Here is a 56,045-nt window from a genome sequence, read left to right as displayed (position 1 = left end):
TATTGCATGCAATCACGATAATATCGACAGAGCGCAGGTCACGGTCAATCCACTTGATGAGCGCAGCCAAACGCTGCTGGATCGTCTGCTGGGATTGCAAGCCATAAGGCAGCAGCTGATTATCCATCACATAACTGTAGTCGGCATGAGGCAAAGCGTTACGAATGTGCGTAAGCACACTGGTTCCGCCAATACCAGAATCAAAGACAAGAATATGTGGCACATGCGCTCCTTAATTACAGTTCGCGCGCAGTGTGCCACGGTCAGGGTTTAAAATAAATACTTACGTCAAATCCTAAACTGAGAGAAATTGAGCTCCCTTTTATACTTGCTGATCTTGCTTATCAGCCTGACGAGATTCAAGTGCACTAAAGAACCCTTGAGCATAATCAAGAAACTCATTCAGACGCGCCTGGCCTTCGTTTATCCAGGCCATGATATCCGGCAACTGAGCTTCTATGCCCAGTCCTTTCGCTTCATCATGGATCCCTTCAAGACGTTGATCCAATGGCTGCAGTGCTTTTTCCAGATCTTTCATAGGATTACTCTGTTGATACTGGGCAATCGCAGCGGAAGTTTTGGTCTGGCGCAGATCCATAGTGAAATTGACGATTTGCTCACTGTTAATTCCCAGTTCCTGCACTTTGGCAAACGCATCATCATAGTCACCGGCGAAAAAGGTATCGCTCACATCGCGGATGTCTTTCATCATGTCATTAATCGCAGCCTGCTCATCTTCGTTGAGGTCGCCATTCACACTGATGGAAAAATTAAGCTCATGACTGCTTTGCTCACCATACGCAAACCCTTCGCCGTCGCCATTACGTGCATAGCTTGCCGCTTTCGACTGACTCATCGCATCACTGAAAGAAATCACCACTTCGTCGCCTTCAGCTGTGGTGAAGGCATACTCAGCTTGATTAGATAAACTGGCAAACTGTGCAGCACTCACTGATACTTGCTGTGGTTTAGGATCAAACAGTTCCTTTTCAAACTCATCTAACCCTTTAAAAATCCCTTCGCGGGACTTTTCTATGCCTTCCTCAATTTCATCATTAAACAGGCCTGTGCCTTTTAAATCTTCAGACGCTTCATCAATTCCCATCTGCACGCCTTTGCGTGCTTGATCAAGCATACTTTTAAGTGTGTCGTCGTCTTCTCCGGCGGCCTTGGCTTTTTTCACCGCCCCCTGGACAAACCCCAGCACATTTTTGACAATTTCTTCAAAATCAAACAGGGGCTTGTCTTTTTCTTCTTTTTTCTCAATGCCCAGTGCTTGTGCGAGTTTATCATCGAGGATCTTTGCCGCTGCCTGAGATTTGTTTCCGTGGTAACTATCCGTATTAATTGACATATTAGGGATAAGCGATTTGGCTTTACCCGCGTTATGCTGCATCGCCGGATTCAACAGCTGATTCAACTGTCCGATTTTCATGTCTGCTCTCCGCTTTACTTGATAGTTGGTTATCGGCCAAAACGCCTTAAGCTTAAGTCTATTGTACAATAAAAGAGCAAAATATTTTGCTCTTTGCTGGACAAATCGAAAGTGCATCCTAAAATAGCGCCTCTTTGCATTAACTATGGTGGTTTTAATATGGCGGTGATCACGATTGACACTTCGACCTACGAGCAACAGTTGACAGAAAAACAACAGCGGATCAGTGCGCAATTTGCCCGCTTCGATGCGCCGCAACTGGAAGTGTACGACTCCCCAAAAAGCCACTATCGCCAGCGTTGCGAATTCCGCGTCTGGCATGATGGAGACGATCTGTTCCACATCATGTTCGATCAACAGACCAAAGCAAAGATCCGAGTCGATCAGTTCGATCCGGGCGCCCCTTTGGTCAATGAAATGATGCAGGTAATGATGGATAAGCTGCGCCACAACGACATCCTGCGCCGCAAGTTATTCCAGATCGATTATCTGACAACACTCAGTGGTGAAGTGCTGATCAGCCTGCTTTATCACAAAGCACTGGACGACGCCTGGCAAGAGGCTATGCAGGCTTTACGTCATGAGCTACAACAAAGCTATAAAGTCGACTTTATCGGTCGTGCCAGAAAACAAAAAGTGGTGTTTGGCGATGACTTTGTGACAGAGCAGCTTACAGTCAATGGCAAGCTGTACACCTACCAGCAGGTTGAAAATAGCTTTACTCAGCCTAACGCGGCAGTGAATGAAAAAATGTTGGCCTGGGCACAAGATCTCTGTACGCCGCTGCAAAATGATTTGCTGGAGCTGTACTGTGGTAATGGTAACTTTTCCATTGCCCTGGCCGGGCAATTTAACCGAGTACTCGCCACAGAGATCTCTAAATCGTCTGTTCATTCGGCACAATACAATATTGCAGCCAATAAGGTGGATAACCTGGATATCATTCGTATGTCGAGTGAAGAATTTACGGCGGCCATGAAGGGCGAAAAGCAGTTCTCACGCCTCAAAGGCATAGACCTGCAAAGTTACAACTGCCAGACCATTTTAGTCGATCCACCTCGCGCAGGCATGGATGAGCTCACCTGTAACTTGGTCAGCCAATACGACAACATCATTTATATTTCCTGTAACCCGGATACGCTGGAACGCGATCTGGAATTACTATGCGACACGCACCAGATCTCACGCATCGCCATTTTCGATCAGTTCCCCTATACCCACCATGTGGAGTCGGGCGTCTTTCTGACCAGAAAATAAAGTGAATTTTAGGCATAAAAAAACCCGCGTTCATCGCGGGTTTTTTTCATCTTAAAGATTAGGATTTTTTCGCCAGATAGTTGATCAGAGCGGCAATATCGTCCGGTGAAGTCACGCCAGATTCACGCGACAAGATCAGCTTGTATTTGCCGTTGACAATAAAAGTCGGTACACCCGTCAGCGCGCCTCTGTCTTGCATCTGCTCTTGTGAACGCTTCATTTTCTTCGCTTTAGTGCGTACAGAGAAGCTCTTGTACAGTTTATCAAATTTCTCCGCAGACACGCCCTGAGCTACAAACAAGTCTTTAATGTCAGCAACCTCGTTGAACTTACCACGCTTGCCGTGCAAATGGGCAAACATCGCCGCAACGATCTTATCTTTTTGCGGTAATACAGACGCTGTCGCCAATGCATTACTCATCATCTGCTGGATATCAGGGTCACGTACACCGACAAAGTCAACGTGGCTTTTTTTGAATTTCACGTCGCCGTCGAGTTTTGGTTTGAACTCACCAATTAAGGATTCAAAGTTGTTACAGGCCGGACAATAAAACGAGAAGTACTCGGTTACTTCAGGCTTTTTGGTGCCCCGCTCTGCGACAACCTCATAATGCTTACCTTCCTGGAAATTGGCAGCGCTTGCCATCAAAGGTAATAATAGCGCCAATGCTGCGGCGCAAATTGGTTTAAACATGGTCTGCTCCCATTATTTTTCTAGTAAGTGTTTAACCAGCTCATCCAGCTCAGCCTGACTGCTCAACTCTCTCAGGTTAATTTTGTATTTGTCATTCACAACAAAAGTCGGCACTCCTGTCAGTGCGCCAGCTTTGCTGAAAGTATTCTGCTTTTCAACCATGACTTTTTCCGCGCTAATAACTGGCATACTGGCCATCGCTGCATCAAACTGCTCGCCACTGATACCATTGGCTTCCAGCAGCTTTTTGATATCTTTTAGGTCTTTTAGCTGTACCTGCTGCACGTGAATGGTGTTGAAGATCTGATCGCTCACCTGTTGCGCTTTACCGTGGTGTTTAGCAATGATGTAGGCATAACTCAGGTAACTTTGCACTTCAGGTGACAGTCCACCCAGGAAATTAACATGGCTTTTTTCGAATACAGCACCCGCTGGCAGGCTTTTTTCTAGTGCTTTAGCTACCGGTTCAAACTGAAAGCAATGCGGGCAGTAAAAGGAAAAGAATTCAGTGACCTTGGCCGACTCACTCTTTGTCGTTGTTAATGTCTGGTAGTGTTTGCCATCCGTGAAATCGGCAGCCATTGCCAGCACAGGCATACACAACGCAATTAGCGCAACCTTAATCGATTTTAACATTACTATTCTCTCTAAATTTTTATGGATAAAGACTGATCGCCGCTTCATCCAGTGCGGCAAGTTGTTCTTTTAACGCCAGGATCTGTTGTTCCCAGTATTTGTCTGTTGCAAACCACGAAAAGTTCCGGGGAAACGCCGGATCATGCCAACGTTTGGCCAGCCACCCCATATAATGCACCATACGCATTGCTCTTAGCGGCTCAATTAACGCCAGTTCGCATGTATCGAACGAGGCAAACTCTTCGTAGCCGGATAACAGGGTATCAAGCTGCATGACCTGATTTTGCCTGTCACCACTTAACATCATCCAGAGATCCTGAACAGCGGGCCCCTGACGGCAATCATCAAGGTCCACAATCATTACCTGTTCCTGAGACCATAGAATATTGCCAGCATGACAATCACCATGCAAACGGATCTGCTGGAATGGTGTGAATTTTTCTTCAGCTTTGTTAATTACCTGATCAAGCACCGTGGTAAACGCCAGCCGCAATGTTTCAGGCAAACACTCAGACGCCAAAATGTCCTTGCGTGGTTGATGCAGGTAACCGACAACATTAATCGCGGGGCGGTGAACAAACTCACTTTGCTGTGCAACGCTGTGTAAACGACCAATGTAGCGCCCTAACATTTCCAGGTGATCCAGGTTATCCATTTCGAACTGGCGACCACCGACACTCGGAAATAAACAAAATCGATAGCCCTGATGCTCAAACAAACTTTGTCCGTCAACACGCTGCGGAGCGACAACGGGCACTTCGGCTTCTTGCAGAGCCAGTGTGAAATCGTGCTCTTCCTGGATCTGTTCTGACTGCCAACGCTCGGGCCGATAAAACTTGGCAACATAACGACGGTTATCATCAGCACGAAACTGATAAACCCGATTCTCATAGCTGTTGAGTGGCAGCAATCCGGATTCGGGATAGATACCTACACTTTCAACAGCATCGAGGATCAGATCGGGCGTTAAGTTCTGAAAACTGAAATCAGTCATAATTTTTACCTTTCACAGCCTTTCACCTCAATAGCGGTGGGCCAAGTAACAAAAAAGCGGGCTAACCCGCTTTTTATGAAGTAAATGAGTTACCCCATTGTACCCTATCTACGCTAACGACCCTTAAAAAAGTTCGTTGGCTGTGCGATGTACTCTTCAGGTTCGTCTTTCACTGTAATGACAAATTCAAATTCCGTCACCGGCAGCGTCAAATCGTACGGGTCGATCACAACCGATAAAGGCTGGTCGACGGTTGAGCCCGCCGCGATTTGAATTTCCTGTTTACCAATGATCGTGAAGTCAGACAAACCGCGAATGCTGATCAGGAAAGTCTGAGGCACCTGTGCCTTGTTGATCATCTTCAGTGTATAGGTGTTTTCAACCAGTCCCTCTACATTCACACGATAAAGCTGGTTTCTGTCCCGGATAATATCCAGATCCAGTGTTTTGCGCATCGCAACATTAGCAACCAGCGCACCACTGAGCACGATCAGGATCAGTAGATAGCCGATGAGCTTACCACGTACCGCTTTGGTTTTGTCGCTGCCACTTTCCAGGTTACGCTCAGTTGTATACGAGATAAGGCCTTTTGGATAGTTCATTTTATCCATCACGCCATCACACGCATCAATACAGGCACCACAGTTTATACACTCGTATTGCAGTCCATTGCGAATATCGATACCGGTCGGGCACACCTGCACACATAACTTACAGTCGATACAGTCCCCCAGCCCCAGCGCTTTGGGATCTTCCTTACGACCACGCGGACCGCGACTCTCACCACGCTCGGTGTCATAACTCACTGTAAACGTGTCTTTGTCAAACATAGCGGACTGAAAGCGTGAATAAGGACAAATATGCAGACACATGATCTCTCGCATCCAGCCGGCATTACCATAAGTACACAAAGTGAAGACCAGCACGCTCAATGCCGCATATCCTGAGGCCGAGAACATCAGCAGATCAGGCAGTAACTCTCGGATGGGCGTAAAATAGCCCACAAACGAAATGGCCGTATACAAGGAAAACAGCATCCAACTTAAATGCTTAGCTGATTTACGCCAGAATTTATCAAAGTCCATAGGCCGCTGATCAAGCTTTTTACGCTGATTGGCTGTGCCCTCTAATTTTTCTTCAAACCAGATAAAAATAAAGGTCCAGACCGTTTGCGGACAGGTATAACCGCACCACACCCTGCCATAGAAAGTAGTCACCAAAAACAAGGCGAAGGCCGCAATCATCAAAATAAAAGCCAGAATGGTTAAATCCTGAGGCCACAACGTCAGACCAAAAATGTTGAACTTTTGCTCAAAAATATCGAACAGCACCGCCTGCTCGCCATTGAAATTGATCCAGGGTAACAGCATGAAGGCCAACATGCCGATAAAACCAATCTGCTTCCTGAGCTTCTGATGCAACCCGGTGACAGCCCTGACATAAATGCGGTTGCGTGGGTTAAACCTGTCTGGTTGTAAATCGTCGGGTTTATGAATTTTGACGTCGACGGGGATATTCTTGACCTTAATTTGTTTGTCCATCACAGCTCCTTACGCGCCTGGGACAGGTACTTGCTACAGTGACCTCTATTTTATATGTGTAGTATATCAATCTGGATTAGATCTTGCTCATTTTAAAGGGAAAAGCCGACATAAAACAGCATTGCAACTAAACTAAGTAATAAAAAATTCCTAGCACTAAACTTGCTTTTATTTCCCTCATTTTATTACACTGGCGACATCTTTTAGCTGTTTAGATCAAAGTAGTTGCAGTTATGAAAAAGTACCTGATTTTAGTTGTGGTGATCCTGGCCCTGTTCACCATAGACCACCCGAGCATCAAAGAGCCACGCGAGCAAATGATCCAGTATGGTGTAGACCTGCTTGGGGATACCAGCAAAGCCCAGTACAGTATGGCAGCGAAACTGGCCCGCCAGCAGATCAATAAAGAGCTGACTTTGACAGAGTCTGAGCAGTCTTACATCATGTCTGCATTATCAACCAATGAGAAAATGAAGGTGTTTCACCTGAAGTTTTGTGAAGGCAATGAGCTGAATATGTATTTCTATGGTCCGAAGCTTCTGACAGTGTGTGAGATTGCAGCGAGTTCATTGAAACAGGCGGGTTTGTAATGGATTTTTCTCAACTCAACAAAGCCAGGGCTAAGTCTTTTAATGACCAAAAGGCCCTGTTGAAAAAATTAAGCAAAGGTCAGACTGTATTATGCTCACACTGCAATCAGCCTGTGTTGCTCGACCTGACCGGTGCTGAGGGGACTAAAGGCAGTGCCCATTGCGCGAAAGGCTGCACCCACATCGCTCTTGATTTGATGTAACTGAGTTACTCGTTATACAGGCCGCTGGCCAGAGCGACTTGCTCTATCAGTGCGGCATACCCTTGCGCAAAGTCGTTAGCAAGGCTAAGTTGCTCAGCACAAAAGGCAGCCATATCATGCCCCCCTTGCTGACAAAATTGTGCAACTTGCTGCTCTTCGAGGCTGAAAAAAGCTAGCTGTTCAGTGGCCATTTGCAACGCCTGAATCAACTCTTGTGATATACCTGAGGCACTCATCAGGCGTTCATAATACTGCTGGCTGGCCAGTAAAAATCCCTGACTCCACTGCTGCTTTTCAGCCCACAGAGACTGTGCCTGCACAGGCAGAGAAAACTGGCCAGAAAAAACCTGCTCGCTAATATGGTGATGTAATGCTAAAAAAGCGAACACAGTATGCTCTTTTAACGCCTCATCATTCAGACTCACCTCACTCAGCCATTGTTCTGGCTCTATTCCATCTGGGCCACAAATCAGCGCAAACAGATAGCCTTCAACGCCACGCAGACTCATAGCTCCAGGGCGTTGCTCAAGATACTCGCTGAGCGCAGCCTGATGCTGCGCCTCGTAACTAAAGGTCATCATTGTTTATAAACTTACCGGGTAACGCCCTTCACTATCCGGACGTCCTAAGAACTTAACTGCGTCGTGGACTTCTTTAGGTAACGAAGCCTCTGGTTTGATATTGCCCGCAACGCGGAACTGCATGTTGGCAGCCAGGGTTGCATCAGCACGCAGCCCAAGGCGATTTTCCGGATCCACCGTCACGGCGATATCGCCAGACTTACAGGCCAATGTACCACTCATATCACCGATACTAAACCAACCCGTGAGGCCTTTGATATCAATATTCGGGCTACTGATCTCACCATTAAGCGCTTCACAATAAGGCTGTCCGGTATGGTATTCATCAATACTCAAAATCACACGACCTTTGGCATCCACGGGCAAAGGCAGTGTAACCTGCTGCATAGCCTGCTCAACACTAAAGCGCAGTATCGCATCATCCAGCTTAGCCGACTTATCCAACAGTGACATCGAGAAATTACTGTTGCCTGAGATTTCATCCAGTGTTCTGGGTGAGCCAAAGCGCACTTTACCCTGCACCTGGCCGGTCAGTAGTCCCCAACCATTAAGCTGCCAGGTAACGTCATTAAGCTGAACGTTTTCATAGCGCACTTCGCTGATCCGCCCTTCCCATACAGAGCCAGACACGGCGCCGACAGACAAAGCGCGTGGCAGCGATCCCTGTGACAATTGTAAAACGATACTGGCAGGCATAGTGATAGCGACAAACACGCTAAACGCCAGCAAAAAAACCAGTACCAGACTGATGATCTTTTTCATACTTATTTCTCTAATACCAGACGACTAACTCGAACATATCCGGGAGCATCTTCTTTGCCCAAATCCAGGTTAGCCACTTTAACACCATGCTGATTGGTCAGCTCGTCCAGCCAGGCAATCAACTGGTTAAACTCTACATTGTCGATATTCACACGTAGTGAGTTATCGCTGGGTTGCATTTTGCTGATGGCAATTTTATATCTACCGCGAGTACGGTTGACCAGCTGAGTCAAGTTCACGTTGCCCGCAGAGGCACGACTTGAACTCTGACTTTTCAATTGCGTCACACTTTTGCTTACCCAGGAAACCAAGGCCTGTTGTTTATCAACTTCTTTTTCTGCTTTTTCAACCGCACTGTTCAACGGGCGAATTATGCCCATTATCAATACAAATACGCTGAACACAACCCCGGCAACAATCAGTAACTTTTGCTCCTGCTCTTTGAGGGACTGCCAATAATTGATCACTTGCTGTTTCATGCTGCACCTCGAATGCGGATCTCGCCGATCACGTAATCGCCATCATTATTAAGGGCGCCCTGCTGAACTGTCATACCACGCTGTTCGAGGATACTCTTCACCTGACCAAATACCTGGAAGCCATTTGCTTTAGCACGGATCCTCAATTCATTACGACGTTGATCATACCGTAAGGTCTCTGGCTCAAAGTCTTTCACCTCGTCAAAAACCGTCACAAAGTGGTTTGTCAGCTCCAGAAACCCGCCTTGCTGCTCACCAGATAAACTGTTCAGCTCGTTCTGGATCTGTTTCTTTAACAGGTGTGGGCGTACGACTTTATTCGGAAATGCCTGCTTGTAACTCGCAACAGCCTGAGCACTGAGTTCATCGGCCTGACTCTGTAGCAAGAGAAGCTGGGTCGATTTGACTGCAATGAAACACACTAATGCGACTGAAGCCGCAATCAAGCCACTGCGCCAGTCACGCCACCATTGGGGCTGCTTCTTCTTAGCTGCAAATTTGCCCTGACGTAGATTAAACGCTTCAAGTTCCAACTGCTTGGCGAACAGCGCAAGGGGTAAGTCATACTCACCTTCCATTGCTTCTAATGTCTTTTCAGACTCCAATGCCTCACCCGGGCTAAAATGCTGTATGCGCTCAGCAGGCAATAAGCTCAGATAACCCGTCAGCCAGTCAGGTTCAACACCGCTCACCTGCCATTCAGCTGTGCGGAACAACCACTGTGTACCCAGCTCAATGGCACTGACTGCATTTTCCGCTGGTGCTGGTAGCAATAACGCATCAGGTATCAAACGCTGCACACTGATATCAAAGTCATCAAATAACGTCATCCAGGCTACCAGCCATGCTTTGTCACACAGGGCAACATCTATGGTGTGCTGCTCATCACGCTGACCCGCTTTGCCAACCGCAATAAAGGCCTTATCGATGTCACAGGCAATTTGCTCTTCTAACATAAAGGGCAGAGCCTGCTCCAGCTTCCTGTTCCATTTTGCTGGTAAATCAATCGTTTTTAACTGCACGCTAGAGGCAGGAGGCAACACAGCAACCGAGCGGCTTTGTGCTTTTTCGCTTAGCTCACCAAGCAGTCCGGCATGCTCCAGCTCACCGCTGGCAATGATCTGCGCATCTTGCGCCGACCAGACCAACCAATGAACGGGCTCTTGTTGTGAGTGACCCACACGGATCATCAATTTTTCTGACACTAAACGCCTCCAAATTTACGCGCTAGGATGCTCGCCCGACCCTCTTTTATTTCGATTATTGAGGTCAGGCGAAACAAACGCTCATCGAACTGAGCCTTTGCTCGTAACTTAAAATAATTGCTTGAAATAGTAAAAATTTTCTCGTTCTTTTGCTTATCTGAAGCACCTTGATTCGCAGCTTCAGTGTAAAACTCCTGAATCGAGTCAAAGCCTTTTTCCGGTCGGGCAGAAATAATCGCCTCCGCGCCAGACTGACTTAACCCTTCCATTAACGCACTCAGTAACAACGCTTGCTCAGGCTGTATCGTATTGACGTTTATAGCCAGCTCAGTGTTACCGGGAATCACACAGACATAGGGCAATAGCTTTTCCATCACCAACGGGTTGAACCCTTTGATGACCCTCAGCTCACTGACCGACGCAAACAAATTATTCGCCGTCAGATATGGTGTTCTGAGAGACATATATTCATCTTCTTCAGCACCAGAGCGGAACGTGATGCTGTCATCGTCCAGCCAGTCATATACGCTGTCTGCCATCGCCTCTTCACTCTCTTCACTTGGCAGATCTTCGATGTTCTTCAACAGTTCAAGCAACGCTTTGTGTGCTGGGTTCGTCTCGTTCCGGGAACCCGTATTCTTCGTTTTGGCCCGTAATGCATTGAGGTTTAAGCATGCCTGTAAGTCAGTGATCTGACCGCTCAATGTGCCATGGTCGACCGGGTAAGGGACCTCTTCCAGTGCCCAGGGTTGGCCAAGGTGCACTTTATCTGGCTCATCTTTTCGACTGTCCAGTAAGACCTTTTTCACCAGCTCTTCTGCGCCGTAGCTATACCACTTTGCCTGTTGGTGGGTTTGCAGGTTGGTCGCTTTTTGCACCTGGACCATCAGGTTCATGGTCATTTCCGTCGCAATCGTCGCGGCCAGGGCCACGATGAATAGAACAATGACTAACGCTGCACCACGTTGAGATCTCACGCTAGCCCCTCCTTTGTCCATCATCATCATTCTGATCGCCGCTATTATTATTCCCGTTGCGATTATCATCATCGCTACTGGCCTGTTTAACCTTTCCGTCGCCCGGAGTTAAGAAAATACGCCGGATAGGCTCAGCATCTTTTTGTTGCACTGTGACGGCGACCGCTAAAGGCAGAGCTTTAATATCCCAGTTATTTTGCCATTTTTGCTTGTCATCAAGGAATTCAAACTTGAGCTCCTCAACATTTTCAAGGATCACCTGGCTGCGAGGCTCCGTACCGTCCAGCTGATCAACATAAATTCGATAAATACGTTCAAGGTTGTCATCTACAACCCGGTACCCGACAGCCTGCAACTCAGAGCGTGGAAGTAGACTGATCGGATTCGTCCAACCGTCCCGAACAAAGGCAATGCCATCGTACTGGCTGTTTAAATTATAACGACCATGAAGAATGTAAGTTGGGCTGAAGTCTCCGGCCTCATTACGTACCTCTCGCTTGGTCATCTGGTTGAAATCCTGGTCCATTAAACGAAACATCGTCTGTAATGACTCCAGTTCGGCCACGGTTTCCTCGGATGCCTCTTTTGCTCTGAGTGTGGTATCGAGTATCTGGTGTGTTGCCGTCACAACCATGGCGAGAATAGCCAGTGCCAGTAATACTTCTATCAGGGTAAATCCACCTTGCCGGGCAGTGTTCTGCAACTGCATTACCGCTTCCCTTTTTTGTAGATAAAGGTGGTCAGGTCATACACCGAGTGTTCACGTTTTTCATCGGAAAAAACTTCAATGGTGACCTTTACAAAAGTCGGATCTGCTGTCGCAAGAGTGGACTGAGACCAATACCAGGTTACTCCGCCCATTTCCTCATCGCCCTTAAGGCCATTTCTGACAGCCCCTTCTTTGGCGCCAGCACGCATCATAACGAGGCGGTTTTCCGCAACCCAGGATGCATAAGCCTGCTGCTCCAGTGTACCAATGTGATTGATATGCTCTCCCGTTGCCTGCATCGCGGCGATACCGGCCACAGCACAAATACTGAGTGCCACCATCACCTCAAGTAGCGTAAACCCAACTTGTTTTGTTTTTAGGATCAGGCCGCTCATGAGTCTTCCGGCTCCTTGCGTAAATTCACCGGCGCCATGAACTCGCCCTCAATAAAGTACACGGGCTCGCTTTGTTCATCTAGCTCCAGGCTGAGTTGAAATGCACTGACTTCGCCTGATGAGAGCAGCAATACCTGAGGGATTTTTAATTTCTTAAGTTCCAGCAAACTTTCTTCGTCACCGGAGCCCATCAGCTCACGCCAGTTAGCCTGCTCCAGCATATTGTCTTGTGCCCAGGCGAGATCTTCAGTGGTGAGTTCTATTTTATACTCATCCGGATAGTCTATGGCCTGATACAGTTCTTCCACTTCGAATGTGGTCCACTTTTCACCGTCAAACACCAGGAACTCAAGCTTTTTCTTGTCCAGGTGAAAGCCCAATTCAATTTGGTTAAGAATGGCGAATTCGGAAGCCATGTTAATCACACTGTGCAGTCGCAGCGCTTCGCGCTCCAGTTCTTCTTCCATATCATCTGACAAGGTGTAAGTGACCAGATTGACTGAAAAGCCAATGATCACCAGCACCATCAGGATTTCGATAAGGCTGAATCCGGCCTGACGACCGGGTTTTGGCGAGTGTGCTTGTTGCACACTCCGCTGAGCGTCTACTGCTGTGCGCATAAGAATTAACGGTCTTCTTCGCTGTCCCAGTTCCCCAGGTCGTCATCAGTACCTACTTCGCCGTCTGGTCCCATGGAGAAGATATCGATCTTGCCCATCTCACCCGGGCTGACCAGCTGATAAGGGTTGCCCCATGGATCTTCTGGCAATTTTGAAATGAAGCCGCCATCAGGGAAACGTTTAGGCACAGGGTCGATGGTGGTTTGTGTTACCAGTGCTTCCAAACCTTGCTCTGTGGTTGGGTACTTTTTGTTTTTAAGCTTATACATTTTCATTGCGTCTTCAAGCTGACGAATGTCCAGCATCGCTTTTTCTTTTGCTGCGTCTTCTTGCTGACCCATGATGTTAGGTGCCACGATTGACATGATCATCCCGATGATCACCAGAACCACCATGACTTCTAATAATGAGAAACCGGATTGTTTATTCACGTTATTTACCTCAATGCTGTTAGCGCATGGCAAAAAGCCAAGACGCTGATGTTGTATATGCAATTAATTTGACTACAGACCAATTGCTTTGTTCATCGCCATGATTGGCTGTAGGATAGCCATTACGATAAACAGCACGATAACAGCCATGCTTGCAATCATGGCGGGTTCGAGCAGTTTTAACGAAACGCTGACCATACTTTCGAATTCCCTGTCCTGGTTGTTGGCAGCACGCTCAAGCATTTGCTCCAGTTCACCGGACTTTTCACCACTTGCAATCATATGAAGCATCATGGGCGGAAATAGCTTTGTTTGTGCCAGTGCAGCCCGCAGACTTGCACCTTCACTCACATGGGTTGCCGCATCTGTGACAGCAGCTTTGATCTTTTCATTTTCCAGTACCTGGCCAGAGATTTTCATACCTTCTAACAACGGCACTGAACTTGAAGACAAAATACTTAAAGTGCGGGCAAAACGGGCCGTGTTAATACCCCGGCTGATTTTGCCAATACCAGGAAGCTGCAAAAGCTTAGCGTCATACCAAAAACGGACTTTGGGCCTTTTCAGGGCTTGTTTACTCAAAAACACACTACCAAATATCACCACCAGTGAAATCATCCAGTACGCCTGAACGAAATTACTGGCAGCCATTACCCACTCTGTAGTCCAGGGCAGTACCTGCTTGGACTTCTCGAAAGTTTTAAGGATTTTCGGTACCACGGTACCCAGGAGAACCGAGACTATGGCAATAGCGAAAATCACAAGGATGGTTGGATATACCATCGCCTGAGTGATCTGGCTGCGCATGTGCTGTCGCTGTTCGGTGTAATCCGCCAGGCGATTCAGTACCTGGTCTAAATGACCTGACTTTTCGCCCGCGGCGACCATAGCACGATAAAGATTATCAAAGACATGTGGAAACTCAGACATGCCATCGGCCAGCGTGTAACCTTCCACCACCTTGGAACGCACAGCCATCAGCATACGCTTCAGGCGCGGCTTTTCACATTGTTCTGCAACTGCCATTACCGCTGCTTCTACCGGAAGAGAGGACTGTATCAGGGTTGCTAACTGGCGCGTGATAAGGGCGATATCGGATACCGAAGGCTTGTAACCCCGGGTCAGGGTGAAGCCGCCCGAACTGGCCGACTTTTCCTTTTCCGCAGCCGGAGCTACCTCCAGTGGCATCATGGCTTTTTCGCGCAACATCTGGCGAACCTGTTTGGCGGTGTCCGCCTCCAGAATGCCTTTTTTTTCTTTTCCTTTGCCGTCTAAAGCACGGTACTCAAACGCAGCCATTAGCCTTCCTCACGGGTGACCCGCATCACCTCTTCCAGCGTCGTCTGACCTTTTAGCACCCGCGCACATCCATCCTGACGAATACTCGGACTGAAAGTACGAATGTACTTTTCTACCGACTGCTCGCCTTTACCGTTGTGGATCAGCTCACGAATGTGCTCATCTACTATCAGTAGTTCATGAATACCGGTTCGCCCCTTGTAGCCATTAAAATTACATTCTTCACACCCTACGGCGCGATAAATGGTGGTTTGCGACCCTTTCTCAACACCTAACAGCTCACACTCACGATCGTCCGCCAGATGGGCTTCTTTACAGTTCGGGCATAAGGTTCGTACCAGTCGTTGTGACAAAACACCCAACAATGATGATGACAGCAGGAAAGGCTCAACCCCCATATCTTCCATCCGGGTAATCGCGCCCGAAGCCGTGTTAGTGTGCAGCGTTGACATAACTAAGTGACCGGTCAGAGACGCCTGAACACCGATTTGTGCGGTTTCCAGATCCCGGATCTCACCAACCATCACCACATCCGGATCCTGACGCAGTATCGCGCGCAGACCACGGGCAAAGGTCATATCCACTTTGGGATTCACCTGGGTCTGACCAATCCCGGGGATCTCATATTCAATAGGATCTTCTACGGTCAGTATGTTGCGATCTCTGGAGTTAATCTGCGTCATACCGGCATACAAGGTGGTACTCTTACCAGAACCTGTAGGACCGGTAACCAGAATGATACCGTGTGGCTTGGCAATGATTTCAGCAAACAGCTCACGGTTGCGTTCGGTCATACCCAAGTCTTCGAGGTTCAGACGTGCATTATTCTTATCCAGCAGACGCAATACAACGCGTTCGCCAAAGCTTGAAGGCATGGTCGATACCCGCACATCAACGGCACGGCCGGCAATGCGCAGACTGATCCGGCCATCTTGCGGAACCCGTTTTTCGGCGATGTCGAGCTTTGCCATTACTTTGATACGCGATACCAGCAATGAAGACAACTTGCGATTCGGCTTGAGCACTTCTTTCAACACGCCATCCACCCGGAACCGGATCACTAACTCCTGCTCAAAGGTCTCGATATGAATATCCGAGGCCCCTTCTTTGATTGCTTCGCTCAGCATGGCGTTGATCAGTTTGATGATCGGCGCATCGTCATCTGCAGCAAGCAAGTCTTCGGTTTGCGGCATTTCTTCAGCGAGCGAGAAGAGGTCAACTTCGTTGCCAATGTCTTCCATCATTTGCTGTGTTTCAGAGCTGTCACGCTGATAAGACGCTTCCAGCAGCAGTTCAAACTTATCGTCGTCCAGCTGCTCCAGAGTAAAGCCCGCCTGAGCAATGCGACGTACTTCGAGCAGCGCATCCAGCGAGGGCTGACCTTTGTAGTAAACTTTCAATCCGTCTGGCTGTTGACTCAGCAACAGGCTCTGACGTCTGGCATAGGCAAATGGCAGACGCACATGTGACGCTGCTTCTGGTTCCATTGCCTCGTCCAGCGCAAGCGCCGTCTCGTCATGGCCGTCGATCAGTTCCTGTACCGCCTCAGTCATTGTTCTTCTCGTTTTGCTCGTTCAGAAACTCTTCATACGTTGGCGGTAGCACCATCGCATCGTCCCACTGCGGCAGAATTGGCGCATCCTGCAGCGGCATCAGATCAATACCATCTTCACGCTGCTTAGTCTGTTCACCACGGATAAACTTGTACTTAGCATGGCTCAGTTCGTTCATGCTGCGGCTGTCACGAACAATCGTCGGACGAATAAAGACCAACAGGTTACGCTTACGCTTGGTCGTGTTGGTTGACTTAAACAGATGGCCCAGCACCGGAATGTCGCCCAGTAACGGAACTTTAGAAACACTTTCCTGTACGTCTTCGTCAATCAGACCACCCAGGATGACCATACCGCCGTCATCAGCAATGACAGTCGTATTGATAGCGCGTTTATTCACTGAGATATCAACCGCGGTTGCACCACTGACGCTGGAAACTTCCTGCTCAATGGTTAGCTGTACGGCTGTGCCATCATTAATTTGTGGGGTGACTTTCAGTTTCACACCCACTTCCTGACGATCCACCGTCTGGAATGGATTCGAGTTATTCTCACTGGCAGTTGAGCCAGTAATGATAGGCACTTCCTGGCCGACAATCATGGATGCTTCTTCATTGTCCATGGTTGTAATAGAAGGTGTTGCAAGGATATTCGAGTTGGTATCGGTTGATACGGCCTGGATGATCGCGCCCCAGTCGTTTTTCACAACGCCCATTGCCAGACCATTGATGCCACCCAGCAAGGAACCCAGCGCGCCTAGATCACCTTCAACGGTTTCGTTGTATTCGACCACATTTTTCGGATCTTCTGTACCAGCCTGAGTACGAACAACCGTCTTATCACGAGCCTGCTCAGCTGCTACAGCCAGTGCCCCAACCGGAACGGTGGTACCATTATTAAACTGCAACATACCGCCTTTTTCGGTGATCCATTGCAGGCCAAAGTTGATACCATCCCCTTCCTGTACTTCTACCACGATGGCTTCAACCAGAACTTGCGCTCGACGCACATCAAGCTTTTCGATGACGTTGGCCAGTGATCGCATGGTATCCGGCTGTGCCGTGATCACCAGTGAGTTAGAATCTTCATGGGCTTCGATGCTAGTCTCATTTTGGTTGTTGCGAGTACGGGTTTTACTACCACCTTGCGCTTCTTCCTGCAGGGTTTTACTCACCCCTTGCAGCACTTTAACCAACTCTTCAGCCTTCGCATAATCGAGGTAGAAAACCTGGGTATTGCCCTGGTTTTCCAGCTCTTCATCCAGACGTTTAATTAGTTCGATCGCGCGGGTACGGGCTTGTACCTCACCACTGACCACCACACTGTTAGTACGGTTGTCTGAAACGATCTTAGGGATCAAAAACTGTGGTACCTGGTTTTTACCACCGTCTTTATAAATTTTTTCGACAACCTGCACCACGTCATCAGCCGTTGCATGCTTCAGGCGTACAATGTCAACACGCTGGTCGCCTGCCTGGTCCACCGACTTGATAATGCTGACCAATCGATTTACCGAGGCGGCATGGCCTGTCAACATCATGACGTTGGCAGAGTTAAAGTTGGTGACGTGCCCACCATCTTTTTGGTCACTGAACTGGCGAATAAGCGGGCCAAGTTCCTGTACGCTGACGTTTTTAACCTCAACAACCCGAGTGATCATCACATCGCCGTTATCAATGTCACCGTCACCCACTAAAGGTACATTGGCTTTTTTACCATCTGAGCTGCGCACAACTTTGAGCACCCCAGTTTCCATCTCTACGACCGCATAGCCGTACACTTCCAGTACATTGAGGAAAAACTGATAGTACAGCGCTTCGTCCATCAGCTCGTAGCTGCGGACATTAATATTGCCCCGAACATTGGGGTCGATGATGATGGTCTTATTGAGGTTCTTACTGATGATATTAATGAATTCGTTAATATCAGTGCCTTTAAAGTTGGCCGCATACTCAACCGCAGAAACAGACAAGGACAATCCAGCCGCAAATAACAGAGCTGCATACTTAGCTAACCCTTTTTTGATTTTTGTGAGGTGTAGCTTTCTACCCATGATTTTTATAACTCCAAAATTATAGTCTTTACAGGCTAAATTGCACATCGACAGTCTGGCCGTCACGTTCAATCGTGATATTGGCATCAGTACTATTTCTCAGCTCATTCATCGCTGACATAGCCTGTTTCATATCCGTGAGTTGGAAGCCATTAATAGCAATGGCGAGATCGTTATTTTTAAGCCCCATCTTCTTAAACAGTTCAGGGTCTTTGCCCGGACGTAAACGATAGCCAACCAGCTGGCCATTACGTCGCTCAGGCGAAATACGAATGTAGTCGAACAATTTGCCCGGCTCGGCCAGCAACTCATCACGGCGCTGTTTTAGCTCTTCACGGGCTTTGTCACTGATCTGTTTTGGCTGGTTGCGGTTAGCAGTACGACGAGATTGTACCGGCGTGGCAACCTGACGACTAAACTCAATACCGTCCAGCATCAGGGTTTCAAACCGACCACTGACGTCCAGGATGACTCGATCAGGCAGTACCTGAGCCAGTTTGGCACGCGTCCCCTTAACGGGATCCTGCACCACATAGGTTTCCTGGCGACCCTGAGATTCTATAATAGCAAGACCTGCTGCATCATTCTGGCTGACCGCAACGATGCCCGTCAGCCGCACATTTAGTTGCGTTTCAGGCGCATCAGAAATCACTGGTTTGGGCGCTTCAACAACGGTTTTTTCGTTTGCCTTGCCAAATATGTTGTGGCCAAGAATGGTTTGGCTGCTTACCGCAGCTGAGGTTTGCGCGTACATCTGCGATTGAGTGGGCAAAGGCTGAGTCTGAGGAACTGGCCAGAGCAGCCAAAATAACTTAGCACAAAGAAATGCGATATACACAACAGCCAAATACACCACCAGGCGGCTAAGCTTCGCATGGGGTAAGTCATGTATTAATTTTTGCAACTGTTGTAGCTGTAATTCCATATGTCATATTCTTATTCTGTTGAGCGCCTCAGTGTACCGCCTCGAATTCGATTCAACAAGCACGCGTATATGAAACTTTAAAGTAAATAGGTACAACTTAGGATACCTACCTGAACACAGTATTAACAGTGCTTGTGGCTGAGATGTAACCACATCAGAGCGTGTCCAGATGCTTTTTTTGCCTCATCAAATGTGTTAAATTTCACCGATTAAATTAGCTTTGGGCATTAGTTAACGAATTGTGACAAAAGTCAATCAAGAAAACAACCTAAGCGAAGTGAAAGTACGCCTGGACAAATGGCTCTGGGCGGCACGCTTTTATAAAACCCGCACCATAGCCCGAGAGATGATCCAGGGTGGCAAGGTACACTACAACGGCCAGCGCTGTAAACCCAGCCGAACGGTTGATGTTGGTGCGGTGATAAAATTGGCACAGGGCTTCGATGAGAAGGAGATCACCGTGCTGAAGTTAATAGAAAAGCGCCAGAGTGCGCCTATCGCTCAGACACTCTATGTGGAATCCGAAGCCAGCCTTGAAAAACGGGCGCAAAACGCCATCGCGCGCAAAAATAACAGCTTTTTTGCACCGCGCCCCGAGCATAAACCAGATAAAAAGCAGCGTCGCGAACTGCTCAAACTGAAATCTAGCTAGGATCTGAATTGATGCAACAAGATTTACTTCATCGATATATTTTCGATCAACTCGATGTACGTGGCGAACTCGTACAAATTGAACACACCTTTAATGACATTATCAGTGGCCATGACTACCCGAAGGAAGTGCAAACCCTGTTGGGTGAACTACTACTTGCGTCCAGCCTGCTGACCGCCACGTTAAAGTTTGAAGGCGACATCACAGTACAATTGCAAGGTGATGGACCGGTCAAATACGCTGCCATCAACGGTGACCACAAGCAAAATATGCGTGGCATTGCCCGCCTGCAGGGTGAAGTCACAGGCAGCAATGTTCAGGATCTGATGGGCAAAGGCTATATGGTGATCACCATTACTCCAGATAAGGGCGAGCGCTATCAGGGCGTTGTACCACTGAGTGGCGAGACCCTGGCAGCCTGCCTGGAAGACTATTTTGTTCAGTCTGAACAATTGAAGACTCGTTTGTGGTTCGCTACCGATGTCAGTGGCGAGCGCGCTAAAGCAGCTGGACTATTTTTACAGGTGCTGCCGGTAGACAAAGCCAAGTCGGAAGAAGATTTTGCCCATCTGGAAGCACTCAGCAACACCATTAAAGATGAGGAGTTGCTTACACTTGACGCGCAAACAGTACTAACACGCTTATATCACGAAGATAACCCACAGTTGTTCGAGCCACAGGAAATTAATTTTGTCTGCGGTTGCAGCCGCGATAAAACCATCAGCGCTTTGGTCAATATTGGCCGAGATGCTTTGCTTGACGATGTTCAAAAGCAGGGTGAGATCAATATCAGCTGCCATTACTGCCTGAAAAATTACCGATTTGAGGAGCAAGATATTAAGGCAATTTTTAATTAGCCAGGCTACTTTTATCAAATTGGAGACAAGCCGCCATTTTGGCGGCTTTTTTGTCGCTAAAAATTGATACCGGTGTCATTTTAAGGTCACATTTCATGACACCGGTATCATTGAAATTATTCGATTTTTTTGACAAATTTATGGCGTTTTACCCCGTTTCAGGGCTCGAATATCTGAATTTCATCTGTTACTATGATTTCAGCTTTTGGTGAAACTTCTCCAGAGCTATCCCGTTCAATTCTCACATTTAGGTATAAACATGACTTCAAGCGCTACTCGTTTTGTCGATTTAACTGCAGCTGAACTTGTCGAACACGCCATCCGCCGTGGTGAAGGGACTTTGGCCGCAAATGGAGCTTTTGTAGCAAAAACTGGCCGCCGCACAGGGCGTTCACCTAACGACCGTTTTATCGTTAAAGAGCCAAGCACAGAAAATGACATCCAATGGGGTAACGTTAACCGCCCATTCGATGCAGACAAATTCAACGCGCTGTGGGCCCGTGTAGAAGCACACGTGAACAGCAACGACCACTTCGTCTCTCACCTTGAAGTGGGTTCAGATCCTGAACACTATTTACCCGTTGTTGTAACAACAGAAACAGCCTGGCACCATATTTTTGCCAAGAACATGTTTATCGAGCCTGAAAAATACAATGCAGCTGATTTACCCCAATGGCAGGTGATGAATGTACCTTCTTTCGTTTGCGACCCTGAGCGCGACGGAACAAACAGCGACGGTACAGTGATCATCAACTTTGCAGAGCGCAAAGTGCTTATCGCAGGTATGCATTACGCCGGTGAAATGAAAAAGTCTATGTTCTCTGTACAAAACTTCCTGTTACCAGCGAAGGGCGTACTGCCAATGCACTGTAGTGCAAACGTAGGCGAAGCAGGCGACACCACATTATTCTTTGGTTTGTCTGGCACAGGTAAAACGACTTTGTCGGCAGATCCTAAACGCTTCCTGATCGGTGATGATGAACATGGCTGGGCACCTGGCAGTGTTTTCAACATCGAAGGCGGTTGTTACGCAAAATGTATCGACCTGTCTCAGAAGAACGAGCCGGTTATCTGGAACGCAATCAAGTTTGGTACCATCCTTGAAAACGTAGTACTGGATGAACAACGTGTTCCTGATTTTAATGACACTAGCCTGACACAAAATACCCGTGCAGCTTACCCGCTTGAGCACGTTGAAAAGCGTAAAGTAGAAAACCGTGCCGGTGAGCCTCGTGCAGTAGTATTCCTGACTTGTGACGTGAGCGGCGTACTACCTCCAGTGTCTATTCTGTCTGAAGAAGCAGCAGCTTACCACTTCCTGAGCGGCTATACTGCCAAAGTGGGCTCAACAGAAATTGGTTCTACGTCAGACATCGAGTCAACCTTCTCAACGTGTTTCGGCGCACCTTTCTTCCCGCGTCCGGCAGGCGTTTATGCTGAGCTTCTGATGAAGCGTGTACGTGAGTTCAACTCAAAAGTTTACTTGGTTAACACTGGCTGGACTGGCGGTCCTTACGGCATTGGTAAGCGTTTCGATATTCCGACCACACGTGCTGTGATTGATGCTATCGTTAACGACACACTGGAAGGCGTAGAAACACAACACATTGACGCGCTAAACCTGGACGTACCGGTTGCTGTACCAGGTGTAGACAGCAAACTGCTTAACCCAATCAACACCTGGGAAGACAAAGCAAAATATGCTGAGTATGCGTCTAAGCTGGCTGCAGACTTCGAAGCCAACTTCGCAAAATACGATGTCTCTGAAGCCATCAAATCAGCAGGCCCGCGTGGCTAAGCTGACTTAGATTCAGATTCCTTTATCAAAAGCGCCCCTCGTTGGGCGTTTTTTTATGCCTGAATTTAGGGTAGAACTGAAATCGAGCACAGCCCGACTAGAACGTATTTTTAAGCTGTTTCCAGGCTGTGGCGAGGAGCTGCCTTAAGGTCACCGGGATCACGGCAAGTAACGCCACCCCTTTATCAAAGTTGGGGTTCACAGTGCAGTAATGGGCTATTTCTGCTTTGTTACTGGCTTTAAACTGAGCCACTTCTGCAGCTGAATAACGTGTTTTTCGCCCCACCACTTTAAGACACTGCATCCCATTCACATCACTCTCAAGCCCAGTTGGATTTAACGCCTGATACAATTGAGACTCCTTCGATGAGCCTGTCGCGGTTGGATAAACCGTGGCAATGTTTTTTGCCATAGCCCGGAACATGGCAGGGCTAAGCATGGTATCTGCATATAACAAAGTGCGCCAGGGCCGGCGCAAATAAACCTTGGTTACCTCAAGAATAGAAAAAGAAAAAGTATTGTTCTTACCCCGAAACTGCGGTAAAAACCCGGCCGATGCGCCAATCACGCAAAACGCTTGATGGCCGTCATCGAAGGTCAGCAAACAGTACCCAGCCAGCTCACCGGCTTCACTGTAATAGAGTCTCAGCCGCCGATGAATTGGCCCGTCTTGCTCAAAGTAGTAAGCAAAATAGGCCTCTGGCTCTATCCCCTCAAAGCACTGCCCAATGATACTAAGCAGCTGAGCTCTGGTTACTGCACTCAAACAGCCAGGCAGATAAGATAAGTCGCGTTTATTCACCGGGCTTTGACTGCTCAGGTGCAGAATTGATGGCACCGAATTTTTTCGCGACCGGCAGCATGACTTCCGCACTCAGGCCGCCTTCTTTGCGATTGCGCAGGCGCACTTTTCCGCCGTGGGTGGACACTATCCGCTTGATGATAGCCAGGCCCAAACCACTTCCTTCACTCCCCCGCGCCAGATCACCTTGCTTAAACGGCTCAAAGAGCGATTCTAACTCCTCTTCCGGGATCCCGGGGCCCCGATCCTTCACTTTGATAAACACCGCTTTATGACGAGCACTGAATTCTGTCATCACCTCTATCTTGTCCTCAGAATAGCGGATGGCGTTCTCAATCATATTAGTAACCACGCGCTTCAGTGCAACATGGTTCATCATGACGGCGGGGATATTTGCCGTCGTTGTCAGGACGATTTCTCTTTGATGCTGTTGTTCGGCATGCACAACTTCTTCAACAACCGCATTGACATCATCCAACACCATTTCTCCACTGTTATGATGTCTCAGGTACTCAATAAACTGATCGATGATGGCATTCATGTCTTCAATATCGTCGATAATTCCTTCTTTTAAATAGGCTTCCTCATCCGACATCATTTCTGTCGCTAAACGGATACGCGTCAATGGCGTTCTTAAATCGTGGGATACACCCGCCATCAACAAACGTCGATCATTCTCAAGTTCTGCGATCCCTTTGGACATTTTATTAAATGCACGAGTTACTTCGATAACCTCCGTGGAGCCATGTTCAACCAGGCGGGTAGAAAAATCACCGACTCCAACCCGACTGGCCGCAATCTGTAAGGCCTTAAGCGGCCTATTCAGATGCCGAGCAAACAGCCAGCCGCCGAGTACGCTTAAAAAGCCGATACTGGAGAGATAGAATACGAGAAATTCCATTTTGGTTTCAGAAAAACCAGTGAGCGGCACCCGAACCCAATAACCCGGTGCCTGAGGTGCTTCTACCCAGTAAACAACGGGGTCGCCCTGGCTGATCCGCACCCGGGCAGACCCATTGAGCTGTTCAGACATACTGCGCGATAGCAGAGTATATTCCCTGGCCTCTCCAAGCCCGTTGCGGTACGCCTCGCGCTGAGCCATAACCTCGATACCTGTGATCTCAAAAAATTTTTCCGATAAAGTGGAGTCGACCTCAACGCCTTCTTCCCAATCAATGAACACCGTTTTAACCTGCTTGGCAAGCATCAGGTTAACCTGTTCAAAGGTCGGCTTAAACACGTACAGGGTCACTGTGATGTAGGAAACAATCTGGTTGATCAGCAGCAGCGCACCGACAAAAAATACCGTCTGTCCAAATGCGCTACGAGGCAGGATACTCATTTACTTCTCGCCGTCTGGGACAAAAACATAACCCAGGCCCCAGACTGTCTGAATATAACGGGGGTTAGAGGCATCTTCTTCAATCATTCTGCGCAAGCGCGAAACCTGAACATCAATGCTGCGCTCCAGTGCGCTATAATCTCTGCCACGGGCCAGATTCATCAGCTTGTCACGACTCAGCGGCTCCCTGGGATGGCTCACCAGCGCTTTTAACACCGCAAATTCGCCACTGGTCAGGGCGATGGTTGCATCACCTTTTTGCATTTCCCGGGTTGCCAGGTTGAGTTTGAAGGCACCGAATTCGACTTCATTTTCTTCGACCGCTGGCGCACCAGGCACTTCTTTAGCGCGGCGACGTAACACCGCCTTGATCCGTGCTAATAACTCACGCGGATTAAATGGTTTAGGCAAATAATCGTCTGCGCCCAGCTCCAGGCCAATGATACGATCAACTTCATCTCCCTTTGCCGTCAACATGACAATGGGTATTTCATTTTCTTTTTGCCTGAGGCGACGACAGATAGACAAGCCATCCTCCCCTGGCAACATGAGATCCAACACCATCAGATGAAAGTTTTCACGTTCAAGCAATCTGTCCATTTGTTCAGAATTAGCAGCACTGCGAACAATAAAGCCCTGCTCAACCAGATATCGCTCCAGCAGGCTGCGTAAACGCATATCATCGTCAACGACTAACACTTTAGTGGTTTCATTCCCCATTGGCATTCTTCTTATTTTTTCTCTAGTTGACCCTAAATATAATTGAAAATAAAACGCTTAGACACCATAAACACAGAATAAGATTGTTACCGAACGTTACAGGTGTGCCCCCGGTTTGGCCATACAGATCCCGAGTTTCGTGGAATTGGTATGCACCCAGATCCGGAGTACACTAAACATATGTCGACGTTTCACCCTAGTATGCACAAGATGAAAACCAACCTAATTACACCTGAAGGCTATCGAAAGCTTCAGCAGGAACACGATCACTTATGGTTTGAAAAGCGCCCGGAAGTGACCAAGATCGTTAACTGGGCAGCAAGTTTAGGCGATCGCTCAGAAAACGCCGACTATACTTTTAACAAACGCTTACTACGCCAAATAGACCGCCGCGTCCGCTATTTACGTAAACGCTTGCCAGACTTGAAAATTGTAGAGTACTCGCCGCAGCAACAAGGTAAGGTCTATTTTGGTGCCTGGGTCGAAATAGAGAATGACGATGGCGAAGTTAAGCGTTTTCGTATTGTAGGGCCGGATGAAATCTACGAGCGGAATGATTACATCTCTATCGATTCTCCCATGGCAAGAGCACTACTCGGGAAGTCAGTTGATGAAGAATACAGTGTAAAAACCCCGCAAGGGGAGATGCTGTGGTACGTCAATAAGATCGATTACACTGCCTGACCACATCCGTTCCAGATATGATATGATGACCGCAAATGCTGGCCAAGAAATAGAGCTAGCCAATTGAACTATATAAGGATTTTGCATGAGCAATATCTCAGCCCGTTTAGCTGCTGAGCTAAACGCATCACAACAGCAAGTGGATGCTGCTACCGCGCTACTGGATGAAGGTGCGACCGTTCCGTTTATAGCCCGTTACCGTAAAGAGGTAACCGGTGGTCTGGATGACACTCAGCTGCGCTTACTCGAACAGCGCCTGGGCTATCTGCGGGAGTTAGAAGAACGCCGGGCTTTCATTATCAAGACCATAGATGAGCAGGGCAAGCTCACTGAGCAACTAGCGGCAGAGCTTAAACAGGTACAAAGCAAAACCGAACTGGAAGATTTATACTTACCCTACAAGCCCAAGCGCCGTACCAAGGGCCAGATTGCCATTGAAGCAGGGCTTGAGCCACTGGCCGATCTACTGTTCAGCGATCCGGATCAGGCACCCGAACAAGCGGCTGAAGCCTATATCAATGTCGAGAAGGGCATTGAGGATAGTAAAGCAGCGCTGGATGGTGCCAAGTTCATCCTGATGGAACGCTTTGCAGAAGATGCAAAATTACTCAGCAAGTTCAGAAACCAGTTAAAGCAACATGGCTACTTACAGAGCCGTGTTGTTCCAGGCCAAGAAGACGCAGGCAGTAAATATCGTGACTACTTTGAACACGACGAAAAACTGGCAGGGGTCCCGTCTCACCGTGCGCTCGCCATGCTCAGAGCCCGCAACGAAGGCATTCTGCAGCTGTCTATCAACCCGGAACCACAAGCAGAAGACCCCCAACAATATTGTGCCCAGATGATAGCGGATCACTATGGTCTGGACGTGTCGGGCCGCGCTGCAAGTAGCTGGTTAATGACCGTTGTGCAGTGGGCCTGGAAAATCAAACTGGCCACGCATCTTGAAAATGAAATGCTGGGTGCTACCCGTGAATTTGCTGAGCAAGGCGCCATTGATGTTTTTGCCAAAAACCTCAAAGATCTACTGATGGCGGCTCCCGCGGGACCGCGTGTGACAATGGGGATAGATCCAGGTCTCAGAACCGGATGTAAGGTTGCCATTGTCGACAAGACGGGCAAGTTACTGGCAACCACTACAATTTTCCCACACGCGCCACAAAATCATTGGGATAAATCTCTGCGTACACTGGAACAACAGTGTCGTCAGCACAAAGTGGAGCTGATTGCCATTGGCAATGGCACGGCCTCTCGCGAGACAGACAAACTAGCCGCCGAGCTGCTGAAAGCCGCCAGTGAGCTGAAGCTCACTAAAGTCATGGTCAGTGAAGCAGGCGCGTCGGTCTACTCCGCTTCGGAGTTTGCTGCCAATGAATTTCCGGATCTGGATGTCTCGTTACGTGGTGCCGTGTCGATCGCTCGCCGATTACAGGACCCACTTGCTGAACTGGTTAAAATTGAGCCTAAGTCGATTGGTGTAGGCCAGTATCAACATGATGTATCGCAAAGTCAGCTGGGCCAGACGCTAACGACCGTTGTAGAAGACTGCGTAAACTCGGTTGGTGTCGATGTCAACACAGCCTCAGTGCCTCTATTAACGCGTGTGTCAGGGTTAAATAAAACGTTAGCAACCAATATCGTTAAATTTCGGGATACCAATGGCTCATTTAGCAACCGTAAACAGCTGAAACAGGTCGAGCGTCTGGGGCCAAAAGCATTTGAACAGGCAGCGGGTTTCTTGCGCATTGCCAATGGTGATGATCCTCTGGATGCCTCAGCGGTTCACCCTGAGGCTTACCCTGTGGTGAAAAAAATCTGCGGTAGTAAATCACTGGATGTCGCCGCACTGATAGGTAACAGTGATGTACTGGGCAAACTGGATCCTGCCGATTATGTCGATGACAAGTTTGGTGTGCCAACCATCACTGATATTCTGGGCGAGCTGGACAAGCCAGGACGCGATCCTCGTCCCGAGTTTAAAACGGCTCAGTTCAAAGCCGGGGTAGAGACCATTTCCGACCTAAAGGTTGGCATGACCCTAGAGGGCGTGGTATCAAACGTGGCAAACTTTGGTGCCTTTGTCGATGTTGGCGTACATCAGGATGGACTCGTTCATATTTCAGCACTGACGGACAAGTTTATCTCAGATCCACGAGAAGTGGTTAAGGCGGGTGACATTGTTAAAGTTAAAGTCATTGAAGTAGACGTAGCCCGTAAACGGATCAGCTTTACCATGCGACTAAACGATGAGATCCCGGCAAGCGCAGGACAAAAGCAGAGTAAGCCCGCCGCGCAAAAGCCCGGAGGCAAGTCTCAACGACCCGCACAGCGCAAAGACACTCGACGTGACAATCGTCGCGACAACGGCAACGCAGCAATGGGCAATGCCTTTGCTGAAGCCTTTGCCAAGCTGAAAAAGTAATTGCTGACACACACAACGACACAGGCCCGCATAAGCGGGCCTGTGTCGTTGGACTGATTAGGCTTATTTGCTATTTAAATTACCACCGATAGCTGAGACGCTTCTTTGGGCTTGGCAACATGACCGTAAAAGCCTTCTATTCTCAGTGCCCGTGACGCTATTTCAGGATCCCTGTCGATAGGCAGTGCTACAGCAAAGGGGTCTACCTCTTCTTCCAATCGCGCGGATTCAGGTTGCTGCTCGCTTAACTCATCTTCATTCAGACGACGAGTTTGATACCCCACAACGCGATTGTTGTTTTCATCCGCTTCTTCACCACTGATAGATTGTTTGGCCAGGTCAGCCTGAGCCTGTGCAATTTTGGCCGTTGCATCTGCTGCGATAGCCCTGTCTGCACCCGAAGGCTCTGCCGGCGCTAACGCTGCTGCACGAACCGTTTGCATTTTGTCTATGGTTTCACGCGGGTCCCCGGTGGGCGCCACGTCGATCATCACTTCGCCACCGACAGCATAATTGTTGCCGTCCGGACCGCGTTGATATTCATAGCTGGGCGACCCTGCATACTGACCACCCACTCTGGCATGTGCTTCTTCGTGCAGACGCACTTCCCGATCCCGATCTTTTAGCTCTTGTATCTGAGCTTGCTCTGCTTCCAGTTCCGCCTGTTCACGATCGCTTAGCTCCTGCGGGTCTTGCTGCTCCTGTTGATTGCCCTGCTCACCTTGTTCCCCTTCCTGACGCTCTTCAATCGTCTTACCATCTTTAAGCTGACCTGTACTATCGTACAGGCCGGAATCATCGGCAGAAAATGTTTTTTGTTTTTCACCGTCAGATAGCGGCTTGTTTTCAGTAAACGCAGGGGAGACCGGCGCAGGTTTTGGAATAACCTCGCGGAGTTGATTGTCACGTTGCGCCGTCTCAGTGTAGACGTTCGCCGTGTTTAGGTTCATCGCCGGGGGTGGCGTTACTATATTCATTACACTTTAATATCAATCAAAGTACCCAATACTTCGTCAGCTGTACGAATAGTCTGCGCGTTCGCTTTAGCATTAAATTCAGCTACCTTTAGGTCAACCACGGCTTCGTCTAACCTGGGAGGTTGTCCCACAGGTGCGGTGACGCCTTCATTACTGGATGCGCCCTGAAGTTGTCGTTGCTGTGCAACCTGCTGCTCGCTCTGCTGGTCCAGTGTTGCCTTATTAATGTCGGCTGCGGCTTGCTCGGCACTTTGGCGGGCAAACTCAAAACCCTGAACACCTGCATTGAGGATATCATTGACTGCCATATCTCGCCCTAAAGTTAGAAAATCTCAACCTAATTATTGCTCAATTTATAGACGAAATAAAGTAAAGGCGGCAAAAAATTGCCGCTTTTTCCATCGTAGAAAACTAAAGAATTGATTTTAAATGAGTAACAAACTCGTCTTTGTGGGAAATAAACGGCGCATGTGATGCTTTGGAAAAGGTAAACGCCTTAAACTGCGGATTGAGTGCAGCCATTCGCTCAATCACATCGCTCGGTACCAGTGCATCGAGGCGACCAAAAAGCCCGAATACAGGCTGGCTGAGTGCACCAAACTCAGTGCGGTAGTCACAGCTTTGTAATGCATCCAGCCCAAGGCTGAGCGCGCTGGAATTCGGGGCTGGTAGCTGACCTAACAGCTGACGCAATTGTTTAATATCGTCCCGGGCATGTTCGCTGCCCATAGCCTGAATCGCGAGAAATCGCTCTATGGTTTTGGCACTGTCATCGGCCAATGCTTGTTTAAACCCTGCCAGCACTTTCGGTTTAATCCCTGGCCAGTCTGGCAGCTCCACAAAGCAGGGATTAGATGCCACCAACACAAGTTTGGCGACTTTTTCTGGATATCGATGCGCCAGATTAAGGGCCACTAGTCCACCCAAAGACCAGCCAACCAGCACAGAGTTATTATCCAACTGAGCTGCAATGTCATCCGCAACCTCATCCAAGGTGGAGATATGCTCAGGAAACGCCGCGCCGCCAAAGCCAGGTAAATTCACCGCACGGACAGGCAAAGCCTGTGCCTGCTGAAGCTGTTCAATGCTCAGCTGCCATACTTGTTTATTCATTCCCCAGCCGTGCAATAGGACAATTTCGCTTTGCATTAACTCACTTCCTCAACCAAACTTGTCGCTATGATAGCGATTCAAGGATGGAAAGCAATGTCATTATCCAGTGCAATCACACAAGCTCTGTTCCCCTGCCAGTGCGCTTGTTGCCGCTGCCCAACAGACACCACAGGCCTGTGTGTGTCATGTCTCGAGGCCCTGCCTCTTTTCTCTCCCGCAGAAGGAAACCTGCTATTACGCCCTGATATACAAGCTCAGTTCAGCTTGCCCTACTGTGATGGACTGATCGCCTGTGGTTGGTATCGTGGTGCACTTAAACGTTGGTTATGTGAGTTAAAACTGCATCAGAGGAACCATGCAGCGAGCCTGCTGCGTCAGGTCATCACGCATCAGTGGCAATGCTACTGTGAGGAGCAACTGATTGATGCGAATGCCGCCATTATTATCCCTTTGCCCAGGCACCGCCTTATCAATCGTGGCTTTAATCAGGTAATGCAGACCTGGGGCCGTGTACTTGAACCCCAGTTATCGATTCTGCCTGTTTTATCGAAGCGCATGACCCGAGCCCAGCAATCGTTAAATCGCAGGGCTCGATTGCAAAACCAGCTCCAGGCTTTTACCTTATCGGGAACGCTGATTGGCAGACGTATTTTGTTGGTTGACGATGTGCTCACCACAGGGGCAACCCTGAATGCAGCCGCCCAGCTCTGTCAACGCGCGGGCGCTGAACAGATCTGGGCATGTGCTACGTGCCTGACACCAGCCTAATGAACCGCGTGTGCGAAAAAGAGTGCATTATTAAACAGTCGGCTGCTACCGTACCAGAAACCGCGAAAAACAGGGTTGTCCGTCATCGCTATTACCACTCCATTTCCATAGGTGTCAGCAACCAGAGCGGCCGATTTTGCGATTTGTGAGACATTGCGATCGTCGGCATAACCCGCAAGTAGCGGCTGTTGTTGATACATTGCGACATCAAGGAACGGGGCTTCATTGGGCTCAATCAGCCAGCTGCTATTTTTGAATACAGGTAAGGTGCTGTTCTCAAAACCGAATGCCAGCGGATGAGAAAGGTCTAAGTGAGTCTCAAAAATGGCGCCTGCAATACGCTGTTGTGCAGCCAGCTGTTCTTTGTCTTCAAAACGCAGTCCCTTCGTATCGAATGCCTCGCGCATTTCTTTACTGCCGATGACCTTGGCATTGAGCAACTGGTGTTCTATCAGCCACTGCGCACCGCGCTTATGACCCCAGATCACACCGCCTTTATGGACCCAACTGATAATGGCAGCTTGCGCTTTTTTACTCAGCGCTGAATAGCGGCCATCGGCCAGTACAATGTGGCTATAGCGACTCAGATCAACCCGTTCAAGACGATGCAGCTCAATGATGCTCGGCGCAATCCCCACATGTCTGTCGAGGTGATACCAGACTTCGCCCACTTCATACTGGCTGGTACCCTGACCACCCACCAATAATACTTCAGGCTTGCGCAGCGGCATCATACGACGAGAACCTAAATCGATACCCTGAGGCGTCAGACCTGAGTTGATGGTTGTAAGTGGAATAGCGAGCTCCCTCGCCTGCTTTGTCAGCAAGTGCTGCCAGTCATCCTGGTTTTGCAGCCCTGCAGGGATCACAATCGTGCCGGCATCAAAATGTTGTTCTCCGTTTGCCAATCTGGCAGTGAATGACTGCAATGCAACACGCGCTTCCAACCCTTGTGTCAATAACTGGTTGAGTAACTTAGGTGCCAGATAATGCTGCCATGAAAAAGCATAAGCGTACGCTTTACCAGACAACGGCTCTGGTTCGCTCAAGGCGGCCGGCTGCCACTGAGTGTCACTGACGTTCAGGCCCCAACTACTGGTGACCTGCGCAAAGTCCAGATCGTAGGCATGTGGCAAAGTCCACCCCGATACATCGTAAAATGTATTGTCTTTAAAATGCGTTTGCTCACTGAACATGGCCAGGATGAGACGAACCTGAGGCTGCGCCAATGGGATGTAAAGATCCCCAGCCTTAAACTGATGTGCTTTAATTTTCAACGGCTTTTCCAGTCGATGCGTCTTCACCTGATGCTGGCTCAGTAGCGCAACAAACTGCTCTAACCGATATGGATCTTTACCAGCCGACACCACATACCCCTGAAAGTCTTGTTGTTTTGCTTCTTTGAGCGCACTTGAATAAAAGTGCTGTTGGTAATCAAGTAGTGCCTGACGGTTCGCAGCCGCTCCCTGAATTGTTGAAAATGAGGTAATAAGCTGGTTCTTGATCGTCTGTGGAAAGGTCAGCAAGCCGTTAATGGTCTCCTGTGCATGACCACGACTACTGGCTTGCTCAAACAGAATACCCACCGATCCATTGATATCCGGGTAGGTTGACCCTTTGCCATAGTAAAAATCGTCAAAACTCTCCTGAGTAAAATACAGCTGACCGGTCTGGTCCAGTGCATCTGCATGAAACTGACCAATGGCCGCAGTTAAACTTTGGTTGCGCTCGGGTGTCAGTGGATGCGTGCGCGATGGGATCCCAGGCTGGAAAAAGTAGCTTGAGTTAGGACCCATTTCGTGGAAATCAGCTAAAACATTAGGCTTCCACTCATGAAATGCTGCGATCCGTGCCTGTGATTCTGGATGTTGCAGCAACAGCCAGTCCCGATTTAAGTCAAACCAATAGTGATTGGTTCTGCCAGAGGGCCAACCTTCAACATGCTCTCTGTGTTGCGGGTCGCTTGATAATACCTGACCGCGATGACTGTTAGCCCAGTTAGCAAACCGCGCTAATCCGTCCGGATTCAGTGACGGGTCTAGCAATATCACGGTATCGCGCAACAAAGCATCTATTTTCTCCCCCTGAGCAGCCGCCAGATAGTAAGCCACCAGCATGGCCGTGTTACTGCCCGACGGTTCATTGCCGTGAACACTATAACCGAGCCAGACAATGGCCGGCGCCTCTTTACGGGGCAGTGATTGTTCAAGCGCGCTCAGGTGTGCATTTTTTACCGCCTCTATGTCTTTAAGCCGGTTTTCATTAGCAATGGTCAGCAATACCAGTGGCCGATGTTCATGGCTGTGACCTATGGTCTTTATTGATACCCGCGGGCTAGCCTCTGCCAACTTGCTTAAGTAGTGTACCAATTGCTCCGGACGCACATGCCACTCTCCAACTTCATATCCCAGCACCTCATGTGGTTTTGGAATGAGTGGATCAAATTGTTGTGTGTCATCAAAATAAAAACTCAGTGGCTTGGCGCTGAGTTGCAAACTCAACACATACAGCACGATTAACAGGCGATACATAGTTACTCCATCTACTCCGGCAATTTTTAACCAGCCAGTACGCTAGCAATGAGGCTCGAGTTGCTGCAAATTTTTACGCCCAACACTAGCTACAACAAGATGAGGGGAGTATCATAGGGATTAACCGAGTAATTTAGTCAAGTATAGCGTAGATTATGATCACAATTTCAGAGACAGCTCAGTCACACTTTGCCAAGCTATTGGCCGATCAAGCCGATGGTACAAACATCCGCGTATTCGTCGTAAACCCAGGTACAGCTCAGGCTGAATGTGGCGTTTCATATTGTCCAGCCGATGCCGTTGAAGACAGCGATATCCGCTTACCATTCAATGGATTCGATGCCGTTGTCGACGCAGAAAGTGCCCCCTTCCTTGAAGAAGCAGAGATCGACTTTGTCACTGATAAAATGGGCAGCCAACTGACCCTTAAAGCGCCTAACGCGAAAGCGAAAAAGCTCAGCAACAATGCGTCACTGGAAGAACGTGTCGAGCATATGCTGGTGACTGAAGTAAACCCTCAATTGGCCAATCACGGTGGCCAGGTCAGCCTGGTAGAAATCACGGCCGAGGGCATTGCCGTATTACAATTTGGCGGCGGCTGTAACGGCTGCTCTATGATCGATGTCACACTCAAAGAAGGCATCGAAAAAGAAATGATCGCTAAGTTCGAGGAAATCACCGGCGTCCGTGACATCACCGAACACTCACGGGGCGATCACTCCTACTACTAAATCCGTATGCGGCATTTAATATATCGCTTAGGGTCGCACCCTAAGCGTAGCCTGCGATTCTTCCTCTCAGGGCTTGCCTTATTTGCCCTGAGTATGGTGTTGATTGCCTTAGGCTATTTTTATCAGCCCTGGCTGCAACTGCCCGGAGTGATGATTCTGGTACCCGCACTGGGTGTTGCCGGTTATGGTTATTTAGGTATTTTCGCCAACCGTTTTTCTCAGGTGCTATCTGCACGTGAATCAGCCAAAGCAGCTGCTAAAAAAGCCTTTGAAGAGTAGCTAACAATGTCTCACTCGCTTCCCTACTCCAGCAATTGCTGTCTGGCACTCAACTGACGGTACTTCAGTATCAGGGTTAGCCCCCTCAATCCCATAAAACAGCTCATGGCAAACCATAAGCCATGATTCCCCCAATGCTGGACAAGCCAGAACGGCACAAAGAATCCGATCACAGCAGACAATAACATACTGTTGCGCATTTCTTTTGCGCGGGTCAGGCCAACAAAAACACCGTCAAACAAAAAACAGCTTGTTGCAATTAAAGGGAGTACTATCAACCAGGGCAAATATATTTGAGCAGTATCGATAACAGCAGGAATATCCGTCAATAAACCAATCACAAACGGACCAAAAAGGGTAAATACCGCAGTATATAACAACGCAAAGCAAGCTGCCCAGATGCAACTGATGCGAATCCAACGCCTTAACATAGTCAGATCCCGGGCACCTTTTGCCTGCCCGACTTTCGCTTCGACAGCATAGGCTATGCCATCCATTGCGAAGCTCACCAGCATCAGAAAGTTCAGCAACACCGCATTGGCAGCCAGGATGTCTTCACCCAGTCTCGCACCATAAAAGGTCATAAAGCTAAAACACAGCTGCAGCATGAGTGAGCGAATGAAAATATCACGATTCAGGTGTAGCAGGCGCTGTACTTCTTCTCGGTTAGGAACTTTGAGCTGCCACAGCCAACCAGCATCGTTCAGCACCTTGCGAAGCAAACAGCAAGATAGTACCAGCGCCGAATAATCTGCAATCACTGATGCCCAGGCGGCACCTGCAACGGCAAACTCCAACACCACCACAAACAGTACATCCAGCACTATATTGACGATATTAGTAAACAACACCACATAGAAAGGGCCACGTCCGTATTGCATCCCCAACATAAACCCAAGCAAAACCAGATTTAGCATAGCCGCCGGCGCACTATAAATTCGAATGGAGAAGTACACCTCAGCTTGCTCAAGCACCTGAGACGTTGCTCCGGACAACACCGCTATGAGCTCAAGCAACCAGGGCGTACACACTATCAGCAACAAAGCAAATACCAAAGCAAAGCTCATACTGGCCGAAAGTGACTGCAACGCCCGACCTGAGTCTTGCTGACCATGTGCCTGGGCAATCTCCCCCGTAGTACTCATACGCAGAAAACTGGCCAGCCAAAACAGCAAAGCGATACTGCCAGAACCCAGTGCTATCCCGGCAAGATAATATGCGTCACTCAAATGACCGATGACTGCAGTATCAACTAACCCTAACAGGGGCACCGAGATATTTGATAAAATCATCGGAGCAGCAATAGCAAGCAACTGAAAATGGTGGGAAGTATGCGCTCGATTAAGTGGTTTCATGTATTAGTTCTTATACTCGTTTTATTCAATACCCGAACAGGCCTGGCCGCGGTCATTCTACAATATCATCATGTCAGTGAAAAACTGCCGGCAGTGACCAGCGTCAGTGAAGCAACTTTTCGCCAGCACCTGAATTTTCTTAAGTCGGAGCAGTTCTCAGTTATTGCGTTAGATGAACTTATTCAGCAGCTACAAGCAGGAAAAACCCTGCCGCCTAAAACAGTCGCCATCACCTTTGATGATGGCTACCTGAACAATATGGAAGCCGCAGCACCTGTACTTGAACAGTTTGGCTACCCTTATACAATTTTTGTTAATCCTAAGCTTATCGATGAAAAGAAAGGCTACGTTATGAGCTGGGAGCAGCTACGACAACTGTCAAAACGCGGCGCATTAATCGCCAACCACAGTGCACAACATGACTATTTACACCTCAAAAAGGCAGGAGAAAGTCAGGCACAATGGCGTAGCCGGATCCGTCAGGATTTGGTCTGGTCACAGGCCAGGATCAAAGAAGAAATAGGTCATGACCTTCCTTATATCGCTTATCCCTACGGCGAATTCGATCGTCCTTTACAGGAGCTGGTCGCGGAACTTGGCCTGGTCGGGATTGGGCAACATTCTGGTGCAGCAGGGCCAGACTCAGACTTTACCCGGCTGCCACGATTTCCTGCATCCGGCATTTATGCCAATCTAAACACTTTGAAAACCAAACTTTACTCGCTGGCATTTCCACTTGCAAAAGCTGACTATCAGGACTCGGTCACGGTTAATCGGACCCCATCAATCACACTGACTTTTAAAGAGATGGATTTCTACCAAAACCAGTTTGCTTGTTTTGTTTCAGGTTTAGGCAAAGCAGAGTTAACTTGGCAGGGAACAATGACAGTGACCATTACAACCTCCAAGCCTTTACCGAGTGGCCGTTCGCGATACAATTGTACAGCGCCGTCTAAACGCTTTAGCGGGCAGTTCTATTGGTACTCGCAGCCGTGGGTTATTACTGATGCTTCACAGCATTAAGCAACTCCATTGTCACTTTAGACAAGGGAACCACTTTCTCAGCCGCCTGAATTTCAACGGCGGCTCGGGGCATGCCCCACACAACCGATGTGGCTTCATCCTGTGCCAGCGTTTTTGCCCCGGCCTCTCTCAGGCGCAATAAAGCTGCTGCACCGTCACTGCCCATACCGGTTAACAGACCTGCACTCACTTGCTTGGCCCACGGCAACAAAGAATCAAACAACACATCAACAGATGGTCGATGCCGATTAACTTTCTCACTCTGACAAAGTTGGCATTGTAAGCGTCCACTTTTTTGAACGATTTTCAGGTGCATATCTCCTGGCGCAATAAACACATGACCAGGCATAAGGACATCACCGTCCTCAGCTTCTTTCACATGCACATCACAACAACGGTCCATGCGCAATGCAAACGAAGTACTAAACACAGGTGGAATATGCTGTGCTATCACAATGGGAGGGCAATGTTTGGGTAAACGTACCAAAACCTCACGCAGCGCTTCGGTACCACCGGTAGATGCCCCCAATGCCAAAACGGCGCTGCTTTTAAACTGCGCATGCTGAGACACCGGCATTTGACTGGCATCTTTTTCTGCACGAAACGCGTAGAGATTGGCCTGGCGAGCAATTCTTATTTTCTGATGTAGCTTTTCTGCATAGGCATTGAGTTTCTCAGCGACATTGGAGGTTGGCTTAGCAATAAAATCGATTGCACCCAGTTCGAGCGCCTCAAGTGTCGCGGGAGAGCCCTGTTGCGTTAAGGTCGATAGCATAATCACAGGCATGGGGCGCAATCGCATAAGATTTTTAAGAAAGCTCAACCCGTTCATTTTCGGCATTTCTATATCGAGCGTTAACACATCAGGATTCAGCTGCTTAATCATGTCTCGTGCCTGATAAGGGTCCTCTGCAGCACCAACCACCTTAATATCATCGGCAGCCTCCAGAACCGCCGTTAATATCGCTCTGAGTGATGGGGAGTCGTCAACTATCAATACCTTAATCATGCCTTCCCTCTAAAACAGCTCAATATCAGTTTGTTTGCCTTGCTCTTCAATATCATGCAGATACTTGACCTCGCGTTTTTCAATGGTGTCGTTATGCATCTGACGTAGCTTTTTAACCTGAGCTTTACCGGTTTGGGGGTGGAATACCACCTTACGCGGCCATGGGCCGCCGACATCGTGGGAAATCAAAGTGAGCTGCTCTTCCTCAACATAGGCTTCCGCAAACCGGATATTGCCAATGCCTATATCAGTCATCGAGCTGATGATCTTACCTCCCCCAAACAGTTTTATTTTCAGGTTTTCTCGCCTCGCACCATTTTTAATCACTTCGTTAATCAGATATTCCATCGCCCAGTTACCATAGCGACAGTTGAGGTCATCGGCATGAATTGAGGAGGTGCCCTTTACACCAGGTAACATAAAGTGGTTCATCCCACCAACACCTTGTTTTTCATCATAAATGCATGCAGCAATACAAGAGCCCAGGACAGTCGAAATCAGTTCGTCACTTTTAGACACATAAAACTCCCCTGGTAGCACTTTTGCCACCACAGCTCCCCTGCCAGAATCCCAGAATCGTTTTACATGCTCAAAGCCGTGCAATACTGGCTGAAACTGATTCATATCTGTGCTGCCTTTTGATACATAGTTTTCCCCAGGTTTTTAAACTCCAGATGCTCCTTGCCCATTGTCTCGGAATGGCCAATAAACAAATAGCCTTGCTCCGCCAGCAATTGGTAGAAGTTTTCAAACAATCTGTCCTTTGTTGCCTTGTCAAAATAAATCAGCACATTGCGACAAAAAATCACATCGAAGGGCCCTTTCATAGGCCAGGGCTCAAGTAAATTGAGGCGTTTAAAGTACACACTTGCCCGCAACTTATCTTTTACTCTGTACTGGCTTCCATCTGGGCTGCACATAAACCACTTTTTTAGGTGCTCATCGGTCAGGCCGGTCACAGAAGCACTGTTGTAGATACCTTCTTGCCCTTTGTGCAAGACGTTGGAGTCCAGATCAGTTGCCAGTACCTTGACATCCCAGTCAGCTGGAAACGCATTACTGATTGTCATAGCAATACTGTATGCCTCTTCTCCGGTAGAACACCCAGCTGACCATATCCTGATGCGCCTGTCTGTTTTATGCCTCTCCTTTAGCTGAGGGATCACTTGTTGATGCAAAAAATCAAAATGGTGCGACTCCCGAAAAAAAGAGGTCAGGTTAGTCGTAATGGCATTTATAAAGTGGCTAAACTCAGCATCCGTATCTTCATTTAGAAATTCAAGGTAGGCAGAAAAAGAGCTTAATCCGTTCGCCCTCACCCTGCGCGCAAGCCGTGAGTACACCATATCGCGTTTATGGGGCCCAAGCACAATGCCACATGTTTCATAAACGCGTCGAGAGATACTGCTGAAGTCCTCGTCGGTCATCAAAAATTCTTTCATATCTCTGCTCACTCATACGCGGTGAAGTCTCAACTCCCGTGACATGCGATGCCATATGCTATCTCTGTATATTACTCCGGGTGACAAAGACCTGCTTCCAAGGCGGAGCTGCACCCGTTAAAGCATCGCAGCTCCGTAAAAATTGTAACGAACTCTGGGCGATTAAAACTCTTCCCACTCCTCAGAGTCGTCTGCAAAGCGGTTGGCAGCTGGCTCCAGCGGTTGTCGCGTTGTACGATTTTGAGGAGCAGATAAGCCAATCGGCGCGCGCGCCTGGCCATTGGTCGTTTGAGTTTGCTCGGGTATTGCTTGACGGGGAACAGGCGCTTCACCCACTTTGAAAAAGTTCAACATATTACGCATATCATTGGCCTGCTCTGCCATAGACTCACCAGCAGCAGACGCTTGCTCAACCAGGGCCGCGTTTTGCTGTGTCATTTCATCCATTTGCGTAACCGCTTTGTTAACCTGTTCAATCCCTGAGCTCTGCTCTACCGACGCATCAGCGATATCGGAAATCATATTCGTCACTCGTCTGACTGACGCAACTATCTCTTTGAGCGTCTCACCTGACTCGTTCACTAACAGCGTACCATCTTCAACCTTGCTAACACTGTCTCGGATCAAATCTTTGATTTCTTTTGCCGCACCCGCCGAACGTTGAGCCAAGTTACGTACTTCACCAGCGACAACAGCGAAGCCACGTCCCTGCTCACCGGCACGCGCCGCCTCAACCGCCGCGTTTAGTGCCAGCAAATTTGTCTGAAAGGCGATTTCGTCTATCACACTGATGATATCCGCAATCTTTTTGCTCGCATCATTGATAGCGGACATGCTTTCAACCGCTCGATTAACCACTTCACCACCGCGTGTTGCCTTTTCACTGGTTTCTTCGGCCAGTTCATTTGCCACTTTGGCATTGTCAGCGTTCTGACGAACCGTACTCGTCATTTGCTCCATGCTTGAAGCTGTTTCTTCAAGAGAGGAAGCCTGCTCTTCTGTACGCTGGCTTAAGTCAGCATTACCTTGTGATATTTCTTCTGCACCACTGGCTACCAGCCCAGCAGAGGCACTGATCCGCTCTAACACATTAGTTAGCTTGTCGGCCGTACTGTTCGCATCTTGCTTCAGCTTATCAAACGCGCCCTGATACTCCGCTTCAATTCGCTGCGTCAGATCTCCCCGAGCAAGGGCATCAAGCATATTGCCAGTATCGGCTACAGCACAATCGACGCTTTCCAATAAGCCATTCAGGCCTTGTGTTAGGCGTAAATAGAAGCCCTGCTTGTCACCCTCTTCCAATCTGGCGGACAAATTACCTGCCCGTGCAGACTCAACAACGGCATTCACTTCCTGCTCAATGGCGACTTCACCGGTTCTGTCTTCCCACTCTACGACGGTACCCGCACGTTCACCTGTATCTGTAATGATCGGATTAGCAACCAATACAAAAGTCCGTCCTCCCACTTTAATCTCTGTTTTGTAGGGTTTAGACAAGGTTTCCAATAGGCGTCTCTGATGCGCAGGATTACGGTGGAATACATCAATATTTTGTCCGACTAACTGACTACTATCGAAGTTTGGTAAGTCTTTACGGATATCAGACTCAGCGTTTCTCATCATCTCGAGCACTGCCTGATTCATGTATACAATCGTATTGGACGAGTCCGCAATCATGGTATTGGTTTGCACATTGTCGAGTGCCCGCCGCACCCGTAGGTTTTCATTGGCAGCCTGACGCGCTTTTTTCTCTATGCTCAGTCGCTCTGTTTTATCTTCCCACTCCACCACAGTACCAATACGAATTCCTTTTTGATCAAACACTGGCGTGGCAATCAAGCCGAAGTTAAAGCCCGCTACCACAATATCGGTGTTGTACACCTCAGATAGTTTATTCAGTAAACCGCGTTGATGTTGTGGGTTGGCATGAAATACATCAATGTTGGTTCCTATCAGGGTATCTGCATCAAAGTTAGGTAGTGCCGTGCGAAGTTGCTCTTGATTGTTTCTGAGCATCGCCAGCACAGACTCGTTGACATAAACAATATTGAGATGCTCATCTGCGAGCATCACATTGGCCTGACACACATCCAGTGCACGCGAAATACGTGCATTTTTCTCTGCTAAGCTTCTATGCTTTTCTTCCGCTGCCAGCCACTCAGTTTGGTCTTTCCATTCCACCAGCGTCGCGATTCGCTGCCCGTCATCAAATACAGGTGTTGCAATCAAGTCGAAAGTCAGCCCGGCAACCTTGATCTGGGTTTGATAGGTTTCTCGCAGATTAGCCAGAATATTGCGTTGATGACTCGGGTTTTTATGGAAAGAGTCAATGTTGGTGCCAATCAGGCTTGCAACGTTAAACCCAGGCAGGTCAGCTTGTAATTGACGTTCGTTCGCACTTAACATGGCTTTGACTGAATCGTTCAAATACACAATATTCAGGTCTTTGTCCGCAACCATAATGTTGGCCTGACACCCCTTTAAAGCCAGCAACAGGCCCTGTGTATGGTCAGAGTGTTGTTGCTCTTCATGATCTACATTTAGAGCATGAAATAGTTCTGGAAAATCAGTGAGGTCCATTGCGTGCAAAGCGCTTTGGTCATCCATAGACACGTGGGGTAAAACACGATACACGCAGCCAAGTTGGGCGGCTAACGCTGCCAACCCCATTCTTAGATAACCCAGTGCAATCACAACGCCGAATACAGGCAGCGCTATTGATATCATTTTCATTTGCTCGGAGCCTGTGCCCCCGAGTTGGAGCCCAAGTATGATACTGACGATCAGGATCACACCTGCGATTAAGATTTTATTGTTTAAACTATTTTGAATACTCTGACTACTCATCTCAGCCCCCGTTGCTCTTAACACTGCTCTTGTCGTGTAAATCGAGCACTTTCTTCAGATTTAATAACACCACCATTTTTTCCCCAACATTGACTAACCCGTGAACAAACTGCGCGTTATCAGAATCCTGAAAGTCAGGTACATCTTTCGCTTTTTCTTCGGAGATACTGTACACATCGGACACGGCATCAACGACTATCCCCATTAGCTTGGTCTGCTCTTTTAGTTTTACCGACACCACTATAACGACCGTTAACGGACCATAATCGATATGTGTTATCCCAAAACGCTGCCGCAAATCAATAATAGGTACTATGGTTCCACGTAAGTTCATAGCTCCCTTCACGTAAGGTGGTGAATTGGGGATCACAGTGACAGGCTCCCAGCCCCGAATTTCCTGGACCGCTAAAATATCAATGCCGTATTCTTCTTGATCCATCATGAATGTCAGAAACTGTTTTTCATCACCCTCAGTGTCCAGTACCAATTGTTGATTTAACTTTGTATGTTCTGTCATGCCGTGACCGCCTCATCCGCCTTCAGATCAACAAGCAATTCCGAAGAGCCCGGCCGTCTTAGGCCGCTCAGTTTGATTAGTCCACTAATATCTATGATCAATGACACCGTTCCATCACCCAAAATGGTTGCGCCTGATATACCATCAACACGTTGGTAGTTGGCCTCTAAACTTTTTATGACGACCTGCTGTTGCGCAAGCAAATCATCCACCAATATCCCAACCTTATAATTGTCGTTCTCAACAACCACCAGCAAGGTTTTATCGAGCTCCTCTCTCGCCCCTCTGTGATTGAAAATATCGTACAAACGCAGTATCGGGATATATTCGTCACGCAAACGCAGTACCTGCAACCCTTTGCCAACGTTACTCACTTTGGCAATATCAATTTGTAGCGACTCAACTATAGAGATCAGGGGGATAATATAAGTATGGTCAGCAACCTGTACGAGCTGGCCGTCCAAAATTGCTAAGGTGAGAGGCAGACGAATTGTAAACGTTGAACCAACACCAGCCTCTGAACTCACCTCAACAGAGCCATTCAATGCCTGAATGTTTTTACGCACCACATCCATTCCGACACCGCGCCCGGAGATTTCACTAACGTTGTCCGCTGTGGAAAATCCAGGCATGAATATCAGCTCGTTAATTTCGTCAACTGTGAGCTCATCCATCTCCTGGATCAGCCCGTTTTGAATGGCTTTATTACGAATTTTCTCTGTATCCAGGCCTTTACCATCGTCGAGTATTTCGATAACAATATTACCGCCCTGGTGAAATGCGTTTAGTGTGACGGTTCCAACGGGGTCTTTGCCTTGCGCGATACGTTGCTCTGGGGTCTCTAGCCCGTGATCCAGAGAATTACGCACCAAGTGGACCATAGGATCTGAGAGCTTTTCCATCACTGTTTTATCCAGCTCAGTTTGCTCCCCAATCAGCTTAAGCTCCACTTGCTTATTCAATTTTTGTGAGATGTCTCGCACCAGCCTTGGAAAACGGCTAAAAACAAAGCTTATCGGCAGCATACGAATGCGCATCACATTTTCCTGAAGGTCACGCGTATTATGCGCCAGCTGTGCCAGACCTTCCTGTAATGCGGCAATACTGGACTCCGTTATTTCCTGCTCGCCGATCTGGCTTAGCATCGCCTGTGTGATGACCAGCTCACCCACCATATTAATCAGTGAATCGACTTTATCGATACCCACTCGAATGGAAGTCGTGCTGGGATCCGCATTTTTTCGGGCATCTTTAACTGGTGGTGGCTCTTTCTTTGTTTCCTGAACAGGCTTTGTAAGGGCTGGACTATCGCCCTGCGGTTCTGGCTCAATTGGGGTGAGTGGCGTATCATTTTCAGACTCAGCGCTGGTGAGCTCTTCGAACAAACCACCGCATTGTACAATGGTGATTTCGGCGTCATCTTCAACCCATTCGAATATTTCCCGGATGGCGCGTTCCCCGCGTGTTGTCGTCAGGAAAAACCGCCAGTATAAATAACAATCTTCGGGGTTTAGTTGTTTAAATTTAGGCAGTTCATCATGTAATGCTTGCGTTTCTAACTCACCAAGTTCAGCTAATTCTGCAATCATAAACAAGGGTTCATTACCCGTTTTGAACAAATAAGGCAATGGCTTGAAGTCGATCTGAAAGGTGATAGGGAGACTCGAACTTTCTTCAGGTACGATGACTTCTTCAGTCTGACTGCTTGTGGCATTGTCGCCATTGAGGATGGCTTCAAAACGCAACTTTAGCTCATTCGCTTCCTCTTGTTCAGGCTCCTGCTGTGCTTGTAACGCCGTCAACATAGCACGCAAGCAGTCTACGGCCTTGAGCAGCAAGTTTACGTGCTCTGCAGTGAGCTGGCGTTCTCCATTGCGAATTTGATCAAGCAGCGTCTCAAGTACATGAGTGAAATCAGAGACAGCCGTAAAGCCAAAGGTACCGCTGCCTCCCTTTATCGAATGTGCAGCCCGAAATATGGTGTTGATGGTTTCCTGATCTTCTTTTCCTGGCTCGAGGTTTAGTAGCTCGGACTCCATCGCATCAAGCCCTTCAAAGCTTTCTTCAAAAAAAACGTCGAAAAACTGACTTAAGTCGATACTCATGGCAGCACCTCGTAAGGGTTAACGAATTACTTTTTTCAGTACAGCCAGTAGTTGTTCCGGATTAAATGGTTTCACAATCCATCCTGTCGCACCTGCGGCTTTACCTTCACTTTTTTTGTCTAACCCAGACTCCGTGGTCAGCATCAGAAGTGGCGTGAATTTATAGTCCGGCAGATTACGCAGCTCTCGTATTAACGTAATACCATCCATTACAGGCATATTCACATCTGAGATCACAGCATCAAACCCTTGTTGCTTAGCCAGATTGAGTGCTTCACTGCCATCCTTAGCTTCTACCACATCAAAGCCTGCTTTTTTCAATGTAAAGCCAACCATCTGACGCATCGAAGCAGAATCATCCACAGCTAAAATCTTTTTCATAATGACCTCTTAATTCGTACTACTGATAGATAAAAGTTCGGTTAACCCTAGTTTCTCAACAGATAAAGACAATGCAGCACTTTCGCCGACCCACATGATCTGCTGCTCAATATCCAATAAATACTTTTGCAGCGCACACAACAGTTGAATTGAAGCCGTGTCCGCATGCTGTATTTCACTAATGTCTAAAGAAATGGCATGACCAGCTTCGAGCTCAAGCAACAACTGTTGATGCAACTCTTCAACCTGGTTTATCACAAGCTCTGAGGGGAGTTTAATCATGTGCCTTGCACATTCCTTGCAAATCTTATTGATATGAATAGATTAGACCGTGACCGTGAAATTGCCATATTTATAACGGAAAAGAAATAATTAATTATTAAATTCAGTGACTTTACTCAGCTCACTGGTACTTAGACACGATTACTTTAAAATCGTCTACGAGCTGTTCGGCATTGATAACGGGCACTTCTCCGGCCTTGAACTCTGGTTTAAATATTGCCTCCAACTGTGCCTTTGGATTAACCAATGCAATGGATGCACTATGGTCAACATAATACTCGGGTTCATCACTGTTATTTATGGCATAGATCAAACCAATGTCTCGAACAAATGGAAATAAGACGTTATGCGGCGCAGACGCTGCGACAAACCTAGGGTTGAAATAGTCTATATACTGTTTGCGCTTTTCCTGAGTATCACGTTGTGGATCAACAGCAACGAACCACACATTGACGGCCTGGACAGACTCTAGCGATGCGGCAATATTTGTAAGCTTAGCCAAGGTCATAGGGCATATATCGGGGCAGTGTGTGTAGCCGAGAAACAGCAAGCTCCATTGTCCCGTTAGCTGCTCAGTCGTCACCTGTTGGCCATGTTGATCTTCCAGGACGAACGGCTTTAGTGTCCGTGGTTGCTCGTAATGTACGGCAAATTCAGATACTTTCGGTGCTGGCTGACACCCACTTAACATTGCCAGCACCACCAAAAGAAGAAAAATGGTTTTCATACCAGTGCTCTGTCTACGAATAATGAGACAAAGAGTAACAGCAAATACCAGATAGAAAAACGAAAAACCCCCATCGCCTGTTGCGCAGTATGATCAATGTACAGGCGCACAACTAAAAATGTAAAAACCCCATTGAGGATGCAAGCCGAAACCAGATACACAAGCCCTACCATACCAATCAAATATGGCAACACACATACCAGGGATAACAACACCGTATAGACGACCATACATAGCTTGGTAAACTGTATCCCATGTGTGACGGGTAGCATGGGGATCCCTGCTCTTGCATAATCCGCTTTGCGAGCGATCGCCAGTGCCCAAAAATGAGGCGGCGTCCAGGCAAAAATAATCATAACCAACAACCAGGGCTCTGCTGCCAAAGTACCAGTCTCGCTAACCCAACCGAGCAATGGCGGTAACGCGCCTGCGAGCCCACCAATCACAATGTTTTGCGGTGTCATATGCTTGAGAAACACAGTATACACAACGGCATAACCAAGCAACGCCAGCAAAGTCAGTACCGCACATAACCAATTGCTAAACCACAACAGACCTATGGTCCCTGTCGTTGCCAGGCAGGCAGCAAAGAGTAGCGCTTTAGATACAGAGAGTTGCTGCATGGCAAGAGGACGATGGCGCGTCCTTGCCATTTTACTGTCTCTATTGCGGTCAACGATATGATTGATGGCCGCTGCCGACGCAGAGATCAGGCCAATTGATATTAAGCTCATTAATTGCTGGCCATAACTACGCCCTAAATCAGGTGCAAGTGCAAGACCCACCCAGGCTGTCAGCACCAGCATCAAAACCACCTTGGCTTTGGTAATCGCCAGGTAAGGCTTCATACCGGAAACGAAATCAGGAAAAACAGAGCCGAGTTGTTGTACGCTAATCGTCATACCTTACCCCCTTGATAAAACAGTAGATAACACACCCGAACCAGTGACAGTAATAAAAGTGCAGCCATCACGTTGTGGAACAACGTTAGCAACAGGGGGAACTGCCAATGCACAATTGCCCCCCCTAAAAGAACTTGGCACAGCACCAAAATAGCCGGGAGCAAAATAACAGGCTTTACACTTAAATCTGGAATACGTACATAAAGTCTCCAGCAAAGAAACAAAATAGCGACCAGCGTTACCATGGCCCAAATCCGATGAACCAGGTGGATAGAAAGACGAGTTTCAAACGGTAAGACACCAAACTCATAGCTGGCGGAAGAATGTGGTAGCTGAAACAAGCTACTCAATGAGAACAGCTCACCATTTTCGCACAATGGCAGTCCTCGGCAGTGCGGTGCAGCGTAATTTGCTGCCAGCCATCCTCCCAGTGCAATTTGTATTATCAAAACTATGAGTACACTCAGTGCTATCACTCTCAGGCCTGATAAGTGCGCAATAGTGACGGCAGGCGGCTTACTGGCTTTAAGCCACAGCAGGGTCAGCAGGCTGAGTATGGTAAACCCACCCAGCAAATGGCCCATTACAATCAATGGCTGCAAGTTCATCGTTACTGTCCACATCCCCAGCAGCGCCTGAAACACGATTAATACAACAAGCAAAGTAGACAAGCCTTTGATCCCTTTACTATAGCTAGGATGACGCAGTGCTAAAATGAAAATCGCGGCAACGACTAACCCTAAACCACCGGCAAAATACCTGTGTACCATTTCAATCCAGGCCTTCTGCTGATGGACTTCGCTATCGGGAAACTTTTGTTGTGCTGATTTCAGTTCATGTGCTTCATTAGGCACCGTCAAAAAACCATAACAGCCTGGCCAGTCCGGACACCCCAGACCTGCATTACTTAGCCGGGTGTAGGCACCTAAGGATACAACCAGTGCTGCGAGCAACGCTGACATCATAACTAGCTTTTTAAATCCCTGCGTCATTGACTACCTCCAGAACTACTTCGTTCATAAGACAAGAGTTTTTTTAGATCTTTCAGCAGGCCTTTGATCAATACTCTGTTTGCGGTTTGGTCCTGCTGTGGTAAATATTCAAGGACGACCAGACCACGCTTGTCGACCAGATAGAACGCCCCCGGTGACAATACTGGCGCTTCCGATATTACGCTGGCCACTTCGCTCTGACCTTCGCCCAGCAACAAGAGACCAACTTGCTGGCGATGCTTTCCCAAAGCAACAACTAGCTGGTCCATTAATTCTGACTGACCCAGACATGCCTGATTACAATCTCTTGGTTGATTCAATGCAATAAACCAAGCTTTGTGCGCTTGTTCTGGTACATTCAGTCTGATTTCCTGACCTAAAAACCGCCCCTGATTGGTCGTCGTGTCTGGTTGCCATCCTGACCTGAGTACGAGCCAGGCAGCAAGCAAAGGTATGATACAACACGCTAAAAATAGTCCTGGAACCTTACTCATCATGCTTCCTTTTAAAGGCAAAATAGGGAATGATCATCGCCGCAACGGCCAGTAACAACCACTGCAATGCATAGGCCCGATGTTTTTCCGGTCCCATCACCACCGCCTCATAATGAGGTTGAATTGCAGTAGTAACGGGGCGAGAAACATACGCGAGCATGGGCGAAATAGAGCGCTGCGTCTGAGAAACAAAAAATGTATGATCTAGATATTGGAGCAGTTGTGGCTGCGCTGCATTTAAATCGGGCTGAGTTGCCAGAGTAAATCCCGCCCACTTACCGATTTTGAACTCAACCTCGATTGTTTGTTGTAAAGCAGGTAGCTCAACTTCTGGTAATACCGTACGACTTTGTGTCGCAGGTACAAATCCCAGATTAACGACGAGCCATTCGTCGCGGTATTCAGGGCGAAACAAAGCCACCACGTCATAGCCGGGTGATCCGTTGACAATCTGGTTGTCCAGCAGCCAGTAACGTGATTCGTCAAAGTATCCACGTATCCGAAACTGTTTTCCCTCGAGCGCCGCCTTGTTTTGCAGATCAGCAATCGCATTAAACTCACGTGGTGCCTGGTCGCTATGTCGCTTCTCAATCAGGTATGATTTCTGGGCTGCTCTTTGCCATTGCCACACAGAGAGAGCGAGACATGTAGATACCACAACACTCACTGCCAAAATTGTGCAATATGCGCTAACCTTTGATCTACTTATACTTATCTGCGTCATATGCCATGCTACTCAAGTTAATTATTATTGTTTTGCTTTTCAGCATCATCTATAACCTGTTTCGAGCTTTGTTCATTATGCTCAAAGGGGATCAATCTGGTGAATCTATGTCTCGTCTCCTCGGTAAAAGGGTATTTTTTTCGGCAAGCGTATTACTGCTTATTCTCATTGCGAAAGGGTTGGGCTGGCTCGACTTCAATCCAGCCCCGAACGCTATAACACATACACAAACACAAACAAGCACAACCAAACCACGTCCACAAAATGCCAGTACCACGCACCCGCCTGGAACGCAAAGTGATTATGTGCGCTGAAATGGCCTTTCATCACCCTTAACCACACCACAGCTAAAATAATGGCACCGAGCGTGACATGCATGCCGTGAAAGCCTGTGAGCATAAAGAAGGTGTTACCGTAAATCCCTGCATCTAGTGTTAATCCCAGATCCTGATAAGCATGTATGTATTCCTCTACCTGAAGTACAAGAAACCCAAAGCCCAAAAGAATGGTCAATCCCAAAAATACTTTTACTTTGTTTCTTTGGTCCTGCTCCATTGCACTGTGCGCAAAATGCAAGGTAACAGAAGAGATCAGGAGGATAATGGTGTTTATAAGTGGTAACCCCTGCCAGCCCATTGCCTGTGTCGTATCTCCACCAGGTGTACTCAGTAGCGGCCACACCGCCTCGAAGCTGGGCCACAGTATTTCGTGCGTCATAGCATTGTTACTTGCCCCACCAAGCCAGGGAACAGCAAACATTCGGGCATAAAATAAAGCACCAAAGAATGCAGCAAAGAACATCACTTCCGAAAAAATAAACCAGGCCATCCCCTGACGGAAGGAGCGGTCCATTTGCGCCGAATATAAGCCTCCTTGTGACTCATGAATGACGTGTCGAAACCACCCGGCCAGCATAAACAACAGCAGGCCAATTCCCGCATACAAGATGAACTGACCACCAGGACTTTCCATTACTGTTAACCCACCTCCTACGGCTACACCAAACAGCGCAATTGCCCCCACAATGGGCCACGGGCTTTGCTCTGGTACATAGTATTTTTCGTAACCACTAGCCATGACTTATTCCTCGTATTTGTTGATACACCGCGGCCTGTATGCTCTGAGCATAGTCTTCGCTTACCGTGCCATCTATGAGATTCATTGCCGGCGCCCCATGAGCGGCCGCTTTTCTGTCTGTGATGTCATAGAGCGTATATGCGAGTGTCAGCTCTGCAATGTCATTGGGCAGTTCAGTATCTACATAAAAGCGCAACGTAAACGACATTGTCTGGCGAGCTTGCATACTCTGCTGGTCAAAGCAAAAACAAGCGAGTTTATGCAGATACTTAGCTGCCATACCGGGCGAAACCGAAGGAATTGCCTGCATAATTCGAGCATCACTACTTAGATTTTCGGCTGTGAAGTTCACTTCGGTTAACGTACCAGGTGTGACCGTTACCTGATAAGTCGCCGCTTTCACTTTGAAAGGTGCCTGCCCTTGAGTGTGGGTCGTGAAACTCACATCAACTCGTCTTGCCAAATCTTGCTTTTCGCTTGCTTCAGCTGCTGTCAGCTCTACTTTCCCATTCAAACCGGTTATATCGCAAAACACGTCGTAAAGCGGTACCAGTGCAAATGCAAATGCAAACATACCCAAAACCAACAGCACAAGTTTTCTAAGCAACGGGGTATGCATCACTTCACCTCAGGGGGGGTACTGAAAGTGTGGTAAGGCGCAGGCGAGGCAACCTCCCACTCTAGCCCTTCTGCACCATCCCATACTTTAGCAGGCGCACGCTGACCACCTGCGATACACTTAAAGACCACAGCCACGAACAGTAGTTGTGACAAGCCAAATGCAAACCCCCCGATACTGATCAAAGCATTAAAATCCGCAAACTGCAGAGCATAGTCGGGGATCCGCCTTGGCATCCCTGCCAACCCGACAAAGTGCATAGGGAAAAAGAGGATATTTACACTGATAAGAGACAACCAAAAGTGCCATTTTGCCAACGTCTCGCTATACATATATCCGGTCCACTTGGGTAACCAATAGTAAGCTGCAGCCATAATAGAGAAGACCGCGCCAGTCACCAGCACATAGTGGAAATGAGCGACCACAAAATAGGTATCATGATACTGAAAATCAGCAGGGGTAATCGCTAGCATCAATCCAGAGAAACCGCCAAGCGTAAACAACACGATAAATGCGATAGCAAACAACATGGGAACTTCAAAACTAATTGAGCCACGCCACATTGTGGCCACCCAATTGAAGACCTTTACACCTGTAGGCACAGAAATAAGCATGGTCGCATACATAAAGAAGAGTTCACCTGCCAACGGCATCCCTGTGGTAAACATGTGGTGTGCCCACACAATAAAAGACAACAATGCAATGGAGGAGGTCGCGTATACCATAGAAGCATAACCAAACAGTTTCTTTCTTGAAAAGGTGGGTACTATGGTCGAAATCACGCCAAAGGCCGGTAAAATCATAATGTATACTTCTGGGTGACCAAAGAACCAAAAGATGTGCTGAAACATCACAGGGTCGCCTCCCCCTGCTGCATCAAAAAAGCTTGTGCCAAAATACTTATCTGTCAGCACCATAGTCACCGCACCAGCAAGCACAGGCATTACCGCAATCAACAGGAAAGCAGTAATCAGCCAGGTCCATACAAACAGTGGTAGCTTCATCCATGTCATACCTGGAGCGCGCATGTTGACTATAGTCACAATGACATTAATTGCACCCATGATGGAACTAACACCCATAATATGAACAGCAAAGACAAATAATGCGGTGTTATCGTTACTATAAGTCGTGGAGAGTGGCGCATAGAATGTCCACCCGAATGCAGGGCCGCCGCCTTCCATAAACAACGATGCGAGCAGAATAAGAAAAGCAAATGGCAAGATCCAAAAGCTCCAGTTATTCATGCGTGGCAGTGCCATATCGGGTGCACCTATCATCATAGGTACCATCCAGTTTGCTAGGCCTGTAAAGGCAGGCATAACAGCACCAAACACCATGATCAAACCATGCACTGTGGTCATTTGATTAAAAAAGTGTGGATCAACAAGCTGTAACCCTGGCTGGAACAATTCAGCCCGAATGACCATAGCCATACCGCCGCCGATTAGGAACATCAGTAAAGAAAAGAGTAAATACAAAGAGCCTATATCTTTATGGTTAGTCGTAAAAAGCCAACGCTTAATTCCGGTTGCCGGGCCGTGGTGACCATGGTCATGCTCTTGCTCAAGAGCAGCCTGCTGTGTACTCGAAGTCATTTGGCTTCCTCCTGTTTGCCGTCAAGGTAGGCTTGTATTTGACTAGGTTGGATGACTTCCCCGGTATCATTCCCCCAGCTATTTCTTTTAAAAGTGATAACTCCCGCAACTTCTTTTAACGATAGTTGCTTCGCAAACGCTTGCATTGCTGTGCCAGGACGCCCTTCCATAATAATTTCAATATGTGCCTGTAAATCCCCGGTTACCATAGCGCTCCCCTTTAATGCAGGAAACACACCTTGCAGACCGAGCCCTGTAGGTTGATGACACGCCGCACAATAGGCCATGTAAACACGTTCCCCTGTAGCCATAAGCTCTTCTTTACTAAGCGTTTGGTCAAGTAAGGCAGCCTCTTGCTCAGCAGCAAGTGCTCTTTGTGCTTTTTCATTGGCAAGCCATTCCTGAAACTCTGCTTCAGGTTTGGCTTCTACAACGACAGGCATGAACCCATGATCTTTACCGCACAACTCAGCACACTGACCACGATAGGTACCGGGCTCATTCACATTAGTCCAGGCCTCGTTAATAAACCCCGGGTTTGCGTCCTTTTTAACTGCAAAATCAGGTACCCACCAAGAATGAATTACATCATCAGAGGTCAATAAGAAACGTACTTTCTTGCCTGTAGGAATGACCAGAGGTTTATCAACCTCAAGCAAATAATTTTCTGTTTTGCTCTGCATATTATCAATCTGCGCTCTCGGCGTAGACATAAGAGAATAGAAGTCCACATCATGGCCTAAGTACTCATAGTGCCACTTCCATTGTGAGCCAGTTACTTTAATGGTTAGGTCGGCCTTATCGGTATCTTCCATCGCAATTAATGTTTTTGTTGCAGGCACCGCCATTGCAACCAAAATTAAAAACGGAATAGCAGTCCAGAGGATCTCGACTTTAGTGCTTTCGTGAAATTGCGCAGGTTCGGCACCTTTAGAGCGTCGATGATGGATCAGAGCCCAAAACATGACGGAGAAGACAATCAGCCCAATCACACAGCAGATCCAGAATATGGTCATGTGTAATTGATATACCTGATTGCTAATGTCAGTAACACCGGTACGCATGTTGTAGTCACTTGCGAACGTGAACGTACTGACAAGTAAACACATCGCAATTGTGATGAGTTTGGCTATTTTCATTAGACGTCTCCCTCAATTGCTTCAAGTGTGAGAAGCAACGGTTCTTATTATCGGATGACTGTCATTTCACTTGGGTTATCCCATGAGTACTGCACGACCATTTAACAACTAGTCAAAATTTAACCGTTTAGCAAGTTTTTATCTGACGCTGATTTTGATTTCTATGGGAGGGAAATATTTGAAAAATAGCTGTTTGTTAGGATTCACTCATACGCTGCAGCACTTAGGATGGCTGAGTATAAGTGTTTACAAGACGTAAAATTCGCCCGACTTGCGTTGCGCCGGGCGGGAGGAAATATTTAAATATCACTGCGAATCACGCCGACGGCCAGGCCCTCGATAGAGAAGTTCTGTTGTTCCAGATCCACTTCAATAGGAGAGAAATCTTCATTTTCAGCATGTAAGTATACTTTCTTACCTAACTTCTCAAAACGCTTAACTGTTACATCTTCCTCAACCCGAGCAACGACAACCTGTCCGTTATTCACAACCTGAGTACGGTGTACTGCCAATAGATCTCCATCCATAATTCCAATGTTCTTCATACTCATACCATTGACTCTTAATAAGTAGTCTGCGGCAGGATGAAACATAGCAGGGTCGACTGAACAATGACTTTCAATATGTTCTTGTGCAAGTATCGGCTCGCCTGCGGCAACTCGACCGATTAAAGGCAAACCCAGTTGCTCAGGCTCGTCCTCAACTAAGCGAATGCCTCGACTTGCACCTGGTACCATTTCGATTACGCCTTTTTTGGCCAATGCTTTCAAGTGCTCTTCTGCAGCATTTGCACTGCGAAACCCAAGCGAATCCGCGATCTCTGCTCGAGTCGGCGGCATGCCAGTATCCTTAATGAAAACTTTTATAAGTTCAAAAACTTGCTCTTGTCGTTTTGTAAGTGGTCGCATATAACTGGTTTTCCATACAGTGCATTTACTGTGAGTATATACAGTTATCATTTTTTCGCAACGGTTAATCGTCTCTAACCTGAAAACGAAGTTTAGTCACACATTTAAATCTGTTTGCTATTAGATACAACCCTATTCTTCGTTCATTGTGCGCCGTCAATGATTCAGCTGCCACCCTGAACGAGCAACGTTTGCAACAACAACTCCTCCGTCATCCCGCACCCGATGCGGGAGCTGTTTAAACCGGTTTTTCAGTGCTGAGTAGGTTTGCTCCGGTGTATTTGTCATGCCTACGAAATAGCCTTGCAGCAGTGGCTTCAGGCTCACCCTGCTCTGCCACACCTCCAACAACTCCGTCGTCATCCCACACTGGATACGGGATCCATTTAAACCAGCTTTTCAGTGCTGAGTAGGTTTGTTTCAGTGTACTTGTTGTATGGGCGGTGTGGTCTGTTAGCAAATCCCGCATCAAGTGCGCTAGTGTAGACCTGTTTGAATGGAGAAATGTCGGTGTTCTCAACTAAAAAACCTTTAGGCTAAAACGCAAAAAAGCCCGACTCTTTCGAATCGGGTTTTGATGTACAAGGAGGTACGAATGTCGATGAGATTCATGGATGAATTAAGTGCAAAGTACAATGACAGCGAGCAACGCGAGTGCATTTACTTTGCGCAAGGTGAAATAAGCCATTCTAGAGAACGCAGACCTATTCACCATCCACCCACCTTCATGAACGAATAGACAACGCCATTCTGTCTACATCTTTTTAAATCGCACATAGCAAAAAACCCGCTGCATTTCTGCAACGGGTTTGACGTACATGGAAGTACTAATGTCGATGATATTCATGGATGAATGTCTTTCATCGACCTACTTATTAGGAGCTTGGCA

General features: G+C 47.9%; 60 protein-coding genes (1 of these 60 running past the window's edge). 14 read left to right on the top strand and 46 right to left on the bottom strand.

The window, feature by feature from the left end; genetic code table 11:
* Positions 1-223 carry the 5' portion of a glutamate racemase gene (gene murI / locus ACXAH1_RS21630; RefSeq protein WP_475199560.1) on the bottom strand. Its footprint begins 581 nt before the window's first position, so 223 of the gene's 804 nt are visible here — the first part of the coding sequence; the start codon lies at positions 221-223; its stop codon lies beyond the left edge, outside the window.
* 99 nt (positions 224-322) lie between these two features.
* Positions 323-1,435, bottom strand: a complete 1,113-nt coding sequence (locus tag ACXAH1_RS21625) for a DUF5610 domain-containing protein (protein WP_054017559.1) — start codon at positions 1,433-1,435, stop codon at positions 323-325.
* Positions 1,436-1,594: 159 nt separating this feature from the next.
* On the opposite strand from ACXAH1_RS21625, the gene trmA reads away from it, so the two are divergent.
* Positions 1,595-2,692, top strand: a complete 1,098-nt coding sequence (trmA, locus tag ACXAH1_RS21620; protein WP_475199558.1) for a tRNA (uridine(54)-C5)-methyltransferase TrmA — start codon at positions 1,595-1,597, stop codon at positions 2,690-2,692.
* Between the two features lie 58 nt (positions 2,693-2,750).
* Here trmA and ACXAH1_RS21615 read toward each other — a convergent pair whose 3' ends face one another.
* From ACXAH1_RS21615 to ccoG, 4 genes are all read right to left on the bottom strand, one after another.
* The gene (locus tag ACXAH1_RS21615; protein WP_475199555.1) at positions 2,751-3,386 is read right to left on the bottom strand and encodes a thiol:disulfide interchange protein DsbA/DsbL; all 636 of its coding nucleotides are present in this window, start codon (positions 3,384-3,386) and stop codon (positions 2,751-2,753) included.
* A gap of 12 nt (positions 3,387-3,398) precedes the next feature.
* Positions 3,399-4,022, bottom strand: a complete 624-nt coding sequence (locus ACXAH1_RS21610) for a thiol:disulfide interchange protein DsbA/DsbL (protein ID WP_475199554.1) — start codon at positions 4,020-4,022, stop codon at positions 3,399-3,401.
* 19 nt (positions 4,023-4,041) lie between these two features.
* Positions 4,042-5,016, bottom strand: a complete 975-nt coding sequence (locus ACXAH1_RS21605) for a serine/threonine protein kinase (RefSeq protein ID WP_475199553.1) — start codon at positions 5,014-5,016, stop codon at positions 4,042-4,044.
* Between the two features lie 113 nt (positions 5,017-5,129).
* Complete coding sequence (ccoG, locus tag ACXAH1_RS21600; RefSeq protein WP_475199551.1) at positions 5,130-6,557, bottom strand: cytochrome c oxidase accessory protein CcoG; 1,428 nt, start codon at positions 6,555-6,557, stop codon at positions 5,130-5,132.
* A 233-nt stretch (positions 6,558-6,790) separates the two neighbouring features.
* Between ccoG and ACXAH1_RS21595 the strand changes: the two genes are divergently transcribed.
* Positions 6,791-7,147 carry a hypothetical protein gene (locus ACXAH1_RS21595; RefSeq protein ID WP_138551734.1) on the top strand — a complete coding sequence of 119 codons (357 nt, stop codon included), beginning with the start codon at positions 6,791-6,793 and terminating at the stop codon, positions 7,145-7,147.
* Positions 7,147-7,350 (top strand): hypothetical protein, encoded by a 204-nt coding sequence (locus ACXAH1_RS21590; RefSeq protein ID WP_475199550.1) that lies wholly within the window; start codon positions 7,147-7,149, stop codon positions 7,348-7,350. The genes ACXAH1_RS21595 and ACXAH1_RS21590 overlap by 1 nt, the downstream gene beginning before the upstream one ends.
* A 5-nt stretch (positions 7,351-7,355) precedes the next feature.
* On the opposite strand, the gene ACXAH1_RS21585 is transcribed toward ACXAH1_RS21590, so the two are convergent.
* The 13 genes from ACXAH1_RS21585 to gspC all read right to left on the bottom strand — a co-directional run bounded on the left by ACXAH1_RS21585 (position 7,356) and on the right by gspC (position 19,339).
* Positions 7,356-7,931 carry a UPF0149 family protein gene (locus tag ACXAH1_RS21585; RefSeq protein ID WP_475199549.1) on the bottom strand — a complete coding sequence of 192 codons (576 nt, stop codon included), beginning with the start codon at positions 7,929-7,931 and terminating at the stop codon, positions 7,356-7,358.
* 3 nt (positions 7,932-7,934) lie between these two features.
* Positions 7,935-8,693, bottom strand: coding sequence for a type II secretion system protein N (locus ACXAH1_RS21580; RefSeq protein ID WP_475199545.1), 759 nt, complete (start codon positions 8,691-8,693; stop codon positions 7,935-7,937).
* A gap of 2 nt (positions 8,694-8,695) precedes the next feature.
* Positions 8,696-9,172 carry a type II secretion system protein GspM gene (gene gspM, locus ACXAH1_RS21575; RefSeq protein WP_475199542.1) on the bottom strand — a complete coding sequence of 159 codons (477 nt, stop codon included), beginning with the start codon at positions 9,170-9,172 and terminating at the stop codon, positions 8,696-8,698.
* A complete protein-coding gene (gspL, locus tag ACXAH1_RS21570) occupies positions 9,169-10,377 on the bottom strand; it encodes a type II secretion system protein GspL (RefSeq protein ID WP_475199540.1) in 1,209 nt (402 codons plus the stop codon). The genes gspM and gspL overlap by 4 nt, the downstream gene beginning before the upstream one ends.
* Positions 10,377-11,375: a type II secretion system minor pseudopilin GspK gene (gspK, locus tag ACXAH1_RS21565; RefSeq protein WP_253110615.1), complete on the bottom strand. Its 999-nt coding sequence runs from the start codon at positions 11,373-11,375 to the stop codon at positions 10,377-10,379. Before gspK ends, gspL begins: the two co-directional genes overlap by 1 nt.
* Positions 11,356-12,063, bottom strand: a complete 708-nt coding sequence (gene gspJ, locus ACXAH1_RS21560) for a type II secretion system minor pseudopilin GspJ (protein WP_475199538.1) — start codon at positions 12,061-12,063, stop codon at positions 11,356-11,358. Before gspJ ends, gspK begins: the two co-directional genes overlap by 20 nt.
* Entirely contained in the window at positions 12,063-12,458 is a 396-nt protein-coding gene (gene gspI, locus ACXAH1_RS21555; protein ID WP_475199537.1) for a type II secretion system minor pseudopilin GspI, read from the bottom strand. Before gspI ends, gspJ begins: the two co-directional genes overlap by 1 nt.
* Positions 12,455-13,078 carry a prepilin-type N-terminal cleavage/methylation domain-containing protein gene (locus ACXAH1_RS21550; RefSeq protein WP_475199535.1) on the bottom strand — a complete coding sequence of 208 codons (624 nt, stop codon included), beginning with the start codon at positions 13,076-13,078 and terminating at the stop codon, positions 12,455-12,457. The genes gspI and ACXAH1_RS21550 overlap by 4 nt, the downstream gene beginning before the upstream one ends.
* A gap of 5 nt (positions 13,079-13,083) precedes the next feature.
* Positions 13,084-13,509: a type II secretion system major pseudopilin GspG gene (gspG, locus tag ACXAH1_RS21545; protein ID WP_253110560.1), complete on the bottom strand. Its 426-nt coding sequence runs from the start codon at positions 13,507-13,509 to the stop codon at positions 13,084-13,086.
* Between the two features lie 72 nt (positions 13,510-13,581).
* Positions 13,582-14,808: a type II secretion system inner membrane protein GspF gene (gene gspF / locus ACXAH1_RS21540; RefSeq protein ID WP_138543047.1), complete on the bottom strand. Its 1,227-nt coding sequence runs from the start codon at positions 14,806-14,808 to the stop codon at positions 13,582-13,584.
* Entirely contained in the window at positions 14,808-16,295 is a 1,488-nt protein-coding gene (gene gspE / locus ACXAH1_RS21535; RefSeq protein WP_128064772.1) for a type II secretion system ATPase GspE, read from the bottom strand. Before gspE ends, gspF begins: the two co-directional genes overlap by 1 nt.
* 58 nt (positions 16,296-16,353) lie before the next feature.
* A complete protein-coding gene (gene gspD, locus ACXAH1_RS21530; RefSeq protein ID WP_475199531.1) occupies positions 16,354-18,414 on the bottom strand; it encodes a type II secretion system secretin GspD in 2,061 nt (686 codons plus the stop codon).
* Positions 18,415-18,442: 28 nt separating this feature from the next.
* Complete coding sequence (gspC, locus tag ACXAH1_RS21525) at positions 18,443-19,339, bottom strand: type II secretion system protein GspC (RefSeq protein ID WP_253110556.1); 897 nt, start codon at positions 19,337-19,339, stop codon at positions 18,443-18,445.
* Between the two features lie 241 nt (positions 19,340-19,580).
* Here gspC and hslR point away from each other — a divergent pair, with 241 nt between their 5' ends.
* From hslR to ACXAH1_RS21510, 3 genes are all read left to right on the top strand, one after another.
* Positions 19,581-19,991 carry a ribosome-associated heat shock protein Hsp15 gene (hslR, locus tag ACXAH1_RS21520; RefSeq protein WP_253110553.1) on the top strand — a complete coding sequence of 137 codons (411 nt, stop codon included), beginning with the start codon at positions 19,581-19,583 and terminating at the stop codon, positions 19,989-19,991.
* An 11-nt stretch (positions 19,992-20,002) separates the two neighbouring features.
* Positions 20,003-20,848 (top strand): Hsp33 family molecular chaperone HslO, encoded by an 846-nt coding sequence (gene hslO / locus ACXAH1_RS21515; protein ID WP_475199529.1) that lies wholly within the window; start codon positions 20,003-20,005, stop codon positions 20,846-20,848.
* A gap of 259 nt (positions 20,849-21,107) precedes the next feature.
* Complete coding sequence (locus ACXAH1_RS21510) at positions 21,108-22,646, top strand: phosphoenolpyruvate carboxykinase (RefSeq protein ID WP_138543042.1); 1,539 nt, start codon at positions 21,108-21,110, stop codon at positions 22,644-22,646.
* 97 nt (positions 22,647-22,743) lie between these two features.
* Here ACXAH1_RS21510 and ACXAH1_RS21505 read toward each other — a convergent pair whose 3' ends face one another.
* From ACXAH1_RS21505 to ompR, 3 genes are read right to left on the bottom strand one after another with little or no spacing between them, the layout of a single operon-like run.
* Positions 22,744-23,448: a hypothetical protein gene (locus ACXAH1_RS21505; RefSeq protein ID WP_475199528.1), complete on the bottom strand. Its 705-nt coding sequence runs from the start codon at positions 23,446-23,448 to the stop codon at positions 22,744-22,746.
* The gene (gene envZ, locus ACXAH1_RS21500; protein ID WP_475199525.1) at positions 23,441-24,790 is read right to left on the bottom strand and encodes a two-component system sensor histidine kinase EnvZ; all 1,350 of its coding nucleotides are present in this window, start codon (positions 24,788-24,790) and stop codon (positions 23,441-23,443) included. The genes ACXAH1_RS21505 and envZ overlap by 8 nt, the downstream gene beginning before the upstream one ends.
* A complete protein-coding gene (gene ompR, locus ACXAH1_RS21495; protein ID WP_253110528.1) occupies positions 24,791-25,510 on the bottom strand; it encodes an osmolarity response regulator transcription factor OmpR in 720 nt (239 codons plus the stop codon).
* A gap of 210 nt (positions 25,511-25,720) precedes the next feature.
* Between ompR and greB the strand changes: the two genes are divergently transcribed.
* Both greB and ACXAH1_RS21485 read left to right on the top strand, forming a co-directional pair.
* Positions 25,721-26,194: a transcription elongation factor GreB gene (gene greB, locus ACXAH1_RS21490; RefSeq protein ID WP_046007056.1), complete on the top strand. Its 474-nt coding sequence runs from the start codon at positions 25,721-25,723 to the stop codon at positions 26,192-26,194.
* Between the two features lie 85 nt (positions 26,195-26,279).
* Entirely contained in the window at positions 26,280-28,616 is a 2,337-nt protein-coding gene (locus ACXAH1_RS21485) for a Tex family protein (protein WP_475199519.1), read from the top strand.
* Between the two features lie 74 nt (positions 28,617-28,690).
* Here the strand turns inward: ACXAH1_RS21485 and ACXAH1_RS21480 are convergent, their stop codons facing one another.
* The 3 genes from ACXAH1_RS21480 to bioH form a co-directional block, all read right to left on the bottom strand.
* Positions 28,691-29,593, bottom strand: a complete 903-nt coding sequence (locus ACXAH1_RS21480) for a putative metalloprotease CJM1_0395 family protein (RefSeq protein ID WP_475199515.1) — start codon at positions 29,591-29,593, stop codon at positions 28,691-28,693.
* Positions 29,593-29,901 (bottom strand): hypothetical protein, encoded by a 309-nt coding sequence (locus ACXAH1_RS21475; protein WP_046007059.1) that lies wholly within the window; start codon positions 29,899-29,901, stop codon positions 29,593-29,595. Before ACXAH1_RS21475 ends, ACXAH1_RS21480 begins: the two co-directional genes overlap by 1 nt.
* A 103-nt stretch (positions 29,902-30,004) precedes the next feature.
* On the bottom strand, positions 30,005-30,742 hold the full coding sequence (gene bioH, locus ACXAH1_RS21470) for a pimeloyl-ACP methyl ester esterase BioH (RefSeq protein ID WP_475199511.1): 738 nt from the start codon (positions 30,740-30,742) through the stop codon (positions 30,005-30,007).
* Between the two features lie 57 nt (positions 30,743-30,799).
* Here bioH and ACXAH1_RS21465 point away from each other — a divergent pair, with 57 nt between their 5' ends.
* The gene (locus tag ACXAH1_RS21465; protein ID WP_475199509.1) at positions 30,800-31,474 is read left to right on the top strand and encodes a ComF family protein; all 675 of its coding nucleotides are present in this window, start codon (positions 30,800-30,802) and stop codon (positions 31,472-31,474) included.
* Here the strand turns inward: ACXAH1_RS21465 and ACXAH1_RS21460 are convergent.
* Positions 31,471-34,005, bottom strand: a complete 2,535-nt coding sequence (locus ACXAH1_RS21460; protein ID WP_475199506.1) for a M14 metallopeptidase family protein — start codon at positions 34,003-34,005, stop codon at positions 31,471-31,473. The genes ACXAH1_RS21465 and ACXAH1_RS21460 overlap by 4 nt on opposite strands.
* A gap of 155 nt (positions 34,006-34,160) precedes the next feature.
* Between ACXAH1_RS21460 and nfuA the strand changes: the two genes are divergently transcribed.
* Positions 34,161-34,736 carry a Fe-S biogenesis protein NfuA gene (nfuA, locus tag ACXAH1_RS21455; RefSeq protein WP_046007063.1) on the top strand — a complete coding sequence of 192 codons (576 nt, stop codon included), beginning with the start codon at positions 34,161-34,163 and terminating at the stop codon, positions 34,734-34,736.
* Between the two features lie 6 nt (positions 34,737-34,742).
* Complete coding sequence (locus ACXAH1_RS21450; protein ID WP_475199501.1) at positions 34,743-35,015, top strand: hypothetical protein; 273 nt, start codon at positions 34,743-34,745, stop codon at positions 35,013-35,015.
* A gap of 23 nt (positions 35,016-35,038) precedes the next feature.
* On the opposite strand, the gene dinF is transcribed toward ACXAH1_RS21450, so the two are convergent.
* Positions 35,039-36,307, bottom strand: coding sequence for an MATE family efflux transporter DinF (dinF, locus tag ACXAH1_RS21445; protein WP_475199566.1), 1,269 nt, complete (start codon positions 36,305-36,307; stop codon positions 35,039-35,041).
* Between the two features lie 39 nt (positions 36,308-36,346).
* Between dinF and ACXAH1_RS21440 the strand changes: the two genes are divergently transcribed.
* Entirely contained in the window at positions 36,347-37,393 is a 1,047-nt protein-coding gene (locus ACXAH1_RS21440; protein WP_475199499.1) for a polysaccharide deacetylase family protein, read from the top strand.
* Here ACXAH1_RS21440 and ACXAH1_RS21435 read toward each other — a convergent pair.
* From ACXAH1_RS21435 to ACXAH1_RS21375, 13 genes are all read right to left on the bottom strand, one after another.
* On the bottom strand, positions 37,371-38,402 hold the full coding sequence (locus ACXAH1_RS21435; protein ID WP_253110488.1) for a protein-glutamate methylesterase/protein-glutamine glutaminase: 1,032 nt from the start codon (positions 38,400-38,402) through the stop codon (positions 37,371-37,373). The genes ACXAH1_RS21440 and ACXAH1_RS21435 overlap by 23 nt on opposite strands.
* Before the next feature lie 9 nt (positions 38,403-38,411).
* A complete protein-coding gene (gene cheD / locus ACXAH1_RS21430) occupies positions 38,412-39,026 on the bottom strand; it encodes a chemoreceptor glutamine deamidase CheD (RefSeq protein WP_253110485.1) in 615 nt (204 codons plus the stop codon).
* A complete protein-coding gene (locus ACXAH1_RS21425; RefSeq protein WP_138543029.1) occupies positions 39,023-39,844 on the bottom strand; it encodes a CheR family methyltransferase in 822 nt (273 codons plus the stop codon). The genes cheD and ACXAH1_RS21425 overlap by 4 nt, the downstream gene beginning before the upstream one ends.
* 162 nt (positions 39,845-40,006) lie before the next feature.
* The gene (locus tag ACXAH1_RS21420) at positions 40,007-42,691 is read right to left on the bottom strand and encodes a methyl-accepting chemotaxis protein (protein ID WP_475199492.1); all 2,685 of its coding nucleotides are present in this window, start codon (positions 42,689-42,691) and stop codon (positions 40,007-40,009) included.
* A gap of 1 nt (position 42,692) precedes the next feature.
* Positions 42,693-43,208, bottom strand: coding sequence for a chemotaxis protein CheW (locus tag ACXAH1_RS21415; protein WP_253110480.1), 516 nt, complete (start codon positions 43,206-43,208; stop codon positions 42,693-42,695).
* Positions 43,205-45,313 carry a chemotaxis protein CheA gene (locus ACXAH1_RS21410; RefSeq protein ID WP_475199489.1) on the bottom strand — a complete coding sequence of 703 codons (2,109 nt, stop codon included), beginning with the start codon at positions 45,311-45,313 and terminating at the stop codon, positions 43,205-43,207. Before ACXAH1_RS21410 ends, ACXAH1_RS21415 begins: the two co-directional genes overlap by 4 nt.
* 18 nt (positions 45,314-45,331) lie before the next feature.
* Complete coding sequence (locus ACXAH1_RS21405) at positions 45,332-45,694, bottom strand: response regulator (RefSeq protein ID WP_046007072.1); 363 nt, start codon at positions 45,692-45,694, stop codon at positions 45,332-45,334.
* Between the two features lie 9 nt (positions 45,695-45,703).
* Positions 45,704-45,976 carry an STAS domain-containing protein gene (locus tag ACXAH1_RS21400; RefSeq protein ID WP_054017518.1) on the bottom strand — a complete coding sequence of 91 codons (273 nt, stop codon included), beginning with the start codon at positions 45,974-45,976 and terminating at the stop codon, positions 45,704-45,706.
* Between the two features lie 121 nt (positions 45,977-46,097).
* Positions 46,098-46,703, bottom strand: a complete 606-nt coding sequence (locus ACXAH1_RS21395) for an SCO family protein (RefSeq protein ID WP_475199485.1) — start codon at positions 46,701-46,703, stop codon at positions 46,098-46,100.
* Entirely contained in the window at positions 46,700-47,605 is a 906-nt protein-coding gene (gene cyoE, locus ACXAH1_RS21390) for a heme o synthase (protein WP_475199483.1), read from the bottom strand. Before cyoE ends, ACXAH1_RS21395 begins: the two co-directional genes overlap by 4 nt.
* A complete protein-coding gene (locus ACXAH1_RS21385) occupies positions 47,602-48,597 on the bottom strand; it encodes a COX15/CtaA family protein (RefSeq protein WP_475199481.1) in 996 nt (331 codons plus the stop codon). The genes cyoE and ACXAH1_RS21385 overlap by 4 nt, the downstream gene beginning before the upstream one ends.
* Positions 48,594-49,091 (bottom strand): transmembrane cytochrome oxidase associated protein, encoded by a 498-nt coding sequence (locus tag ACXAH1_RS21380; RefSeq protein WP_475199479.1) that lies wholly within the window; start codon positions 49,089-49,091, stop codon positions 48,594-48,596. Before ACXAH1_RS21380 ends, ACXAH1_RS21385 begins: the two co-directional genes overlap by 4 nt.
* Positions 49,084-49,749, bottom strand: a complete 666-nt coding sequence (locus tag ACXAH1_RS21375; RefSeq protein ID WP_475199478.1) for an SURF1 family protein — start codon at positions 49,747-49,749, stop codon at positions 49,084-49,086. The genes ACXAH1_RS21380 and ACXAH1_RS21375 overlap by 8 nt, the downstream gene beginning before the upstream one ends.
* Positions 49,750-49,820: 71 nt before the next feature.
* Here ACXAH1_RS21375 and ACXAH1_RS21370 point away from each other — a divergent pair, with 71 nt between their 5' ends.
* Positions 49,821-50,129 carry a DUF2909 domain-containing protein gene (locus tag ACXAH1_RS21370; protein WP_475199564.1) on the top strand — a complete coding sequence of 103 codons (309 nt, stop codon included), beginning with the start codon at positions 49,821-49,823 and terminating at the stop codon, positions 50,127-50,129.
* Here ACXAH1_RS21370 and ACXAH1_RS21365 read toward each other — a convergent pair.
* From ACXAH1_RS21365 to ACXAH1_RS21340, 6 genes are all read right to left on the bottom strand, one after another.
* Positions 50,029-50,892: a cytochrome c oxidase subunit 3 gene (locus tag ACXAH1_RS21365; protein WP_475199475.1), complete on the bottom strand. Its 864-nt coding sequence runs from the start codon at positions 50,890-50,892 to the stop codon at positions 50,029-50,031. The two genes, ACXAH1_RS21370 and ACXAH1_RS21365, sit on opposite strands and share 101 nt — an antisense overlap.
* On the bottom strand, positions 50,885-51,514 hold the full coding sequence (locus tag ACXAH1_RS21360) for a cytochrome c oxidase assembly protein (RefSeq protein WP_475199473.1): 630 nt from the start codon (positions 51,512-51,514) through the stop codon (positions 50,885-50,887). The genes ACXAH1_RS21365 and ACXAH1_RS21360 overlap by 8 nt, the downstream gene beginning before the upstream one ends.
* The gene (gene ctaD, locus ACXAH1_RS21355) at positions 51,511-53,109 is read right to left on the bottom strand and encodes a cytochrome c oxidase subunit I (protein ID WP_475199471.1); all 1,599 of its coding nucleotides are present in this window, start codon (positions 53,107-53,109) and stop codon (positions 51,511-51,513) included. Before ctaD ends, ACXAH1_RS21360 begins: the two co-directional genes overlap by 4 nt.
* The gene (coxB, locus tag ACXAH1_RS21350) at positions 53,106-54,218 is read right to left on the bottom strand and encodes a cytochrome c oxidase subunit II (RefSeq protein WP_475199562.1); all 1,113 of its coding nucleotides are present in this window, start codon (positions 54,216-54,218) and stop codon (positions 53,106-53,108) included. Before coxB ends, ctaD begins: the two co-directional genes overlap by 4 nt.
* A 329-nt stretch (positions 54,219-54,547) precedes the next feature.
* Positions 54,548-55,156 carry a transcriptional repressor LexA gene (lexA, locus tag ACXAH1_RS21345; RefSeq protein WP_475199468.1) on the bottom strand — a complete coding sequence of 203 codons (609 nt, stop codon included), beginning with the start codon at positions 55,154-55,156 and terminating at the stop codon, positions 54,548-54,550.
* 156 nt (positions 55,157-55,312) lie between these two features.
* Positions 55,313-55,498: a hypothetical protein gene (locus tag ACXAH1_RS21340; RefSeq protein ID WP_475199467.1), complete on the bottom strand. Its 186-nt coding sequence runs from the start codon at positions 55,496-55,498 to the stop codon at positions 55,313-55,315.
* Between the two features lie 253 nt (positions 55,499-55,751).
* On the opposite strand from ACXAH1_RS21340, the gene ACXAH1_RS21335 reads away from it, so the two are divergent.
* On the top strand, positions 55,752-55,895 hold the full coding sequence (locus ACXAH1_RS21335; RefSeq protein ID WP_475199466.1) for a hypothetical protein: 144 nt from the start codon (positions 55,752-55,754) through the stop codon (positions 55,893-55,895).
* Positions 55,896-56,045 lie beyond the last annotated feature (150 nt).

Source organism: Pseudoalteromonas sp. AWH4_217 (assembly GCF_056161105.1).
Note: the sequence above shows the minus strand (reverse complement) of the source record. Positions and strands in the feature narration are given on the sequence as shown.

What these genes read in the sequence shown, in the direction of transcription:
- ACXAH1_RS21625 (WP_054017559.1), bottom strand. Translation starts at nt 1,435, where the DNA reads ATGAAAATCGGACAGTTGAATCAGCTGTTGAATCCGGCGATGCAGCAT.
- trmA (WP_475199558.1), top strand. Translation starts at nt 1,595, where the DNA reads ATGGCGGTGATCACGATTGACACTTCGACCTACGAGCAACAGTTGACA.
- ACXAH1_RS21615 (WP_475199555.1), bottom strand. Translation starts at nt 3,386, where the DNA reads ATGTTTAAACCAATTTGCGCCGCAGCATTGGCGCTATTATTACCTTTG.
- ACXAH1_RS21610 (WP_475199554.1), bottom strand. Translation starts at nt 4,022, where the DNA reads ATGTTAAAATCGATTAAGGTTGCGCTAATTGCGTTGTGTATGCCTGTG.
- ACXAH1_RS21605 (WP_475199553.1), bottom strand. Translation starts at nt 5,016, where the DNA reads ATGACTGATTTCAGTTTTCAGAACTTAACGCCCGATCTGATCCTCGAT.
- ccoG (WP_475199551.1), bottom strand. Translation starts at nt 6,557, where the DNA reads ATGGACAAACAAATTAAGGTCAAGAATATCCCCGTCGACGTCAAAATT.
- ACXAH1_RS21595 (WP_138551734.1), top strand. Translation starts at nt 6,791, where the DNA reads ATGAAAAAGTACCTGATTTTAGTTGTGGTGATCCTGGCCCTGTTCACC.
- ACXAH1_RS21590 (WP_475199550.1), top strand. Translation starts at nt 7,147, where the DNA reads ATGGATTTTTCTCAACTCAACAAAGCCAGGGCTAAGTCTTTTAATGAC.
- ACXAH1_RS21585 (WP_475199549.1), bottom strand. Translation starts at nt 7,931, where the DNA reads ATGATGACCTTTAGTTACGAGGCGCAGCATCAGGCTGCGCTCAGCGAG.
- ACXAH1_RS21580 (WP_475199545.1), bottom strand. Translation starts at nt 8,693, where the DNA reads ATGAAAAAGATCATCAGTCTGGTACTGGTTTTTTTGCTGGCGTTTAGC.
- gspM (WP_475199542.1), bottom strand. Translation starts at nt 9,172, where the DNA reads ATGAAACAGCAAGTGATCAATTATTGGCAGTCCCTCAAAGAGCAGGAG.
- gspK (WP_253110615.1), bottom strand. Translation starts at nt 11,375, where the DNA reads ATGGACAAAGGAGGGGCTAGCGTGAGATCTCAACGTGGTGCAGCGTTA.
- gspJ (WP_475199538.1), bottom strand. Translation starts at nt 12,063, where the DNA reads ATGCAGTTGCAGAACACTGCCCGGCAAGGTGGATTTACCCTGATAGAA.
- gspI (WP_475199537.1), bottom strand. Translation starts at nt 12,458, where the DNA reads ATGAGCGGCCTGATCCTAAAAACAAAACAAGTTGGGTTTACGCTACTT.
- ACXAH1_RS21550 (WP_475199535.1), bottom strand. Translation starts at nt 13,078, where the DNA reads ATGCGCACAGCAGTAGACGCTCAGCGGAGTGTGCAACAAGCACACTCG.
- gspF (WP_138543047.1), bottom strand. Translation starts at nt 14,808, where the DNA reads ATGGCTGCGTTTGAGTACCGTGCTTTAGACGGCAAAGGAAAAGAAAAA.
- gspE (WP_128064772.1), bottom strand. Translation starts at nt 16,295, where the DNA reads ATGGAACCAGAAGCAGCGTCACATGTGCGTCTGCCATTTGCCTATGCC.
- gspD (WP_475199531.1), bottom strand. Translation starts at nt 18,414, where the DNA reads ATGGGTAGAAAGCTACACCTCACAAAAATCAAAAAAGGGTTAGCTAAG.
- gspC (WP_253110556.1), bottom strand. Translation starts at nt 19,339, where the DNA reads ATGGAATTACAGCTACAACAGTTGCAAAAATTAATACATGACTTACCC.
- hslO (WP_475199529.1), top strand. Translation starts at nt 20,003, where the DNA reads ATGCAACAAGATTTACTTCATCGATATATTTTCGATCAACTCGATGTA.
- ACXAH1_RS21510 (WP_138543042.1), top strand. Translation starts at nt 21,108, where the DNA reads ATGACTTCAAGCGCTACTCGTTTTGTCGATTTAACTGCAGCTGAACTT.
- envZ (WP_475199525.1), bottom strand. Translation starts at nt 24,790, where the DNA reads ATGAGTATCCTGCCTCGTAGCGCATTTGGACAGACGGTATTTTTTGTC.
- ompR (WP_253110528.1), bottom strand. Translation starts at nt 25,510, where the DNA reads ATGGGGAATGAAACCACTAAAGTGTTAGTCGTTGACGATGATATGCGT.
- greB (WP_046007056.1), top strand. Translation starts at nt 25,721, where the DNA reads ATGAAAACCAACCTAATTACACCTGAAGGCTATCGAAAGCTTCAGCAG.
- ACXAH1_RS21485 (WP_475199519.1), top strand. Translation starts at nt 26,280, where the DNA reads ATGAGCAATATCTCAGCCCGTTTAGCTGCTGAGCTAAACGCATCACAA.
- ACXAH1_RS21480 (WP_475199515.1), bottom strand. Translation starts at nt 29,593, where the DNA reads ATGAATATAGTAACGCCACCCCCGGCGATGAACCTAAACACGGCGAAC.
- ACXAH1_RS21475 (WP_046007059.1), bottom strand. Translation starts at nt 29,901, where the DNA reads ATGGCAGTCAATGATATCCTCAATGCAGGTGTTCAGGGTTTTGAGTTT.
- bioH (WP_475199511.1), bottom strand. Translation starts at nt 30,742, where the DNA reads ATGCAAAGCGAAATTGTCCTATTGCACGGCTGGGGAATGAATAAACAA.
- ACXAH1_RS21465 (WP_475199509.1), top strand. Translation starts at nt 30,800, where the DNA reads ATGTCATTATCCAGTGCAATCACACAAGCTCTGTTCCCCTGCCAGTGC.
- ACXAH1_RS21460 (WP_475199506.1), bottom strand. Translation starts at nt 34,005, where the DNA reads ATGTATCGCCTGTTAATCGTGCTGTATGTGTTGAGTTTGCAACTCAGC.
- nfuA (WP_046007063.1), top strand. Translation starts at nt 34,161, where the DNA reads ATGATCACAATTTCAGAGACAGCTCAGTCACACTTTGCCAAGCTATTG.
- ACXAH1_RS21450 (WP_475199501.1), top strand. Translation starts at nt 34,743, where the DNA reads ATGCGGCATTTAATATATCGCTTAGGGTCGCACCCTAAGCGTAGCCTG.
- dinF (WP_475199566.1), bottom strand. Translation starts at nt 36,307, where the DNA reads ATGATTTTATCAAATATCTCGGTGCCCCTGTTAGGGTTAGTTGATACT.
- ACXAH1_RS21440 (WP_475199499.1), top strand. Translation starts at nt 36,347, where the DNA reads ATGCGCTCGATTAAGTGGTTTCATGTATTAGTTCTTATACTCGTTTTA.
- ACXAH1_RS21435 (WP_253110488.1), bottom strand. Translation starts at nt 38,402, where the DNA reads ATGATTAAGGTATTGATAGTTGACGACTCCCCATCACTCAGAGCGATA.
- cheD (WP_253110485.1), bottom strand. Translation starts at nt 39,026, where the DNA reads ATGAATCAGTTTCAGCCAGTATTGCACGGCTTTGAGCATGTAAAACGA.
- ACXAH1_RS21425 (WP_138543029.1), bottom strand. Translation starts at nt 39,844, where the DNA reads ATGAAAGAATTTTTGATGACCGACGAGGACTTCAGCAGTATCTCTCGA.
- ACXAH1_RS21420 (WP_475199492.1), bottom strand. Translation starts at nt 42,691, where the DNA reads ATGAGTAGTCAGAGTATTCAAAATAGTTTAAACAATAAAATCTTAATC.
- ACXAH1_RS21415 (WP_253110480.1), bottom strand. Translation starts at nt 43,208, where the DNA reads ATGACAGAACATACAAAGTTAAATCAACAATTGGTACTGGACACTGAG.
- ACXAH1_RS21410 (WP_475199489.1), bottom strand. Translation starts at nt 45,313, where the DNA reads ATGAGTATCGACTTAAGTCAGTTTTTCGACGTTTTTTTTGAAGAAAGC.
- ACXAH1_RS21405 (WP_046007072.1), bottom strand. Translation starts at nt 45,694, where the DNA reads ATGAAAAAGATTTTAGCTGTGGATGATTCTGCTTCGATGCGTCAGATG.
- ACXAH1_RS21400 (WP_054017518.1), bottom strand. Translation starts at nt 45,976, where the DNA reads ATGATTAAACTCCCCTCAGAGCTTGTGATAAACCAGGTTGAAGAGTTG.
- ACXAH1_RS21395 (WP_475199485.1), bottom strand. Translation starts at nt 46,703, where the DNA reads ATGAAAACCATTTTTCTTCTTTTGGTGGTGCTGGCAATGTTAAGTGGG.
- cyoE (WP_475199483.1), bottom strand. Translation starts at nt 47,605, where the DNA reads ATGACGATTAGCGTACAACAACTCGGCTCTGTTTTTCCTGATTTCGTT.
- ACXAH1_RS21385 (WP_475199481.1), bottom strand. Translation starts at nt 48,597, where the DNA reads ATGACGCAGGGATTTAAAAAGCTAGTTATGATGTCAGCGTTGCTCGCA.
- ACXAH1_RS21380 (WP_475199479.1), bottom strand. Translation starts at nt 49,091, where the DNA reads ATGAGTAAGGTTCCAGGACTATTTTTAGCGTGTTGTATCATACCTTTG.
- ACXAH1_RS21370 (WP_475199564.1), top strand. Translation starts at nt 49,821, where the DNA reads ATGCTACTCAAGTTAATTATTATTGTTTTGCTTTTCAGCATCATCTAT.
- ACXAH1_RS21365 (WP_475199475.1), bottom strand. Translation starts at nt 50,892, where the DNA reads ATGGCTAGTGGTTACGAAAAATACTATGTACCAGAGCAAAGCCCGTGG.
- ctaD (WP_475199471.1), bottom strand. Translation starts at nt 53,109, where the DNA reads ATGACTTCGAGTACACAGCAGGCTGCTCTTGAGCAAGAGCATGACCAT.
- coxB (WP_475199562.1), bottom strand. Translation starts at nt 54,218, where the DNA reads ATGTGTTTACTTGTCAGTACGTTCACGTTCGCAAGTGACTACAACATG.
- lexA (WP_475199468.1), bottom strand. Translation starts at nt 55,156, where the DNA reads ATGCGACCACTTACAAAACGACAAGAGCAAGTTTTTGAACTTATAAAA.
- ACXAH1_RS21335 (WP_475199466.1), top strand. Translation starts at nt 55,752, where the DNA reads ATGTCGATGAGATTCATGGATGAATTAAGTGCAAAGTACAATGACAGC.